This is a genomic window from Epilithonimonas hungarica (assembly GCF_900102265.1).
GTDB lineage: Bacteria > Bacteroidota > Bacteroidia > Flavobacteriales > Weeksellaceae > Epilithonimonas > Epilithonimonas hungarica.
In genome coordinates this window covers 1,037,626-1,095,296 of sequence record NZ_FNBH01000001.1, presented here as the reverse complement: position 1 = coordinate 1,095,296, position 57,671 = coordinate 1,037,626, and the positions used below count along the sequence as shown (strand labels likewise).

The 57,671-nt window shown below is 37.2% G+C and carries 55 protein-coding genes (2 of these 55 only partly in view); 23 read left to right on the top strand and 32 right to left on the bottom strand.

Going from position 1 to position 57,671, the window contains the following annotated elements; all coding sequences use genetic code 11:
* Positions 1-172 carry the final stretch of a hypothetical protein gene (locus BLT30_RS05045; protein ID WP_089871990.1) on the top strand. Its footprint begins 680 nt before the window's first position, so only the last 172 of its 852 coding nucleotides appear in the window; its start codon lies beyond the left edge, outside the window; the stop codon is at positions 170-172.
* On the opposite strand, the gene BLT30_RS05040 is transcribed toward BLT30_RS05045, so the two are convergent.
* The 5 genes from BLT30_RS05040 to BLT30_RS05015 form a co-directional block, all read right to left on the bottom strand.
* Positions 165-1,082, bottom strand: coding sequence for a helix-turn-helix domain-containing protein (locus BLT30_RS05040; RefSeq protein WP_089871988.1), 918 nt, complete (start codon positions 1,080-1,082; stop codon positions 165-167). The two genes, BLT30_RS05045 and BLT30_RS05040, sit on opposite strands and share 8 nt — an antisense overlap.
* Positions 1,083-1,087: 5 nt before the next feature.
* On the bottom strand, positions 1,088-1,441 hold the full coding sequence (locus BLT30_RS05035; protein WP_089871986.1) for a DoxX family protein: 354 nt from the start codon (positions 1,439-1,441) through the stop codon (positions 1,088-1,090).
* A 220-nt stretch (positions 1,442-1,661) separates the two neighbouring features.
* Positions 1,662-2,108 carry a DUF2147 domain-containing protein gene (locus BLT30_RS05025; RefSeq protein WP_089871982.1) on the bottom strand — a complete coding sequence of 149 codons (447 nt, stop codon included), beginning with the start codon at positions 2,106-2,108 and terminating at the stop codon, positions 1,662-1,664.
* Between the two features lie 5 nt (positions 2,109-2,113).
* The gene (locus tag BLT30_RS05020; RefSeq protein ID WP_089871980.1) at positions 2,114-2,890 is read right to left on the bottom strand and encodes an SDR family oxidoreductase; all 777 of its coding nucleotides are present in this window, start codon (positions 2,888-2,890) and stop codon (positions 2,114-2,116) included.
* 158 nt (positions 2,891-3,048) lie between these two features.
* Positions 3,049-3,354 carry a hypothetical protein gene (locus BLT30_RS05015; protein ID WP_089871978.1) on the bottom strand — a complete coding sequence of 102 codons (306 nt, stop codon included), beginning with the start codon at positions 3,352-3,354 and terminating at the stop codon, positions 3,049-3,051.
* A 77-nt stretch (positions 3,355-3,431) separates the two neighbouring features.
* On the opposite strand from BLT30_RS05015, the gene BLT30_RS05010 reads away from it, so the two are divergent.
* Complete coding sequence (locus tag BLT30_RS05010) at positions 3,432-3,674, top strand: hypothetical protein (protein WP_027384408.1); 243 nt, start codon at positions 3,432-3,434, stop codon at positions 3,672-3,674.
* Between the two features lie 335 nt (positions 3,675-4,009).
* On the opposite strand, the gene carB is transcribed toward BLT30_RS05010, so the two are convergent.
* The 4 genes from carB to BLT30_RS04990 all read right to left on the bottom strand — a co-directional run bounded on the left by carB (position 4,010) and on the right by BLT30_RS04990 (position 10,335).
* Positions 4,010-7,189, bottom strand: coding sequence for a carbamoyl-phosphate synthase large subunit (gene carB / locus BLT30_RS05005; RefSeq protein ID WP_089871976.1), 3,180 nt, complete (start codon positions 7,187-7,189; stop codon positions 4,010-4,012).
* Between the two features lie 117 nt (positions 7,190-7,306).
* Positions 7,307-8,095 (bottom strand): class I SAM-dependent methyltransferase, encoded by a 789-nt coding sequence (locus BLT30_RS05000; RefSeq protein WP_221405571.1) that lies wholly within the window; start codon positions 8,093-8,095, stop codon positions 7,307-7,309.
* 121 nt (positions 8,096-8,216) lie between these two features.
* Positions 8,217-9,290 carry a carbamoyl phosphate synthase small subunit gene (locus BLT30_RS04995; protein ID WP_089871972.1) on the bottom strand — a complete coding sequence of 358 codons (1,074 nt, stop codon included), beginning with the start codon at positions 9,288-9,290 and terminating at the stop codon, positions 8,217-8,219.
* 142 nt (positions 9,291-9,432) lie between these two features.
* A complete protein-coding gene (locus tag BLT30_RS04990) occupies positions 9,433-10,335 on the bottom strand; it encodes an aspartate carbamoyltransferase catalytic subunit (RefSeq protein WP_089871970.1) in 903 nt (300 codons plus the stop codon).
* Between the two features lie 253 nt (positions 10,336-10,588).
* Here BLT30_RS04990 and BLT30_RS04985 point away from each other — a divergent pair, with 253 nt between their 5' ends.
* Positions 10,589-11,050, top strand: a complete 462-nt coding sequence (locus BLT30_RS04985) for an Lrp/AsnC family transcriptional regulator (protein ID WP_074235420.1) — start codon at positions 10,589-10,591, stop codon at positions 11,048-11,050.
* A gap of 30 nt (positions 11,051-11,080) precedes the next feature.
* On the opposite strand, the gene argH is transcribed toward BLT30_RS04985, so the two are convergent.
* From argH to BLT30_RS04945, 8 genes are all read right to left on the bottom strand, one after another.
* Positions 11,081-12,385, bottom strand: coding sequence for an argininosuccinate lyase (gene argH, locus BLT30_RS04980; RefSeq protein WP_089871968.1), 1,305 nt, complete (start codon positions 12,383-12,385; stop codon positions 11,081-11,083).
* 283 nt (positions 12,386-12,668) lie between these two features.
* On the bottom strand, positions 12,669-13,751 hold the full coding sequence (locus BLT30_RS04975; RefSeq protein ID WP_089871966.1) for a M20 family metallo-hydrolase: 1,083 nt from the start codon (positions 13,749-13,751) through the stop codon (positions 12,669-12,671).
* Positions 13,726-14,517, bottom strand: coding sequence for an acetylglutamate kinase (gene argB / locus BLT30_RS04970; RefSeq protein ID WP_089871964.1), 792 nt, complete (start codon positions 14,515-14,517; stop codon positions 13,726-13,728). The genes BLT30_RS04975 and argB overlap by 26 nt, the downstream gene beginning before the upstream one ends.
* 92 nt (positions 14,518-14,609) lie before the next feature.
* Positions 14,610-15,572: a Rossmann-fold NAD(P)-binding domain-containing protein gene (locus BLT30_RS04965; protein WP_089871962.1), complete on the bottom strand. Its 963-nt coding sequence runs from the start codon at positions 15,570-15,572 to the stop codon at positions 14,610-14,612.
* A gap of 215 nt (positions 15,573-15,787) precedes the next feature.
* Complete coding sequence (locus BLT30_RS04960) at positions 15,788-16,939, bottom strand: aspartate aminotransferase family protein (RefSeq protein WP_089871960.1); 1,152 nt, start codon at positions 16,937-16,939, stop codon at positions 15,788-15,790.
* 35 nt (positions 16,940-16,974) lie between these two features.
* Positions 16,975-17,940 (bottom strand): N-acetyl-gamma-glutamyl-phosphate reductase, encoded by a 966-nt coding sequence (argC, locus tag BLT30_RS04955; RefSeq protein WP_089871958.1) that lies wholly within the window; start codon positions 17,938-17,940, stop codon positions 16,975-16,977.
* Between the two features lie 130 nt (positions 17,941-18,070).
* A complete protein-coding gene (locus BLT30_RS04950; RefSeq protein WP_089871956.1) occupies positions 18,071-19,264 on the bottom strand; it encodes an argininosuccinate synthase in 1,194 nt (397 codons plus the stop codon).
* Positions 19,257-19,835 (bottom strand): GNAT family N-acetyltransferase, encoded by a 579-nt coding sequence (locus tag BLT30_RS04945; protein ID WP_221405576.1) that lies wholly within the window; start codon positions 19,833-19,835, stop codon positions 19,257-19,259. The genes BLT30_RS04950 and BLT30_RS04945 overlap by 8 nt, the downstream gene beginning before the upstream one ends.
* A 160-nt stretch (positions 19,836-19,995) precedes the next feature.
* On the opposite strand from BLT30_RS04945, the gene BLT30_RS04940 reads away from it, so the two are divergent.
* The 9 genes from BLT30_RS04940 to acs all read left to right on the top strand — a co-directional run bounded on the left by BLT30_RS04940 (position 19,996) and on the right by acs (position 29,065).
* Entirely contained in the window at positions 19,996-20,412 is a 417-nt protein-coding gene (locus BLT30_RS04940; protein WP_089871954.1) for an IS1/IS1595 family N-terminal zinc-binding domain-containing protein, read from the top strand.
* 135 nt (positions 20,413-20,547) lie between these two features.
* Positions 20,548-21,927, top strand: coding sequence for a porin (locus BLT30_RS04935; protein ID WP_089871952.1), 1,380 nt, complete (start codon positions 20,548-20,550; stop codon positions 21,925-21,927).
* 27 nt (positions 21,928-21,954) lie between these two features.
* The gene (locus BLT30_RS04930; RefSeq protein WP_089871950.1) at positions 21,955-23,535 is read left to right on the top strand and encodes an MFS transporter; all 1,581 of its coding nucleotides are present in this window, start codon (positions 21,955-21,957) and stop codon (positions 23,533-23,535) included.
* Positions 23,536-23,572: 37 nt separating this feature from the next.
* Positions 23,573-23,800, top strand: coding sequence for a DUF6814 family protein (locus BLT30_RS04925; RefSeq protein WP_089871948.1), 228 nt, complete (start codon positions 23,573-23,575; stop codon positions 23,798-23,800).
* A gap of 75 nt (positions 23,801-23,875) precedes the next feature.
* Entirely contained in the window at positions 23,876-24,070 is a 195-nt protein-coding gene (locus tag BLT30_RS04920) for a hypothetical protein (protein WP_089871946.1), read from the top strand.
* Positions 24,063-24,545 (top strand): hypothetical protein, encoded by a 483-nt coding sequence (locus BLT30_RS18435; RefSeq protein WP_317040514.1) that lies wholly within the window; start codon positions 24,063-24,065, stop codon positions 24,543-24,545. The genes BLT30_RS04920 and BLT30_RS18435 overlap by 8 nt, the downstream gene beginning before the upstream one ends.
* On the top strand, positions 24,485-26,731 hold the full coding sequence (locus tag BLT30_RS04915) for an ATP-binding protein (RefSeq protein ID WP_317040513.1): 2,247 nt from the start codon (positions 24,485-24,487) through the stop codon (positions 26,729-26,731). Before BLT30_RS18435 ends, BLT30_RS04915 begins: the two co-directional genes overlap by 61 nt.
* 8 nt (positions 26,732-26,739) lie before the next feature.
* A complete protein-coding gene (locus tag BLT30_RS04910; protein WP_089871944.1) occupies positions 26,740-27,102 on the top strand; it encodes a response regulator transcription factor in 363 nt (120 codons plus the stop codon).
* Between the two features lie 55 nt (positions 27,103-27,157).
* Positions 27,158-29,065, top strand: coding sequence for an acetate--CoA ligase (acs, locus tag BLT30_RS04905; RefSeq protein ID WP_089871943.1), 1,908 nt, complete (start codon positions 27,158-27,160; stop codon positions 29,063-29,065).
* A gap of 200 nt (positions 29,066-29,265) precedes the next feature.
* Here acs and BLT30_RS04900 read toward each other — a convergent pair whose 3' ends face one another.
* The 5 genes from BLT30_RS04900 to BLT30_RS04880 form a co-directional block, all read right to left on the bottom strand.
* Positions 29,266-29,829 (bottom strand): hypothetical protein, encoded by a 564-nt coding sequence (locus BLT30_RS04900; RefSeq protein ID WP_089871940.1) that lies wholly within the window; start codon positions 29,827-29,829, stop codon positions 29,266-29,268.
* A 204-nt stretch (positions 29,830-30,033) separates the two neighbouring features.
* Positions 30,034-30,396: a hypothetical protein gene (locus BLT30_RS04895; protein WP_139166573.1), complete on the bottom strand. Its 363-nt coding sequence runs from the start codon at positions 30,394-30,396 to the stop codon at positions 30,034-30,036.
* A 132-nt stretch (positions 30,397-30,528) separates the two neighbouring features.
* Positions 30,529-30,825 (bottom strand): hypothetical protein, encoded by a 297-nt coding sequence (locus tag BLT30_RS04890; RefSeq protein WP_089871936.1) that lies wholly within the window; start codon positions 30,823-30,825, stop codon positions 30,529-30,531.
* 179 nt (positions 30,826-31,004) lie between these two features.
* The gene (locus BLT30_RS04885) at positions 31,005-32,432 is read right to left on the bottom strand and encodes a hypothetical protein (protein ID WP_089871934.1); all 1,428 of its coding nucleotides are present in this window, start codon (positions 32,430-32,432) and stop codon (positions 31,005-31,007) included.
* A 125-nt stretch (positions 32,433-32,557) separates the two neighbouring features.
* Positions 32,558-33,190, bottom strand: a complete 633-nt coding sequence (locus tag BLT30_RS04880; RefSeq protein WP_139166572.1) for a hypothetical protein — start codon at positions 33,188-33,190, stop codon at positions 32,558-32,560.
* A 79-nt stretch (positions 33,191-33,269) separates the two neighbouring features.
* Between BLT30_RS04880 and BLT30_RS04875 the strand changes: the two genes are divergently transcribed.
* The 5 genes from BLT30_RS04875 (at position 33,270) to BLT30_RS04855 (ending at position 38,303) form a co-directional block, all read left to right on the top strand.
* Positions 33,270-34,511, top strand: a complete 1,242-nt coding sequence (locus BLT30_RS04875; RefSeq protein ID WP_089871929.1) for a tyrosine-type recombinase/integrase — start codon at positions 33,270-33,272, stop codon at positions 34,509-34,511.
* A gap of 438 nt (positions 34,512-34,949) precedes the next feature.
* Positions 34,950-35,189 (top strand): HNH endonuclease, encoded by a 240-nt coding sequence (locus BLT30_RS04870; RefSeq protein ID WP_089871927.1) that lies wholly within the window; start codon positions 34,950-34,952, stop codon positions 35,187-35,189.
* Positions 35,190-35,253: 64 nt separating this feature from the next.
* Positions 35,254-36,654, top strand: a complete 1,401-nt coding sequence (locus BLT30_RS04865; protein WP_089871925.1) for an AAA family ATPase — start codon at positions 35,254-35,256, stop codon at positions 36,652-36,654.
* The gene (locus BLT30_RS04860) at positions 36,651-37,544 is read left to right on the top strand and encodes a hypothetical protein (RefSeq protein ID WP_089871924.1); all 894 of its coding nucleotides are present in this window, start codon (positions 36,651-36,653) and stop codon (positions 37,542-37,544) included. The genes BLT30_RS04865 and BLT30_RS04860 overlap by 4 nt, the downstream gene beginning before the upstream one ends.
* 366 nt (positions 37,545-37,910) lie before the next feature.
* A complete protein-coding gene (locus BLT30_RS04855) occupies positions 37,911-38,303 on the top strand; it encodes a VOC family protein (RefSeq protein ID WP_089872913.1) in 393 nt (130 codons plus the stop codon).
* A 167-nt stretch (positions 38,304-38,470) separates the two neighbouring features.
* Here BLT30_RS04855 and BLT30_RS04850 read toward each other — a convergent pair whose 3' ends face one another.
* Positions 38,471-39,337, bottom strand: coding sequence for a T9SS-dependent choice-of-anchor J family protein (locus BLT30_RS04850; protein WP_089871922.1), 867 nt, complete (start codon positions 39,335-39,337; stop codon positions 38,471-38,473).
* Between the two features lie 484 nt (positions 39,338-39,821).
* Positions 39,822-40,178, bottom strand: a complete 357-nt coding sequence (locus tag BLT30_RS04845; protein WP_175487125.1) for a winged helix-turn-helix transcriptional regulator — start codon at positions 40,176-40,178, stop codon at positions 39,822-39,824.
* Between the two features lie 109 nt (positions 40,179-40,287).
* On the opposite strand from BLT30_RS04845, the gene BLT30_RS04840 reads away from it, so the two are divergent.
* Complete coding sequence (locus tag BLT30_RS04840) at positions 40,288-41,034, top strand: SDR family oxidoreductase (protein WP_089871918.1); 747 nt, start codon at positions 40,288-40,290, stop codon at positions 41,032-41,034.
* A gap of 92 nt (positions 41,035-41,126) precedes the next feature.
* Here the strand turns inward: BLT30_RS04840 and BLT30_RS04835 are convergent, their stop codons facing one another.
* Entirely contained in the window at positions 41,127-43,874 is a 2,748-nt protein-coding gene (locus BLT30_RS04835; RefSeq protein WP_089871916.1) for a fibronectin type III domain-containing protein, read from the bottom strand.
* 521 nt (positions 43,875-44,395) lie between these two features.
* Here BLT30_RS04835 and BLT30_RS04830 point away from each other — a divergent pair.
* Positions 44,396-44,587, top strand: coding sequence for a hypothetical protein (locus BLT30_RS04830; RefSeq protein WP_089871913.1), 192 nt, complete (start codon positions 44,396-44,398; stop codon positions 44,585-44,587).
* A 61-nt stretch (positions 44,588-44,648) separates the two neighbouring features.
* Here the strand turns inward: BLT30_RS04830 and BLT30_RS04825 are convergent, their stop codons facing one another.
* From BLT30_RS04825 to cphA, 3 genes are all read right to left on the bottom strand, one after another.
* Positions 44,649-46,493, bottom strand: a complete 1,845-nt coding sequence (locus BLT30_RS04825) for a chloride channel protein (protein WP_089871911.1) — start codon at positions 46,491-46,493, stop codon at positions 44,649-44,651.
* Between the two features lie 72 nt (positions 46,494-46,565).
* Positions 46,566-47,696, bottom strand: coding sequence for an alpha/beta hydrolase-fold protein (locus BLT30_RS04820; RefSeq protein ID WP_089871909.1), 1,131 nt, complete (start codon positions 47,694-47,696; stop codon positions 46,566-46,568).
* 99 nt (positions 47,697-47,795) lie between these two features.
* A complete protein-coding gene (gene cphA, locus BLT30_RS04815) occupies positions 47,796-50,423 on the bottom strand; it encodes a cyanophycin synthetase (RefSeq protein WP_089871907.1) in 2,628 nt (875 codons plus the stop codon).
* 269 nt (positions 50,424-50,692) lie between these two features.
* On the opposite strand from cphA, the gene BLT30_RS04810 reads away from it, so the two are divergent.
* The 3 genes from BLT30_RS04810 to BLT30_RS04800 all read left to right on the top strand — a co-directional run bounded on the left by BLT30_RS04810 (position 50,693) and on the right by BLT30_RS04800 (position 53,240).
* Positions 50,693-51,586 (top strand): cyanophycinase, encoded by an 894-nt coding sequence (locus BLT30_RS04810; protein WP_089871905.1) that lies wholly within the window; start codon positions 50,693-50,695, stop codon positions 51,584-51,586.
* A 146-nt stretch (positions 51,587-51,732) separates the two neighbouring features.
* The gene (locus tag BLT30_RS04805; RefSeq protein ID WP_089871903.1) at positions 51,733-52,575 is read left to right on the top strand and encodes an isoaspartyl peptidase/L-asparaginase; all 843 of its coding nucleotides are present in this window, start codon (positions 51,733-51,735) and stop codon (positions 52,573-52,575) included.
* 5 nt (positions 52,576-52,580) lie between these two features.
* Positions 52,581-53,240: a hypothetical protein gene (locus BLT30_RS04800; RefSeq protein WP_089871901.1), complete on the top strand. Its 660-nt coding sequence runs from the start codon at positions 52,581-52,583 to the stop codon at positions 53,238-53,240.
* Positions 53,241-53,295: 55 nt separating this feature from the next.
* Here the strand turns inward: BLT30_RS04800 and BLT30_RS04795 are convergent, their stop codons facing one another.
* Together BLT30_RS04795 and BLT30_RS04790 are read right to left on the bottom strand one after the other, a co-directional pair.
* On the bottom strand, positions 53,296-54,279 hold the full coding sequence (locus tag BLT30_RS04795; protein WP_089871899.1) for a PLP-dependent cysteine synthase family protein: 984 nt from the start codon (positions 54,277-54,279) through the stop codon (positions 53,296-53,298).
* Positions 54,280-54,411: 132 nt separating this feature from the next.
* Entirely contained in the window at positions 54,412-55,641 is a 1,230-nt protein-coding gene (locus BLT30_RS04790) for an ABC transporter permease (protein WP_089871897.1), read from the bottom strand.
* Between the two features lie 4 nt (positions 55,642-55,645).
* Here BLT30_RS04790 and BLT30_RS04785 point away from each other — a divergent pair, with 4 nt between their 5' ends.
* Entirely contained in the window at positions 55,646-56,842 is a 1,197-nt protein-coding gene (locus BLT30_RS04785; RefSeq protein WP_089872911.1) for an exo-beta-N-acetylmuramidase NamZ family protein, read from the top strand.
* A gap of 48 nt (positions 56,843-56,890) precedes the next feature.
* Here the strand turns inward: BLT30_RS04785 and BLT30_RS04780 are convergent, their stop codons facing one another.
* Both BLT30_RS04780 and BLT30_RS04775 read right to left on the bottom strand, forming a co-directional pair.
* The gene (locus BLT30_RS04780; protein ID WP_089871895.1) at positions 56,891-57,538 is read right to left on the bottom strand and encodes a porin family protein; all 648 of its coding nucleotides are present in this window, start codon (positions 57,536-57,538) and stop codon (positions 56,891-56,893) included.
* Between the two features lie 68 nt (positions 57,539-57,606).
* Positions 57,607-57,671 carry the end of a 6-pyruvoyl trahydropterin synthase family protein gene (locus BLT30_RS04775; RefSeq protein WP_089871893.1) on the bottom strand. The gene runs 382 nt beyond the window's last position, so the window shows 65 of its 447 coding nt (coding positions 383-447); its start codon lies off the right edge, out of view; the stop codon is at positions 57,607-57,609.

Below are 57,671 nucleotides of genomic sequence, written 5' to 3'. Positions count from 1 at the left end.
TATGAAAGATGTATCGGCAGGATTCTTCACAGGAGATATTAAAAATCAGAAAACCAATTACTTTGGTGCAGATCTGATCAGGCGATTTAATTGGATTTTTGATGCGGAAACGGAGCGTATTTACATTACACCGAGCAAATATTTTAATGAACCTTATTTCAAGGTCAATTAAACAGTTTCCTAAATTCCATTGGGCTTTGATTAGTTTTTGTCTTAAAAAGCTTACTGAAACTTTGCGAATGCTCAAAACCTAATTCGTAAGCGATTTCGCTAATAGACAATTCTGTAGTTGAAAGTTTTTCTTTAGCTTTTTCTATGAGTTTTTCATGAATATGCTGTTGTGTGGTCTGACCTGTCAATTGCTTCAGAAGACTTCCCAAATATTTTACTGATATATGAAGCGAATCTGCTACAAATTGTACACTCGGCAAACCTCTGTTGGCCAAATCGTCATCATCAAAGTAATCATTTAAAAGCTCTTCCATCTGTTCAAGAACCTTATGTGTACTCTTTTTTCTGGTCAAAAACTGCCGTTGATAAAATCTTTCCGAATAATTGAGCAATGCCTCCAAATGCGAAATCATAATATCCTGACTGAATTTGTCAATATTAGACCTATACTCATTCTGAATGGTCTGTACAATTCCGTTGACAATATTTTTTTCCTTATTAGAAAGAAACAAAGCTTCGTTCACGGCATAATCAAAAAATTCATATTTCTTGATATTTTTTGCTAAAGAAGTCCCCCATAAAAAATCGGGATGTATCAGCATGACCCAGCCAGAAAGATCATCATCAGGTTCTGGCCCCGCTCCTCGTAAAATCTGATTGGGTGCGACAAAATACATCATCCCATCATCAAAATCATAAGTCTGCTGACCGTAAAAAAGTTTATTGGTAAATCCTCTCTTCAAAGAAATATAATAAAAATCAAACAATGCACTGATCTCATCTACATTCTCCGGCACTTGCAGATCAGAGTAGTTTAGGATACTGATCAACGGATGTTCCGGGCTTGGCAATCCAAATGCACGATGCGCTTCTGTAATGGTCTTGAAACGGATTGGTTTTGCATTTTGCATAAAAGTCAGTTTTTAAAAGGATACTTAAGCCAGATCATTATCAATGGAATCATCAGAAAAGGGATTTCCATCAGAACCATTTTTACGTTTCCAGCTCTCATTGCCAAAGTCATAATCAAAACGATTGACATTGCATTAAGGACATTTCCTAAGAAAAAAGTTCTAGGAATAAGTAACAAAATGGCAATCAAGATAATTGAAACACCGAGAACGGGAATATACGTTTCGCTGATTCCCAACTCGTTCATCATCTTGAGAGATTGTGGATCGCTTTTATAATTGAAACTTTCCCAGCCGTGTTTCAGATTCAGAAAGACAGAAATTATCAGTAATATCAAAGAAATTATACTTTTAATCATTGTATTTTTATTTTAGGATAAATTTAAAAAATAAATAATTGATTGCGAATCCGACAGGAATTCCTACCAACGCTGACCTCAAGGCTTGCTTTGCTTTCTTGGGAAAAGAATTTCTGTGTCTGAAATATAAAATAATACCCAATGGAGGAAACATTTGAGATAATATAGTCCAATGTGTTGCCAGTTTTTCGTTATTGCCCATTTTTAATTTTTTTAAATATTACCGGATTCTTCTGAATTTCATCGTTTTCCCGAGAAGGGAAACTCCCATATATCCTCTGAACTGCAGATTATTGATGTCGGTAAGTTTCGCTTTCAGGCTATAAGAATTTCCATCAGTGGGATTGTACAGTTTTCCGCCGGAATATTCACCATCATCAAATGTTAGATTGGTGATGTTAATAATATTTTGACGGGAACGGTTTCTTAATTTTACATCGGGATTTTTAAAATCTTTTTTCGGGGTTTTTCCATCGGCTTCAAACATATTGGATGCCCAAAGAAGTTTTCCGAAATATTTTCCGTTTTGCTGGAAGATCTCAAATTTCAATTTCACATCGCCGTCAATGCTTTCCCAGTTTCCCATAATCTTATCTGCCGAAAGTTTTTGAGCAAATGATAAAGATGATATCAGAATCATCATCGATAAAAGAAGTAACTTTTTCATATCAATTAATTTTGAAGATTTTTGATTTTTTTGAATTCACGATGTCCGAAATTCATCATCATACTGGGGAAAAGTCTGCTTGCAAGCTTTAAGATACTTATCGGCACAGGCTTCAGTTCTTTTTTGTCTTGCAACATTCCTTTAATGGCTACATTAACCATTTTATCAACGTCCATCATCATTCTCGGATTTGGTTTTATTGCCCATTCGTTTTGAAGATTGGTATTCACACCCGGAGGGATCATCTCAAAAACTTTTACATTGGTATTTTCCAATTGTAATCTCAAAGCCTGTGTATAAGCACGCACGCCTGCTTTTGTAGCGCTGTAAATAGGAGCTGCAGAATATGGCATAAAAGCAATTCCCGAAGATACATTTACGATCCCTGCTGATTTCTTTTTAAGTAAATGTGGTAAAAACTGATGTATCATTTGGATCGTCCCGGAAAGATTGGTTGTGACCTCCCGGTTGATATTTTCCAAATCCAGACTTCTATCCTGCAGATCGATCAGTCTCATTTGTCCGGCATTATTGATAATAATGTTCAAATCAGGAAACTGTTCTGTAACATCCTTGTAAAGCTGTTCTATATCTTTGGGATTACTTACATCACTCTGAAAGATATGAATATTTGGGAATTTTGCTTTTGCATTATATAATGCCTCGAGGGTTCTTCCGGTAACAATGATCTTAGCTCCGTGTTCGGTCAATTGTCTTACGAGTTCCAATCCGATTCCGCTGGTTCCGCCTGTGATGAGAACAGTGCTGTTTTTTAATTCCATTTGTTTTTCTTTATTGATACTGCAAAGTTCCACAAGCGAAAGAAAAACGGTGTAGCCGGAAGTCGGGTTGTTGTAGCTGAAAGTCTGTAATTGATCTGTTTTTCAACAAAAAAAACCTCATCTGATTGATGAGGTCTTTTTTTATTTAGCCTGAAAGTTTATTTGATACTTTTAACCCGTATCATTCCTTTACTTTCGTGGTACATCATACACATGATTTTACCATCTCTCTCCGGACATTTGTCCACATTATCATAAATTAACGATACTTTTTCTCCGTCTTTTTTAGCTTCCAGAATTTCGGCATTACAAACCAAATAATCTTCATTCTCCGCAACTCTTAGGTACGTTCCTGTGCAGTCTCTCACAATAGTTCCTGTATTCAATCTGTCGTGAACAGTGGCACAGGAGAATAGTAATGTTGATAAAATCCCTAAAGATAAAATGTGTGATACTTTTTTCATAGATTTTTATTTGATTTAAAAGTACAATTTTAAATTATCATATTATAATCATTTCATTAACTTTGATAAAATTATAAATGATGGATATTTCTAAACAAACGCTTTATCAAGAAATTACAGACAAATTAAAAAATGTTCCAAAAGAAGTCCTGGAAAGGATTTCGGCTTATTTATCTGAAATTGATGATAATAAAGAACATAATTTCGAACTTTCTGAAGAACAAAAAAAAAGTCTTTCAAAAATAAAAGAACGTCCTTATTCTGAACATACAGAAATCAATATTTTTCTGAACGAAATGAGTGAAAAATATGGTATTTAAAGTCATTATTTCAGACGAAGCAAAATTAGGCTTAGAAAATTCATATTTATATTATCAGGAAAACGCAAGCAAAAAAGTTGCAGATAATTTTATTAAGGACTTTAGAAAATCAATAAAAATAATTTCTGACAATCCTTATTTTTAAAATTTGGTTTGAAGAATTCCGAGCTAAACCATTAGGAAAATATCCGTTCTTAGTATTTTTCTCTGTTGACAAAAAAGAAAGTACAATTGTAATTGCAAGAGTTTTCCACACTTCACAAAACCCTGAAAAATATCCATAAAAAAACCGAAAGACTCATCTTTCGGTTTTTCATTTTTATAAAGTCCGGAAACTACATCGTTTCCATCTTGAAACTCATACTTTCGATCACTTTCAGAATCGCTTCCACCGTATCCATTGATGTCAGACAAGGAACGCCGTTTTCTACGGACATTCTTCGGATCTGGAAACCGTCCCTTTCGGATTGTTTTCCTTTCGTGGTCGTATTCACAACATATTGTACCTTTCCTTTCTGAATAAGATCTATCAAATTCACATCTTCTTCTCCAATCTTATAACCGATTTTCGTCTGGATCCCTTTTTCCTCGAAGTATTTCGCTGTTCCTTCTGTCGCCCAGATCCTGAAGCCGATAGTATGAAATCTTCTTGCAATTTCAGCAGCTTCCTCTTTGTCCTGATCTGCAACGGTGAATAAAATAGAACCGTGAGTCGGAACTTTTCTCCCTGCTCCAATCAATCCTTTGTACAAAGCCTTTTCGAAAGTTGAATCTTTACCCATTACTTCTCCTGTCGATTTCATTTCCGGGCCGAGAGAAATATCAACTTTCGTTAATTTACTGAAAGAGAAAACCGGAACTTTTACAAAAATTCCTTCTTTATTCGGAACCAAACCTGATTGGTAACCAAGGTCTTTCAGTTTTGTTCCAAGAATTGCTTTTGTTGCTAAGTTCGCCATTGGAACATCAGTGATTTTCGATAAGAAGGGAACGGTTCTGGACGAACGTGGATTCACTTCGATCACGAAAACTTCTCCGTTGGAGATCACGTACTGGATATTCATTAATCCAATGACATTCAATCCTTTTGCTAATCTTATTGTGTAATCTTCTAAGGTTTTGATTTGAGTTTCCGTCAAAGTCTGCGGCGGATAAACCGCAATCGAATCTCCGGAGTGAACACCGGCTCTTTCGATGTGTTCCATAATTCCCGGAATCACAACCGTTTCTCCGTCGCAAATTGCGTCCACTTCCACTTCTTTTCCTGTCAGATAACGGTCAATCAGAACAGGATGTTCCGGACTTGCATCCACCGCATTTTCCATATAATGGGACAATTCCTTCTCGTTATAAACGATCTCCATCGCGCGGCCTCCCAAAACATAACTCGGACGAACCAAAACCGGATAACCGATCTCGTTGGCGATCACAATCGCTTCTTCCTTTGAAGTCGAAGTTTTCCCTAGTGGTTGCGGAATTCCTAAGTCTTGTAAAGCTTTCTCAAATTTATCTCTGTTTTCAGCCCTATCCAAATCTTCAAGGGAAGTTCCCAAAATCTGAACGCCGTGAGCAGCTAATTTATCAGCCAAATTAATTGCTGTTTGTCCTCCGAACTGAACCACAACACCTTTTGGTTTTTCGAGTTCAATGATGTTCATTACATCTTCTTCTGCCAAAGGTTCAAAGTATAATTTGTCTGAAATCGAGAAGTCTGTAGAAACCGTTTCAGGATTGGAGTTGATGATAATCGCTTCGTAACCCATCTGCTGAATTGCCCAAACTGAATGTACCGTCGCATAGTCAAACTCAACACCCTGGCCGATTCTGATTGGCCCTGAACCAAGCACGATGATTTTCTCTTTGTCAGAAACTATGCTTTCGTTTTCTTCTTCATAAGTCCCGTAGAAATAAGGCGTTTCCGATTCGAATTCGGCAGCGCAAGTATCTACCATTTTGTAAACCGGCATTATTCCGTTGTCTTTTCTGAATTGGAACACCTCTTTCTGAGTCGTTTCCCAAAGATGTGCGATATTCAAGTCTGCGAAGCCTAATTTCTTAGCTTCAAGAAGAATTTCTTTATTGAATTTATTTTCTTTGATCGTCGTTTCGAAGTCAATCAATTTTTTGATTTTCCAGATGAAGAATTTATCGATCTTGCTCCATTCTACAATCTGCTCCCAATCGTAACCTCTTCGTAAAGCATCACCAATAATGAATAATCTTTCGTCATCACAAACCCGGATCCTTCTTTCGATTTCTTCGGCTGTTAAAGCATCCGCCTGTTTTTTCTTAAGTCCAAGATGTCTCAATCCCGTTTCCAAAGAACGAATGGCCTTTTGTAACGATTCTTCGAAGTTTCTTCCGATGGCCATTACTTCGCCCGTTGCTTTCATCTGTGTTGACAATCTTCTATCCGCCGTTTCAAATTTATCGAAAGGGAATCTCGGAAACTTGGTTACCACATAATCCAAAGCTGGCTCGAAGCAAGCGTACGAAGTTCCTGTTACTGGATTTTTTATTTCGTCGAGTGTCAAACCAACCGCGATCTTCGCAGCAATCTTCGCAATAGGATAGCCTGTTGCCTTACTCGCCAAAGCCGATGAACGCGAAACTCTCGGATTTACTTCGATGATATAATAATTGAATGAATGCGGGTCTAATGCCAGTTGAACATTACAACCGCCTTCGATTCCTAAAGCTCTGATGATTTTTAGGGAAGCGTTTCTCAACAATTGATATTCTCTGTCAGAAAGTGTCTGCGAAGGCGCAACCACGATCGAATCTCCTGTGTGAACACCAACTGGGTCGATGTTTTCCATATTACAAACCACGATGGCATTATCATTGGAATCACGCATCACTTCATATTCGATTTCCTTGAAACCTGCGATTGACCTTTCAATCAAACATTGTGTTACCGGCGAATATTTAAGTCCCAGTTCTGCAATTTCCTTAAGTTCAGTTTCGTTGGAAGCAATTCCACCGCCGGTTCCGCCCATTGTAAAAGCGGGACGGACAATCACAGGATAACCGATTTTTTCAGCAAAATCCAAAGCGCCTTGAACGGTGTTCACAATGTCCGATTCTGGCACAGGTTCGTTCAATTCTCGCATTAGTTCACGGAAAAGGTCTCTGTCTTCGGCTTGATTGATTGCAGAAAGTTTCGTTCCTAAAACTTCCACCTTACATTCTTCCAGAATTCCGGATTTCTGTAATTCAACCGCCATATTAAGCCCGGTTTGTCCACCTAAAGTCGGCAGCAAAGCATCCGGTCGTTCTTTGCGAATGATTCTGGAAACGAATTCTAGAGAAATCGGTTCAATATAAACTTTGTCGGCAATCTCCACATCCGTCATTATCGTCGCAGGATTGGAATTGATGAGAATCACTTTGTAACCTTCTTCTTTCAAAGAAAGGCAGGCCTGTGTTCCCGAATAATCAAATTCCGCAGCCTGACCAATAATGATTGGACCCGAGCCGATTACTAAAATGGTTTGTATATCTGTTCTTTTCATTTTTACTTTTTTTTGTCCGATGTCCGATGATGGAAGTCGGAAGATTTTTTATTTTTGCGTTGCTTTTGTCATTCTGAAAGAATCTCGGTAATTTAGATTCCTACGGAATGACAAATATTACGGCTCATTTTTCTTTGCTTTTATAAAAACATAATCACCTTTGTTATCTGGAAAGTTGCTTTTTACACTATCAAATTCTCCTTTAATTAAATCATTCTCTAAATTTTTCAATCCTATTTCAACCTCGTCTTTATTAGTTAATGAAGCAAATGATGAGATTCCATTTCTAATGATAGAATCAAAATAGATTTTAGGATTGTTTTTTCCTATGTATAAAAATTTATCTTCCAAATTATCCTTTATATCATATTTTTCTACAGCTTCAACTTTAAATCCGATATTTTCTAAATTCCCTTTGAGCTCTACAAAACTTGGCATCTGTTCTATTGATTTTTTCATCATTTCAGGAAAATAATGGTTTAACCAATAATTTTTCATTTGTTCAGAAGTTGAAGTAAAAATCAGAAATATTCCTGCTCTTTTCAAAACTCTAAAAATTTCTGAAAATCCTTTTTCAAGGTTTTGCCAATGATGAATAGATAAGGTAGTGATTACAGCATCAAAAGATTCACTTTCAAAAGGTAATAATTCTGCACTTCCCAAAAACCAATTTATTTTTTGATTTTTCTCTTTTGCTACATTTAGCATCAACTCAGAAGGTTCAAGACCTGATATTTTTAATCCTTTATTAAATAATTCAATTGTGTAATTTCCTGTTCCGCAACCAATATCTAAAACTTCATAATTACTTTTACAAGACAATAAATCAAACATTCTTGAAACCAAATAGCCATCTGCTTTTCTGGTCTCATTGTAATTATTTCCTATTGTATTGTATTTTTCCATTATGGATTTCGATAAATCTTTTTATTAACATTGAACCCTTCGGGTTCCTTTGACTTCGTTTATATCTCCATAGGTTTCACCTACGGCTACTATAATTGAATCCTTCGGATTCTTTAATCTTCTACTTTTTGAAATCTTCCATCAAAGTGATAAACTCATCAAAAAGATAATTCGCATCTTCAGGGCCCGGACTTGCTTCCGGATGGTATTGAACTGAGAAACAAGGATGGATTTTGTGTTTCACACCTTCGTTTGTTCTGTCATTCAAAGCGATGTGAGTTTCTACTAAATCTGTATTTTTCAAAGATTCCTGGTCAATCGCATAACCGTGATTCTGAGAAGTAATCGCTACTTTATTTTTTTCTAAATCCAAAACCGGATGATTTCCACCTCTGTGACCGAATTTCAGTTTGTAAGTTTTTGCGCCACAGGCCAGACCAATCAGTTGATGTCCCAAGCAAATCCCGAAAATCGGAACTTTTCCCAGCAATTTCTGAATCATTACTAACGCATCCGCATTATCTTCCGGGTCACCGGGACCGTTGGAAAGCATTATTCCGTCCGGGTCCATTAGTAAAATCTCTTCTGCTGTCGTATCGTGAGAAACTACGATGATGTCACAGTTTCTTTGAGATAATTCTCGGATGATTCCCAATTTGGAACCGAAATCCACTAACACCACTTTGAAACCTCTTCCCGGACTTGCATAAGACGTTTTTGTAGAAACCTGCTCTACTTGGTTAGTTGGAAAAGTTGTTGATTTCAATTCTTCGATAACCGCTTGTTCATCTGCATCTGCGTTCACAATTTTTCCTTTTTCAACACCTTTGTTTCTAAGGATTCTTGTCAATCTTCTAGTGTCAATTCCAGAAATTCCTGACAGATTTTTCTTTTGGAACAATTCGTCCAAAGTGATTTGAGTTCTGAAATTGGAAGGTAAATCACACAATTCTTTCACAATCAAACCTTTGATTGCAGGCTCGATGCTTTCGTAATCGTCACGATTGATGCCGTAATTCCCAATCAAAGGATATGTCATACAAACGATTTGTCCACAATAACTTGGGTCGGAAATCAGTTCCTGATAACCCGTCATTCCTGTGTTAAAAACCACTTCTCCCGCAGTGTCCTGCTCTGCTCCGAATCCCGTTCCGTAAAAAACTTCGCCGGATTCTAATATTAACTTCTTTTTCATTTTTACTTTTAAGTCGGAAGGCGGAAGTCCGAAGTCCGAATATTTTATTATTATTTATTTCATCCTCAGTCATCGGTCATCAGACTTCTGACATCGGACTTTTTACTCAAAAAAAACACGCCCGAAAGCGTGAATAAATATTTTAATTTTTGGAGTCGATGAATTCGAATCCTTTGTTTTCCAAATCATATTTAAGGATTGCCATTCTCGCAAAAACGCCGTTCTGCATTTGTTTGAAAATTCTCGACCTTTCGCATTCAACTAATTCTGAATCAATTTCCACGCCTCTGTTGATTGGCGCCGGATGCATAATAATTGATGTTGGTTTCATTTTCGCTTCACGCTCTTTTGTCAAACCAAATTTTTTCAGATAATCCTCCGGTTTGAAACTGAAATTTCTCTCGTGGCGCTCGTGTTGGATTCTCAACAGAATCAAAACATCAACTTCTTTCACAAGATCATCGAACTGCATATAAGTTCCGTTGACCAGCATTCCTTCATCAAACCAGAATTCTGGTCCGGAGAAATATACTTTCGCACCCAATCTTCTGAATAATCCTGCGTCAGAATTCGCAACACGGCTGTGCTTTACATCGCCAACAATTCCGATTTTAAGACCTTCGATCTTTCCAAATTCCTGAATGATTGTCAGCGCATCCAGAATCGCTTGTGAAGGATGGCTCCCTACGCCGTCGCCCGCATTTATAATACTTAGTTTAGCATCTTTCAATGCATCGTAATAACGCTTTTCAGAATGTCTGATAACCGCTACTTCCACTCCAATTGCTTCCAGTGTTTTGATAGTGTCCAAAAGTGTTTCTCCTTTTGCAATCGAACTTTTATCGGCTTCGAAATCGATAACCTTAAGTCCGAGTTTCTTTTCAGCAACCTCAAAACTTGTTTTTGTTCTTGTACTATTCTCAAAAAACAGGTTCGCTGCGAAAACGTCGCCTTTGATCTTACTTATTTTACCATCGACAAACTGTTGTGCTTCTTGTAAAATTTTCTCAATACTATCAGTAGAAATGCGTGAAAGCTTAATCATAATTCAAATTTTTAAATAAAAAAAACGAAGCCTAAAAGACTTCGTTAAATATAAAAAATATTGTTGTTGTCGGCAAACTTGCCAATTGTTTTTGTCGTTAAATTCTGTACCAGATTCATTGGGTGCAAAGATACCAATATTTTTGATATTATGAAATCTTCTTCACAATATTTTATGTTAAATCAATGAACTTCTATTCTCGAATTGTTGTCTTCAATTTTTTTCTTTACTTTTGAAAGAATGATTACCCATTATGAGTTTGGATAAAAAAGACAAATTAATTCTTTCGCTTCTACAAGAGGATTCTACATTATCTGTAAAAGAAATCTCCGAAAAAATCGGACTGACTTTCACACCCACTTACGAGCGCATCAAAAACCTTGAAAAACAAGGTGTTGTGGAGAAATACGTAGCAATTTTAAACCGTGAAAAACTCGGAATCAACATTGTTGTTTACTGCAACATCCGCCTGAAAGAACAATCTCAGAAAACTTTGAAAGAATTTGAAGATTATATCTCTAAATATGATGAAATTCAGGAAATTACAAGTCTTTCCGGCGAATATGATTATCAATTAAAAATCCTTGCCAACGACATCAATTCTTACAACGAATTCACTGTGAATGTGATTTCCAACAGTCCTCACATTGGTCAATATCACAGTTCTATAGTTCTTGCTGAAGTCAAAAAAACGACTAAGTTTAAATTAGATTAAAATCATTTATCGACCCTAAAGGAAGTGATTTTAACCCAACAATTTATCTCTGACTTTATTGAACTGATATTCGATTTCGTCGAGGCAAAGATTTCCTAAACTGCCTTGATGAGAGTGATTGAGTTCTTTATAATCATACTCAAACAAACCATTTTCTATTTCCTGACCGATTTGGATGTAAGCATCTCGGAATGATTTTCCATTCTTCACTTCTTCGTTGATTTTTTCTACGCTGAAGATGTATTTGTACTTTTCATCATCCAGAATATTGTCTTTCACTTCAATGTTCGGAAGCGTGTAAATCAGAATTTCGAGACATTCTTTCAATGAATCGATTGCTGGAAAAAGGATTTCTTTGGTCAATTGCAAATCTCTGTGGTAACCTGACGGCAAATTATTCGTCACCAAAATCAATTCGTTTGGCAAAGCCTGAATTCTGTTGCATCTCGCTCTTACCAATTCGAAAATATCCGGATTTTTCTTGTGTGGCATAATGCTACTTCCCGTCGTGAATTCTTTCGGAAAGCTGATAAAATCGAAATTCTGACTCAAATAAAGACAAACATCGTAAGAAAATTTGCTTAAGGTTCCCGCTAAAACCGACAAAGAGTTTGCTAATAATTTTTCCGATTTCCCTCGTGTCATCTGCGCATAAACCACATTATGATTCAAAGTTCTAAAACCAAGTTTGTAAGTCGTACTTTCTCTGTCAATCGGGAAAGACGAACCGTAGCCAGCGGCCGAGCCTAGTGGATTTTTATTAATGATATTTTTCGTTGCAAAAAGCAATTCCAAATCGTCAACTAAAGATTCTGCATACGCACCAAACCACAATCCGAAAGACGACGGCATCGCAACCTGCAAATGCGTGTAGCCAGGCAACAAAACATCTTTGTGAAGATTGGCTTTGTCTTTCAGGATTTGAAAAAATGAATCCGTCAGTTCTGTGATTTCTCTGATTTCGTCAATTAAGTATAATTTGATATCCGTCAAAACCTGGTCGTTTCTTGACCTTGCGGTATGGATTTTCTTACCAGTTTCACCCAATTTTTCGATAAGGATATTTTCGATTTGTGAATGAATGTCTTCTGCCGATTTATCGATTTCGAAAGCTTCTTTTTCGATGTCGATAAGAACTTCTTCCAAAACTGCAACAATCGCCTGCTCTTCATCCAGTCGAATCAAACCAACTTCTGCGAGCATTTTTGCGTGGGCTATGGAACCCAACACGTCGTATTTTGCTAATCTGTTGTCAAAATCCAGGTCTTTCCCGACGGTGAATTTTGTAACCAAATCATTGGTTGTCGTATTGTCTTTTTGCCAGATTTTTTTCATTTTAATAATTTTTAAACGCAAAGAGCGCAAAGATTTTTTTATTTTTTATTGAAAATATTTTAAGATTCGCAAAGGCGCTGACGCTCAGTCAAGATTAAATAATCTTAAAGTTCTTTTGAATTGAAGACAAATCTTCAACTTTGCGAAGCTGCAGCCCGACTTGAACGGAGCTCTTTTTTTCATTGCGAATATTGTCAAGTTCTATTTATTGACTCACGTCAATCGCAATGAAAAAAAAGCGGGAGTGGAAGGCGGAAATAGCTGCCGAAATCCTTAAAATTTATTACAATATTCTCTCTAATATTTTGATGTAAACATCGATGCCTTCTCGGATTTCGTCGATGTAAATAAACTCGTCTGCGGTGTGGGAACGTAAGCTGTCGCCGGGTCCCAACTTGACCGATGTGCACGGAATAATCGCCTGGTCCGAGGATGTCGGCGAACCGTAAGTTGTCCTGCCCAACGCCAATCCAGCCTGAACAAACGGATGATTAACGTCGATTTTTGAGGAGTTGAGACGGAAAGATCTTGGTGTCAGTTTTGATTTCATCCGTGACTGGATGATTTCGAAAACTTCGCGATTCGTGTATTCGTCTGTGACACGCACGTCCAAAGTGAAATTACATTTTTCCGGAACCACATTATGCTGAGTTCCTGCGTTGATGACTGACAATGTGACTTTCACTTCGCCCAGATAATCTGAAACTTTTGGAAATTTGAAATCGAGGATGTTTTGCAAATCCTTCATACATTTCACAATGGCATTGTCATCGTTCGGATGCGCGGCGTGAGAAGGCGTTCCCAGCATTTCGCCATCGATGACGAGCAAACCTTTTTCTGCAATCGCCAGATTCATTTTTGTAGGTTCGCCGACGATTGCCAATTCGACGTTCGGAAGTTGTGGAAACAAAGCTTCGATGCCATCTAAACCGGAGATTTCTTCCTCGGCCGTCAATGCAATTACGAGGTTGTGCGACAAATCTTCGGCTTCATAAAAATAGAGAAACGTCTGCGCCATCGCCACCAAAGACGCGCCCGCATCGTTACTTCCCAAACCGAATAATTTGCCATCTTTTTCCACCGGAATGAACGGGTCCAAAGTGTAAGCTTTGTTCGGTTTTACTGTGTCGTGGTGCGTGTTGAGGAGAATTGACGGTTTGCCAGCATCAAAATGTTTGTTGGTTGCCCAAATGTTATTTTTGAATCGGTTGACCGTCAATTGATGCTCGTTGAAAAAGCCTTCGATGATGAGCGAAGCGTTGTATTCGTCGCGGCTCATAGATGGTGTTGCGATGAGTTTTTTCAGTAATTTGACTGCGTTTTCCGTTAATTCTTCTCTGCTAAAGACAGATTTCAGTTCCTTCATTTCCTTGTTTTATTTGGTCTGACAGTTTTTTCTGGTTAATCAAAGACACTTTCTGAACGCCGTTTTCTTTGGCTATGAAAGCATTTTCGAGTTTCGGTAAAATTCCTTTGTGAAGTTTTCCTTGTGATTTTAATTCAGAAAATTCATTTTTATTAATGGTTTTCAAGTTAGAATTTTCGTCTTCCACGTTTTCTAAAACCCCATTTTTATCGAAGCAAAACAGCAATTCTATCTCGAAATTTTTTGATAAAGCCTGAGCAATAGTTCCGGCAATCGTGTCTGCGTTAGTGTTTAACAGATTCCCTTTTTTATCGTGAGTGATTGCAGAAAACACCGGAACCAAACCCAGATTTATCATATTGATAATCAATTCCTGATTGATACTTTTCTCATTAATATCGCCAACAAATCCAAAATCAATGGTTGGGTGCTGACGTTTTTCCGCTTGGATTAGATTTCCGTCCGCTCCTGAAAATCCCATTGCATTGCAATTAAAACTCTGAAGTTTTGCCACAATATTTTTATTGATTCTGCCTGCGTAAACCATTGTTACGAGCTTCAACGTTTTCTTGTTGGTAATCCTTCGTCCATCAATCATCGTCTGCGTGATTTTCAGTTTTTCTGCTAAAGTTTCTGCAATTTTTCCACCGCCGTGAATCAGAATTTTGGCACCTTCAATCTGTGAAAATTGCTCAAGAAAAGCTTTCAATGATTTCTTGTCATCGATTAGAGCGCCTCCGATTTTTATGATGTGTAGTTTTTGCATTAATTGTTTTTGCCTTTATATTTCGGCTAAAGCCTCTTTAATTTCCATCCTCCTAAACGGGCTAAAGTCCGCTCCTATTGATATTTCAATTCTCAATTCTTACTGTTAATTTCATCCAAAATTTCAGAGAAAACTGCCTGAGCTGAAAAGATTCTGTTTTTTGCCTGTTGATAGATGATTGAATTTTCGCCGTCCATCACTTCATCACTCAATTCCAAATTTCTACGAACCGGAAGACAATGCATCACTTTCGCATTATTTGTTAATTCTAATTTTTCGTTGGTCAGCATCCAGTTTTCGTCAACTTTTGGCATGACGGCATATTCTTCAAAAGACGACCAATTTTTCACATAAATAAAATCAGCATCTTTCAACGCTTCATCCTGATTATGAAGCACTTTTGTGTCCTTTGTAAAGTTTTTATCTAAATCGTAACCTTCCGGATTTGCAATTACGAAATCGACGTCCATTTGTTGCATCCATTCTGTGAAAGAATTTCCAACAGCCTGAGCAATCGGTTTGATGTGTGGCGCCCAAGTCAAAACGACTTTTGGTTTGCGATTTTCTTTCCAATTTTCTGTGATTGTGATGCAATCCGCCAGACTTTGTAAAGGATGACGAGTCGCTGATTCCAAAGAAATCACTGGAACTTTGGCGTGTTTCAAGAACTGACTCAAGATACTTTCGTTCACGTCGTCTTCTTTGCTTTTCATTCCTGCGAAACATCTTACGGCAATGATGTCACAATATTGATTCAGAACTTCGATGGCGTCTTTGATGTGTTCAACTGTGTCGCCGTTCATCACTGTTCCATCAGCGAATTCGAGATTCCAGGCTTCCTGAGCGGCGTTGAGCGTTAGGACATTTAATCCTAAGTTTTGAGCAGCTATTTGGGAACTTAATCTTGTTCTGAGACTGGAATTAAGGAAAACCAAACCAATCGTTTTTCCATTTCCTTTGGTTGGATTTTCTAATGGATTTTCTTTTATTTTTAAAGTTTTTGCAATGATTTCCTGCAAATTATCTATATCGTAAACCGAAGTGAAATTTTTCATTTTGAATAATTTTTTGAACGCAAAGCGCGCAAAGTTTTTTTTAACTAATAACTGTTTGTAAGGTTCGCAAAGGCGCTTACGCTCAGCTAAGCAATTTTAAACATTCATTTTGTCATTCCGTAGGAAACCTAACGAAGTGGTTCGACAAAGTCAATCTCGGCTTTTTAGATTCCTTCGGAATGACAAATATTATGTTTTTAATTCTCTGCTGTAACTTATTTTTTCTCATCAATGGCAGTCAAAGTTTTTTCTAAAGCATTGACGAACAAATCGGATTCTTTCTCCGAAATATTAAGCGCCGGTAAAATCCGCAGAACATTCTTGTCATTGGCATTTCCAGTGAAAATAAAATGTTCAAAAAGCAATTCTTTCCTGACCTCTGCACAAACTTGGTCGAGCTCGATTCCAATCATCAGACCACGCCTTTTGATGTTTTTGATGTGAGGGAAATCTTTAATTTTTTCTTCAATGTAAGCGCCTATTTTTTTAGAATTATCAATCAAATTTTCATTTCCGATAACTTCTAAAACCGCAATTCCAGCCACGCAAGCGAGATGATTTCCGCCAAATGTAGTTCCCAATAATCCATAACTCGCTTCGAATTTTGGACTAATCAAAACACCGCCAATCGGGAAACCATTTCCCATTCCTTTCGCAACCGTAATTAAATCTGGTTTAATATCGAATTCCTGATGGGCAAAGAATTTTCCGGAACGCCCGTAACCGGACTGCACTTCGTCCAAAATCAAAACTGCATTATTTTCCTTGCACAATTTTTCAATAGTTAAAATGAAATCTTTTTCCAACAAATTAATGCCGCCAACACCTTGAATTCCTTCTACGATTACTGCAGAGATTTCATTCTGATTTTCGGCAAAAACCTTTTCCAGTTCTTCCGAATTATTGAATTCACATTTGATGAAATTCTCAGATTCGTTGACTGGCGCTACGATTTTCGGATTATCTGTTACAGCAACAGCGGCGGAAGTTCGGCCGTGGAAAGCTTCGGAAAAATAAATCACTTTCTTTTTTCCGTTTTGAAATGAAGCCAGTTTCAAAGCATTTTCGTTCGCTTCCGCTCCGGAATTGCATAAAAACAATGAATAGTCTTCGTAACCTGATAATTTTCCTAATTTTTCAGCCAATTCTGTCTGCAAATTATTCTGAACGGAATTGGAATAAAAACTGATTTTCTCGAGTTGGTTTTTCAATTTCTCAACATAATGCGGATGGTTGTGACCGATGGAAATCACAGCGTGACCACCATAAAAATCGAGGTATTTTTGGCCGTTTTCATCCCAAAGGAAAGAACCTTCAGCTTTTACAGGATTGATGTTGAAAAGTGGATATACGTTGAATAAATTCATTTTAGTTGATTGTTATCAGTTGATAGTTGATTGATTTAAAATGCAATTGGTTTTAAGTTTAATCCGAGGTTCTGTTCCCAGCCATTGACAATATTCATATTTTGAATTGCTTGTCCGGATGCGCCTTTCAGAAGATTATCAATTGCGGAATGAACTGCTATTTTGCTTCCTTGTTTTTCGATTTGGATGACGCAGAAATTGGTATTCACCACTTGCTTCATATCAATTGGTTTCTCTGAAATTTTAACGAAAGGCGAATCTTTATAAAAATCCTTATATAATGTGTAAATTTTCTCTAATTCTAAACCGCATCCGATAGTTGAACTTGTAAAAATCCCTTTGGCAAAATCGCCACGCCAAGGCACAAAACTAAGTTCAACTTCTTCGTTATTAAGCAAATTAACTTGTTTCAAAATCTCGTCAACGTGTTGGTGATTCAAAGTTTTGTAAGCTGAAATATTGTCATTTCGCCAAGTAAAATGCGTTGTCGGTTGCAAAGATTGTCCTGCTCCGGTTGAACCTGTGATTCCTGTTGTATAAACCTCTTTCAACAAATTTTCCTTTGCTAAAGGCAATAACGCCAATTGAATCGCAGTTGCAAAACATCCTGGATTCGCAATACTTTTTGAATTCTGGATTTCATTAAAATAAATCTCGGGCAAACCATAAACGAAATTTCGATTTTCAAAATTGCTTTCGAGACGGAAATCATTCCCTAAATCTATAATTAAAGTTTCGCTTGAAACCGAATTTTCATTCAGCCAGTTCTGACTTTCTTTGTGAGGCAGACAAAGGAAAAGAATGTCAGTTTCTGAAATTTCGTTAGTCAAAACCAAATCACAAATCGAGTCCAAATCTGGATATAATTCTGAAATTTTCACTCCGGAATTGGAACGACTGAACAAAAACTTTAATTCTACATTCGGATGGAATATGAGCAAACGAACGAGTTCGCTTCCTGTGTATCCATTGGCTCCGATAATTCCGACTGATTTTTTCATTTTTAGCACGACAGTTTTTTTTACCGACGTTTTTATTATTGAACCCTGTCGGGTTCGGTTAATTTTTGTTATTCGTTTCCATAGGTTGCACCTACGGCTACTGATATTGAACTCTTCGAGTTCGTAGATTCTAATTCAATTTGTTGACCTGATGATAAATATTGAGCGAGTTGCTGAGGATTTTGGTAAAACCTTTGACATCATCGCCACTCCAAGCGATATTTTCTTCGCCGTAACTTCCAAATTTTGAAGACATTAAATCATTTCCAGACTCGATTCCATTTAAAATAAATCGATATGGATGAAGCGTTATAAATACTTTTCCGTTGACGGTTTTCTGAGAATCCTGTAGAAACGATTCGATGTTTCTCATCACAGGGTCAAGGAAAAGAGCCTCGTGAAGCCAGTTTCCGTACCAATCTGACAATTGTGATTTGATGGTCTGCTGATATTTGGAAAGTGTATGTTTCTCCAAAAGATGATGCGATTTTATGATAATCGCAGCAGCCGCAGCTTCGAAACCGACACGGCCTTTTATCCCGACAATCGTGTCGCCAACGTGGATATCACGACCAATTCCGTAAGGTGACGCCAATTCCTCAATCTTTTGAATCGCTAAAACCGGATGGGAAAAAGTTTCGCCATTGACAGAAATCAATTCTCCATTTTTGAATTCGATTTCCAGATTTGAAGGTTCGGTTTTTTCAACTTGCGAAGGAAAAGCGTCTTCCGGAAGGGAAAATCGGGAAGTCAAAGTTTCTTTTCCGCCGACGGAAGTTCCCCAAAGTCCTTTGTTGATGGAATATTTGGCTTTGTCAAAATCCATTTCGTAGTTGTGGTCTTTCAGGAATTGAATTTCGTCTTCACGCGATAAACTCAAATCACGAATTGGGGTTATGATCTCGATTTTGGGACACATGACGTTGAAAATCAAATCGAAACGAACCTGGTCATTTCCAGCGCCCGTACTTCCGTGCGCAATCGCGTCAGCTCCGATTTTCAAAGCAGCTTCTGCAATTGTCTGTGCCTGAATCGTTCTTTCTGCGCTGACAGACAATGGATAAGTATTGTTTTTCAGAACGTTACCGAAAATCAAATACTTGACACAATCATTATAGTATTTTTCTGAAGCGTCGATAAATCTATAAGAGGCCACGCCTAATTTCTCTGCTTTTTCCTTAAGCAAAACCTCATCATTTTTATCGAAACCACCTGTGTTAACTGTGACTGCGTGAACTTCGTAACCCAAAGTCTCGCTCAGATATTTGGCGCAATACGACGTGTCCAAACCTCCGCTAAATGCCAAAACTACTTTCTTACTCATTATCGTTATTTATAGATTCAAAATCTTTTTCTTTATTCATCTTTACTTTTTCAGGAACGAAAAGCATTGCTGTACAAAGACAGTTTTTGCGCTCCTTCATCATCAGAATTTCGTAGTTCACGCAGTTTTTACAGCCGTTCCAAAATTGCTCATCCTGAGTCAATTCTGAATAAATAACCGGTTTATAACCTAAACTGCTGTTGATCTTCATCACTGCCAATCCGGTTGTGAGGCCGAAAATCTTTGCATTTGGATATTTTAATCGGGAAAGTTCGAAGATTCTTTCCTTAATCAAAGTTGCTAATCCGGCGTTTCTGAATTGAGGCGAAACTATCAATCCGGAATTGGCGACATATTCTCCGTTTGTCCAGGTTTCTATGTAGCAGAAGCCTGCCCAGGTTCCATTTTCGTCGATTGCGATGATGGAATTACCTTCCGAGATTTTTTTGCCCAGATATTCGGAGGAACGTTTTGCGATGCCTGTTCCTCTCTTTTTCGCAGAATCCTCCATTTCATTTCGGATTTCTTCTACATAGACCAAATGTTTCTCTGAGGAAACTTCTAATTTCATTGACATTATCTAATTAAGTTGCAAACTTAAATACAATTATCTTTATTAACCAAATTTAAAAGATAATTTTATCTGTTAAATAATTTTTAACAACAATATTATCTTTAAGCCAATATTAAATATTGCTAAATTATTATATATTTGCTAAAAAGATATAGTTATGGAAAATCAATGTCCTAAATGCAACAATGACAAAGTCTCTAAAAGCGGAATTATCAAAGGAAAGCAGAGATTCTATTGTAAAAATTGCAACTATAATTTCACGGTCAAAAAATTAGGAAAACAAATTGATGATTACTACGTAACCAAAGCTTTACAACTTTATCTTGAAGGGTTAAGCTATCGGGAAATCGAAAGAATTATCGGCGTTTCTCACGTCAGTATCAGTTCCTGGATTAAGAAATATAACATTAGCCGACCCCCACATTCGGAGTTTCATCCGGTTTATAAAGTCCTGAAACAAAATGAACTGATAGAATATATTTCTCAGGAAAATAATCTTGAAAATTCCGGATTGATTATTACTCAATTTGCCGATAAGTATATGTTAATTAAGTGGGAACGTTTTAAAAAATAGATAAAGAAACAAGACAAAAGTATAAAGATTCAAGATAAACTATATAATTAGCATTAATATATATTAAATTTTTGTAAACAAAATATTAATAACAATTTGGCAATCACAAAATAAACACCAAATTCTTATTAATTTATGAAGAAAATTCTAACTTTTATAGGTTTAGCACTTTTTAGCGCCAGCCTATATTCGCAAGGATCGCCTGATTATGGAAATGGTTTAAAATTAAATCTCAATCCGGAAGGCGATAAGTATGTAAGATTTATTCTTTGGAACCAGATATGGTTGAGAAATACGGAAATGAATCCCGGAACAATGGTTTCTGACGAAGCCACAAAAAATTCCTGGAACATCGGAAACCGACGACTGAGAGCTCTTGCCTATGCACAAATTACCAAAAGATATATGGTTTTGATGCATTTTGGAATTAATAATCAGACTTTTATCAATGGTGGCGGTTCGGGCTCCACAGGAACTGGCGGTTACGGAAACGGTAAAAAGCCTCAGATGTTTTTTCACGATGCGTGGAATGAATACGCTGTAGTTTTGCCGGGAGAAGCGGGGAAATTCAGTTTGTCGATTGGAGCCGGACTTCACTATTATATGGGACTTTCCAGGATGACAATGGCTTCTACACTTAATTTCCTGACAGTTGACTCGCCGATTTTCACCTGGCCTTTGATTGACAATTCTGACCAGTTTGCCAGACAAATGGGAATGTTTGCCAAAGGGAAATATGGAAAATTTGAATATCGATTCAGTTTAAACAAACCATTCGCAACCAATCTTGCGCCAGTTGATGTAACAAATCCAGCAGCAAGAGTCGCAGTTGATAATAACGGAAACCCGGAATTCTCCAAAGCCGGATATGTAGAATATCAATTCCTTGATTCGGAATCTAATCTTTTGCCTTTCAAAGTTGGTTCTTATCTTGGAACTAAAAGAGTTTTTAATCTGGGAGCAGGTTTTTACCATCAAAAAGATGGAACAAGAACTTCTGTTAACTCTCAAATCGAGAAACACGATATTGCACTTTATGCGATTGATGCTTTTGCAGATTTACCTTTAGGAAATGCTAAAAATAAAATGGCACTTTCCGCTTACGCAGGATTCTACAATTACAACTTCGGACCTAATTATCTGAGAAATCTCGGCATAATGAATGTTGGTTCCAACGACCCTAATTTCATAGGCGATAAAGCAATTGCCGGCCCAGGAAATCTTCAGCCGATGATAGGAAGCGGAAATATCTATTATTTACAAGCCGGATTATTATTACCAAGTAATGCCGACAAGCCGAAAATCAGAATTCAGCCTTTTGCAGCTTACACGAATAAGAACTTCAAAGCTTTGGAGAATTCTTCTTCACAGTTTGATGTTGGCGCCAACTGGTTTATTGATGGTCATCATGCCAAATTGACGACGCAATATTCAACCAGACCAACTTACACAAGTGCCTCTTCTGAACCGAAATCCAAGGGAGAATTCATCCTTCAATTCCAAATCTATCTATAACCGTTTAACATCAAATCTTAATATAAAATGAGCGATTCACATCACGAACAGTACGAAAACCTGAGCGACAAGCAGAAAAACCGCACCATCTGGAGCGTGATCATGGCTTCGTCCCTCGGAACCCTTATCGAATGGTATGATTTCTATATCTTCGGAAGTTTGGCCGTTGTTTTAGCGACGAAATTCTTTCCAGCTGACAATCCGACAGCCGCCTTTTTATCAACCTTAGCAACATTTGCAGCGGGTTTTGTTGTAAGGCCTTTTGGTGCGTTATTTTTCGGAAGATTGGGCGATTTGATTGGAAGAAAATACACGTTTCTTGTGACACTTCTGATCATGGGATTCTCGACATTCCTCATCGGATGTATCCCGAGTTATGAGACGATTGGCTTTATGGCGCCGGTTTTAGTTTTAATCCTTAGACTTTTACAAGGTCTAGCGCTCGGTGGAGAATACGGCGGTGCAGCTACTTACGTTGCAGAGTACGCACAACCTCACAGACGTGGTTACTGGACTTCCTGGATTCAGACGACGGCGACGGCAGGTTTATTTATTTCATTAATTGTAATTCTAATTACAAAGACTTCACTATCTGCCGAGGAATTTGATACTTGGGGCTGGAGAGTTCCGTTCTGGATTTCGATTCTAATGGTTGTTGTTTCATATTTTATCAGAAAGAATATGAAGGAATCGCCTCTTTTTGCAAAAGCCAAAAGCGAAGGAAAAACATCGACCAACCCTTTGAAGGAAAGTTTTGGAAACAGATTCAATTTCAAGTTTGTGTTATTGGCCCTTTTCGGAGCAGCTATGGGACAAGGTGTGATCTGGTACACGGGACAATTCTACGCAATGAGCTTTATGCAGAAAGTGATGAACATCGACACCACTCAAGTTGATTCATTAATGGCTTTAGCATTATTCCTTGGAACACCATTCTTTGTATTTTTCGGATGGTTATCAGATAAAGTGGGGAGAAAAGCCGTGATGATGACCGGAATGCTGGTTGCCATATTAGCTTACAGACCAATATACAGAGCAATGTTCAATTCAGTTGATATTGCTAAAAAAGAAGTTGCAGCGGGCGGAATCACAGAATCCAGAACCGTAAAAGTTCACGACAAGGTAGCAACAGACAGCTTAATCACATTCCATAAAGAAATTGCTTATACTGATGGGACATTACTGAAAAAAGACAGCATTGTCCATTGGTCCGCGGCCGGACCTGTAATGAAAGACGGAAAAGCGGAAGAACCGAAAGTTTCAAAATCAATCAAAATCAGTGATGACACCAAATGGTATCTCGTATTCCTTGTGTTCATTCAGGTCATTTTTGTGACGATGGTTTATGGCCCGATCGCCGCATTCCTGGTAGAAATGTTCCCTGTCAGAATCCGTTACACATCGATGTCTTTACCTTACCATATTGGAAATGGTGTATTCGGCGGACTATTGCCGGCGGTCGCGACCTATCTTGTAACAACAGGAAAAGATGCCGGACACGCAGGCTGGTATCTGGAGGGACTCTGGTATCCGATCGGTGTGGCCGCGGTGTGTCTCGTGATCGGTTTGGTTTACATCAAAAACAAAAATCAAAATATCCACGATTAATACTAGATAATTTATTAATTTTAAAAACAAAGAAAAAATGGACGGACTTAAAAAAATATTAGGTATAGTTTGGATTTTGCTGGCATTGGTAGTTCTCTACTTCGGACTGACAGTAATGGGAATTCCTAAACTAACGTCAGGAAAACAGGAAGATCTGGTATTCGGGATCATCATTGTGTTTATCCTATTGCCAATTGTTTCCGGAGGATTGGGCGTATTCGGGTATTATGCATTGAGCGGAGATTATTCCGAAGAAAAATTATAACACTAAATTATAATTCATATTTGATAATTGATGAATGATACTCGTTCATCAATTATCTTTTATCAATAATCATTTATGAAGAAACGACACGAACAAAAACTGATCATTCTGAGCTTTGGATTATTCATCTTATTCAGCGCTCCGATGATCCTTTTGTTCAATAGTGAGAAAGAGTTGTTCGGATTTCCGATGATCTATGCCTACATCTTCGGTGTGTGGTTTTTCTCCATTATCATTTCGTTTGTCATTTTCAAAAAATACGATGAATAGTTACGCATTATTTGCAGTTGTAATCCTCTATCTCGCCCTTCTTTTCCTGGTTGCCCATCGCGCAGAGAAAAAGAAGAGCAAGATCTGGGTGAACAATCCTTACATCTACGCATTGTCGTTGGCTGTTTATTGTACGGCGTGGACGTATTACGGAAGCATCGGTGTTGCCGTGAACGACGGGCTGGATTATCTTCCGATCTATGTTGGCCCGATTATCATTATTCCTGCCTGGATCTATATCAATCGAAAAATCATCCGAATCGCCAGAATCAACAAAGTCAGCAGTATTGCGGATTTTATTTCCCTACGTTACGGGAACAGTCGTTCGTTTGGAGCGATTATCACTTTGGTCTGCATTTTCGGATCATTCCTTACATCGGACTTCAAATCAAAGCTATTTCCGAGACTTTTCATTTGGTTACACAAACGCCAATTTCGAAAGATCTGTTTACAGATAACGCGACTTACGTCGTGATTCTATTGGCTCTTTTTTCGTCATATTACGGGACACGTTATGTTGATGCATCAGAAAAGAGATTGGGAATCATTTCCGCCGTTGCACTGGAAAGTTTTTTGAAATTGATTTTCTTAATTGTTCTCGGAATTTTCGTCACATTTTTCGTTTTTGACGGATTTTCCGATATCTATGAAAAAGCAAGTCAATTTCAAGACTTCAAAACTAAGAATACATTTTCGGGACTGGAAGGAAGCATCAACTGGATCATCTTAAGTCTAATTTCCGCTTCTGCCATCTTCCTTTTACCTAGACAATTTCATACAACTATTGTTGAAAACAGACAGGAAAAGCACTTGAAAACTGCGATTTGGTTTTTCCCGCTTTATCTTTTGATCTTCAATGTTTTTGTATTTCCAATTGCTTGGGGCGGACGGATTATTTTTGATGGACAATCTGTGAATCCCGAGTTTTATTCTATCCTGATTCCACAGCATTTCGGTAATCAAATTATCACGGTTTTGGTTTTTCTTGGCGGATTGAGTTCATCAATTTCGATGGTAATTATTTCGAGTATTACTTTGTCAATTATGTTGTCCAACAACCTTATTATTCCTTATAGTTGGCTGGATAAATTGAAATCTGACAACGATGTAAAAAACACCAGAAATATTACTAACATTAGAAAAATCAGCATTTTCATTCTGATTGTAACCGCTTTTATTTTTTATAAATTCTTCATTTTACAGAACAGTTTATATTCTGTCGGACTGATTTCTTTTGTCGTAATTTCCCAGCTTGGCCCTTCATTTTTTGGAGCGATCTTTTGGAGACGAGGAAGTTACAAAGGTGCAGTTTTCGGATTGATCGGAGGTTTGATCATCTGTTATTTCGGATTGATCATTCCACAGTACTATTTTTCATACAATCAGGAATTCAAAGGATTTTTGAGGGAAATGTACAATTGGTTCAGCTTTTTCAATATTACTTATCTGGATAGCATTTCGCAAGTTTTCTTTTGGTCAATTTTGGTCAATATGACCTTGTTTACCGTAATTTCTGTAAGTCAAAAAGGAGATTATCGAGAAAGAAACTTTGCCGAGATCTATGTTGATGTTGACAGATACATTCAGAATCACGAAAATGCTTTTATCTGGCGAGGGAAAGCTTACGTTTCCGACATCCGAAATATCCTGGTGAAATTCCTTGGCGAAAAGAAAACCGAACAGGCAATGCGGATTTTCAATCTCAAATATAATATTGACACAAGAACTGAAACTGCTGACGCGAGATTTATTAAATTCTCAGAGAATCTTCTATCCGGAAGAATCGGAACCGCTTCTGCAAAAATCCTGATCGAAGGTGTGACTTATGAAGATAAGATTTCCTTGAAAGAAGTTTTAGAAATTCTCGAAGAATCCAAAGAAAATATCAGCCTTAATAAAAAACTGACGGAACAAAGCCGAGAATTGAGACAATTGTCTGATGAATTAAGTTCAGCCAACGAAAACCTCATATTCAAAGACAAGCAAAAAGACGATTTCTTGGATTCCGTAGCTCATGAACTCAGAACTCCGATTACTGCGATTCGTTCTGCTGGTGAGATTTTAGCTGACGATGATGATATCACGTTAGACATCAAGAAAGAATTCCTCAATAATATCATCACAGAATCTGACCGACTGAATGAAATTATCAATGATATCCTTTACCTCGACAAGCTTGAACACGGCGAAATCGCTTTGAATATTGAAACCAATGACATCATTGAAACTTATCAAAAAGCACTGAATCCAATCAGTCATCTTTTACATCAAAAGAATATTCATCTCAGTGAGGTCAATCTTTTAACAGAAACCAAATTTGAATATGATGAAGCAAGGCTGATTCAGGTTTTCCAGAATATTTTAGGCAATGCTTTGAAATTCACGGATGTGCAAGGCACGATCCAGGCGAAGTTTCAGGAAAAAGATAATCAATTGGTGATTAGAATTTTCAATACTGGCAAACAAATTCCGGAAGATGACCTCAATCTGATATTCGATAAATTTTACCAATCCAGAAATCAGAACATCAGAAAACCTTTGGGAAGCGGTCTCGGGTTAGCAATTTGCAGAAAAATAATGGAAGCTCATAAAGGCAATATTTCCGCCGAAAACAACGGTTTAGGAGTGAGCTTTGTATTGAGGCTTCCATCAAATAATTAAGAAACAAAATGAAAAAAATATTAATAGCAGACGACGAACACAAAATCCTGATGTCATTGGAATACAGCTTCAGGAAGCAAGGTTACGAAGTTTTCATTGCACGAGACGGAACCGAGGTTCTGGAATTATTGAAAACCATTACCCCAGATATCATTTTACTCGATATTATGATGCCCAATCTTGACGGTTACAGCACTCTTAATGAAATCAAAACAATGGAAAGCCTCAACCACACCAAAGTGATCTTCCTGAGTGCAAAAACCAACCCGAAAGACATCGAAAAAGGATTGGAATCAGGTGCAGACGCTTATGTGACAAAACCTTACTCTATCAAGAAATTGATTCAGCAAATTGAGGAAATGCTTGAGTAGAACGAAGAGAAAAGAGTAAAGAAACAAGATTTATAAGAATTAAAATATTAATAATATGAGAAATTATCACATTCAGAATTTACAGGATTATTTCAAGGAGTACAAAAAATCAATCAAGAATCCTAAGAAGTTTTGGGATAAAATTGCGGATGAGAATTTTGTGTGGTATCAGCGTTGGTCCAAGGTTGTGGATTACAATATGGAGGAAGCCAACATCAAATGGTTCAAGAATGCCAAACTTAACATCACCAAAAACTGTCTGGACAGACATCTTTCCGTAAGAGGCGACAAAACCGCCATTATCTGGGAACCAAACGACCCGAAAGAAGAAGCACAACACATCAGCTTCAACGAACTCTACGAAAGAGTTAATAAAACAGCGAATGTTCTGAGAGAAATGGGCATCGAGAAAGGCGACAGAGTTTGCATCTACCTTCCTATGATTCCAGAACTGGCTGTTACAATGTTGGCCTGTGCTAAATTGGGTGCGGTTCACTCCGTGGTATTTGCAGGATTCTCTGCATCTGCTGTAGCATCCAGAGTGAATGACTGTGGGGCGAAAATGGTCATCACTTCAGACGGAAGCTATAGAGGAAATAAGGTTCTTGACCTGAAAAGCATCGTGGATGAAGCTTTGGAAAAAACACCAACCGTGGAAAGTGTTTTGGTTGTTAAAAGAACGCACAACGATGTGAAGATGAAAGAAGGCAGAGACCACTGGATGTCCGAGTATTACGATAAGGCTTCAGCAGATTTCGTGACGGTGATCATGGATGCAGAAGATCCATTGTTTATTCTTTATACTTCCGGTTCTACAGGAAAACCGAAAGGAATGCTTCATACTTGTGCAGGTTATATGGTCTATACCGCTTACACTTTCAAGAATGTGTTTAATTATAAAGAAAATGATATCTATTGGTGTACGGCGGATATCGGTTGGATCACAGGACACTCGTATATTCTTTACGGTCCGCTATTGAATGGCGCAACAACCGTTATCTTTGAAGGGATACCAACGTATCCTGATGCAGGAAGATTCTGGGAGGTGATTGAGAAACATAAGGTAACCCAGTTCTATACTGCGCCGACCGCCATCCGTTCTTTGGCCAAGGAAAGCGTAGAATGGGTTGAGAAGCACGACCTCAGCTCGTTGAAAGTGATCGGTTCCGTTGGAGAGCCTATCAATGACGAAGCTTGGCATTGGTACAACGACCACGTTGGAAAGAAGAAATGCCCAATTGTAGATACCTGGTGGCAAACAGAAACAGGTGGAATCCTGATCTCTCCAATCCCATTTGTCACTCCTACCAAACCAACATACGCAACACTTCCTTTACCCGGAATACAGCCTGTTCTGATGGACGAGAAACGAAATGAGATCACCGGAAATCAAGTAGATGGAAATCTCTGCATCCGTTTTCCTTGGCCAGGCATCGCCAGAACTATTTGGGGAGACCATCAGCGATACAAGGAAACCTACTTCTCGGCTTTCCCCGGAAAATATTTCACTGGTGACGGAGCTTTGAGAGACGAGGTAGGTTATTACAGGATCACGGGCCGTGTAGATGATGTTATTATTGTTTCCGGGCACAACCTTGGAACAGCACCAATTGAGGATAGCATCAATGAGCATCCTGCAGTGGCCGAATCTGCAATCGTGGGCTATCCGCACGATATCAAGGGTAATGCCCTCTATGGCTTTGTAATACTGAAAGAATCTGGTGAAAGCAGACAAAAAGATAATCTGGCCAAAGAGATCAACCAATTGATATCTGAGCAGATCGGACCAATTGCAAAGCTTGATAAGATCCAGTTTGTATCCGGATTGCCGAAGACGAGATCCGGAAAAATCATGCGCCGAATCTTGAGAAAGATCGCAGAAGGCGATTTCTCTAACTTTGGAGATACTTCTACTCTACTGAATCCAGAGATCGTGGATGAGATCAAGAATGAGAGAGTTTAGGTTAATTATGAATGATTAGTTGAGGAGCGTCAGGCTGAGGCCCTCAAAGCCTTTATAAAAAGATCAAGCCTTTAGACCTTACATCATAAAGCAAAAGCCACCCAAGGTCGGGTGGCTTTTGTCATTTTGTCAGTTGATTTTGGGTGGCTATCGGTATAGGGCCGGTATACGCATTCTATACGCTAAGCTTGTTTTCGTTTTTAAAGTGTTTGGGTCATTTCTGTCACATTGTCAGGGTTGTCGGTTGCCTTAATTGTGATCTTATCCCCTGCAAGATCTTTGTTACCTTCTGTTGCTGTATAGATCCACTCGAAGCCCGAATCTACCGCCGAACCCTCTTCTACCAGACTACCATCTTCATTTTCTATTGTTACAGTTACCGCTTTTACTGCAAAATCATCCAGTACCTTTATTCTAATGACATCTCCTTTTTCACCTGTATAACCAGACAGGTCTATGCTTTCTATGTCCGGTGCCTTCAGGAGATCGGCAACCGCTACATTATATGTACTGATGCCTTTGGATGCGTCTGCTGCGGCAGAGTACATTTGGTTTTGATTCGGATCTTTCATAACCGATTTGGCGTAGAGGGTCGCTTTTTGGAATTTGCGCTGATGCTCTTTCTGATTCTCTGTATAATCTCCGACTCTTTCTTTTGGTGCCCTGGAAACAATGGTTTTGCCGTTTCTCTGGCTGAAGACGATCAGGTCGCCTACTTTGCCACTAAGCCCGTGTGTGATGATGTTGTTTTTACTTTCTGCCATCGTTTATATTTTTTAAAGATTAATAAATTATTTGAAATCATATATCCAAATATATGATTGAATTTTTTGAGTTTCTTTTGATCAATGCGTTTTATGAAATCGGATATTTTTTAATTGTTTGTTTACAATGAATAGCATCAATAAGCACAAATCCACGTTCTGCTTTGAATGACAAACAAAGTACTTTCTTGTATTGCAAACCCATCATCCTTCACTACCCATCTGTTCCTTCTTATAGGTCTTTAGTATTTCCAATACTTTTTTGAAATCATTGGCGGACTTTCCGGACAAAATCCCAAGTTTGTAATAGAAGCTCCGTACATTATTCTTTGTATGGATATTGACTATCAAGAAAGTGGTCAGCAGTTCGTCTTTCAAATGACAGGAAAATATTTTGTGTAATGGTACTTCCATTTGTGGAAAGTTAATACTTCTGGAAAACGGATGTCTGGTCTTTATTGAAACAATATGTTCAGAGATATCCAATATCACGATTTTAAACCTTATTAATTTCCATATTATCACTAAGGAAAATAGGATACCTGCACCCACTATCAGTTCGTCCATGCGTTTATGTACAATTTGCGAGGATATTACAAGTAAGATTTCCAAAAGCAGGATAAAGGAAAGTATATACGCCTTTATCTGTACGCTTCTTCGGTTGTCAACTTTCATAGTGTTTTTTATTGTTTGTGGACATTAATATTTAAACGACCAAATCAGTTTGTACTCGGGTTCCTGTTCTTCGTAATAAAATACATCCCATATTTCCTTACCAAGAAAATACCGTGAGATGTAGATATCTACCACTGTGTTTTCTTCCAGGATGAAAGATGTCACATCCCTTATAAATCCCAGATAAGTATATCGTTCATAAAATAAAATGTAATCGTCCGATCTTTTGGATGGAGTACCAAAGAGCTGGAAAATCTCTTGTTTTTTTCTACGTAGATTTTTGTCCACCAGTTTTTTGAGTTTTTTTATTTTTTTGTTCATTTACAAAGTATTGTGTTAGACTTTTGTCATTTCTATGATATTAAAGGCACTAGGTCAATATCTACTTGCATTTTCTTGAGATGTTTTATAAAATTACAGATGCGGGACATTTCCATCCCGCTTTCCGTAACTAATTAAATTTCCTATCCGAATATTTCTGAAATTCATTAATTTTTGCTTTAATGCACCACCTTCAATATATCGCCTGTACGGTACAACGCCCCTGTAGGCAATCCTGCAGCTACTGCAGCTATATTGTCGGCATACTCGTCACAACCAACGATAATAGCTGGCGTAAGGTCTGAGGATTGTTTTACGACATGCAATTGAGCTGACGGTGTTGTGCTTCCTATTCCCACTTTTCCCTGGAAATAGTTTTTGGTATTCGTTCCCTCGGAATAAAGGTTATACGCATTCGTGGCTGTATCGCCTGTGAAACGGTACGGTTGTATGTAAATACCATATGAGGCAGATATCGCTCTTGTTCCCCCGCTTTCAGTTTTTTCGACAAGTAGGCCATACAATCGATTGACAGACTTTGTGCTCGTGTCTGAAAAACTGGTAAGCGAGCGTAAAGCAGCGGCATAACCTGTAATATTAATAGTACCTGTCCCTCTCGGCTCAAATTGAGAACTGACTCCTACAGTTCTGGCAATATTTACCACCCCACCTGATGGCGTTGGGCGTGATGTGAAATGTCCTCCCATCACATCATCCCCATTTGCTGTAAAAGTGTAACCAGCTGCTGCACTTGGAATTGCATAACCACTATAGGCGCGAAGAGCTCCGCCAACAGTTAAGTTACCGCTTGTAGCATAGCCATAGGCAGTAGCCATATTTGCGTAAGAATATCCCGTTGTTAAATCCCCTCCAACAGCCTGCAATGTGATATTGTTACTCAAGCCATGCACGTGTGTGGATGCTCCATTGTTCTTAGCACCTGCCAGGTTATAATTAAACAAACCACCATGTCCAGCTCTGGATACTGTAGAGGCATCTTGAACTGCAGAGTACAATCCCGTCAAGCTTCCCGAGCCTGCCGTGGATGTATCATAAACAAAATTATTGATACCATATTTGACACCTTGCTTATTAGTGTACATTGTACTGTTTATCCCATAAGATATGCCCGGATCTCCGGAAGAATTATTTTCAAAGACCTGAAGATTGGCAGTAGGAACCGACCCCGGATTTTGACCGATAGATACTTTCCCCATCTGGTAGATGCTTTGAGTATTAGATGTAGCATCAGTCGTACTTCCCGATACCTTCCAAGGTTCTGCCCCCCTGAGAGCTTGCCAGATGTTTCCATCAAAATAATAGTAGCCTTCTGCTGTGATGTTGGCGGTCTTGGTAGTACTTGTGGTTACAGCAGATGTAGAGTAAACGATGGCGCCTTTCTGGTCTGTATCATAGAGTGCATCTTTGCCCTGGATATCGTCCCCGCTCATTCTGGGAGCTATGATGCCCTCGGGAAGCGGAGTTGTAGTTGTGGTATTGATTGCTATGTCTAATGTTGCTTTAGGCGTTTCGGTATTGATTCCGACCTGGCTGTATGCTGTGGCACTTATTAGTACTGCGCTTAAAAGTGTAATATGTTTTTTCATTTGCTTTGTTTTTTAAATTGTTAAATCTCTGATCTATAAATCACCGGCAGAGAGAAAAATGTATTTCTCATGTCGGAGATGGTTTTGGGTTAGTCGATTTGTTGAATCGTGAAATTGTTAAGCCTTCAAACACAGAATGGTGGTGGCCTCACTAGAAATGCAGTATCCTGGCTATTGGAAGAATAACCCCTGTATAAATAAATTTGTTTTCTTCTATAATAATAAGAAATAACCTTCTGTGGTTGTGCTTCTGCAACAATGACTTTGAGAAGTGTCTGCTGAGAATCATTTGCTACAAGCGTCCTATCTTGAATTGAGGTTAAAGACTCTTTTAAAGGCAAGGTTTTGATAACTAACCGAACAGATTTTTCAATTCTTTTGGTTTTAGCTTTTTTTTCTTTGAACACCAATTTCGGTTGGAACCGATGATGTGGGTTCTTATTCTTTACTCTTTGTGTCTGGGCTTCAGGATAAATGATATTCTTAAAATCGGTCTGTTTTGTAAGATTTTTGACAATAGTGCCATTTGTGATGTAAATCTTCGCCTGGGAATCGGAAAAATATAATAAGGTATCTTTTACGGCCGGAAAAATAGTAGCTCCGTTCTCTATAAAAAGCCTTGTACCTGATGAGACATATACCTGAGACGAAACGGGGAGACAGCCTATCACAAATAAAAAAGAAAGTAACGTAATCCTGTACAAGGACAGGGTTGTTATATCTTTCTTAAAAAATGCCTGTATATCTGTTCTCATCATTCTTGTTGAATAGTAGTCTAAGCAGGACTACTTTTTTTGTTTTAAATTAGTTGAGAATTAACACTTTAAACTCTTGAAAATGACATTTGATTTTTTTCTGCCTCAAAACGGAACTCTTAAAAACATCCATCTTAGCCTGACTGATAAACAACAGAAAAAAACACATATATTCAGAACACCTCTTAGAATCTGTGAAGAAGACTGGGACAAGGAAAAGCAAAGACCAACTAATATCTACCTTAAGAAGTATAAAAAGCTCAATAACAAACTTAACAAGGTAAAACTCGGACTTACGGAAAGCATAAAAGAAAAAAGAGGCTGCAAAAAACTGCTTTTACAAAGAGCATTAGCCAAGGAAATAAAAAAAATATGCTCCGAAAAAAACAATAGACCTGCGGAAAATTCTCTTCTTTATTTTATGAACTGGTATATCGATTCCCGCAAGGAGCTCATCTGCCACTCTACCTACAAACGTTATAAAGTATTTTTTCATCTGCTGGAACGTTTTGAGGGATTTATTTGCAAAAGGCTCTATATTGAGGACATTAATTCGGATTTCATTAAGGATTTCATGGTTTTCGGGAGAGAAGAAGAATACAGCGAGAATACCATCTACCGTACTATCCATTTTGTAAAGACCATCCTAAACTTTGTTGAACGCAAAGGAGTACGAACTGCCGTGAGAGAACTTGAGATACGCAGGGAAAAGCAGCAAAAAGAAATTGTAACGCTTACTGAAAAAGATATCACACGAATAAAATCAACTGATGTACCGAAAGAATTGCAGGCCGCTAAAGACTGGTTGTTGATAAGCTGTTATACAGGACAACGTTTCTCAGACTTTATACATTTTAAAACCAACCAACTGAAACAGGTGAACGGAAAAACCTGCATTGCCTTTACCCAGAAAAAAACACAGAAAGATATTCTCCTGCCTCTGCATCCTACTGTTATCAATACTTTTCATAGAAACGGAGACGCCTTCCCAAAAGCCATGGACATCCATCATTATAATGATGGGATAAAGAAAATAGCAAGACTTGCCTATCTCAACGAACCTGTCAAAGCCCGAAAAAGAATCGGTCACAGAGCAAAAGATATCCAAACAGAAAAATGGAAGCTCATAAGCAGTCACATCGGCAGACGTAGCTTTGCCACCAACTTCTACGGTAAGATACCAACACCACTATTAATGGAAGCCACCGGACATAGTACCGAACAGATGTTCCTAAAATACATCAATCCCGTAAACGATGAGCGGGTCTTGTCTTTAGGTAATTATTTTGAGAGAATGTATGAGGAAAGGCTCAGAACATGCTAAAAGGATAAATTGAGATTTATTGGCTTCATTTCTATCACTCAAGATACAATGGTATCGCCACTTCTTTGTCTGAAGACGATCAGGTCGCCTACTTTGCCACTAAGACCGTGTGTGATGATGTTGTTTTTACTTTCTGCCATCGTTTGTGATTTTAAAGGATTAATAAATTATTTGAAACCCTAAATTATGTATTTTTTTAACACAAAATTAATTTTTATATTTTTTTTTACAGATTAATTTATTATGTTAAGTTTAATATTTTTTATTTTTTATTAATTAATGAATATTATGTTAAATTAAAAAATTAATTTACTGAGTATGAGGATATTTTGTATTTTTGGTTTTAACTAACAACTATTTAAATCAAATTAATCTAACTCCATGGCCATTGTATTTATACTATTTGTAGCATTAGCTTCTTGGTTGTTTAAACAATGGATGTTCGAAACGCAGCGCAAAAATCGCAGGGATTATTACCGAAATGTTTATCTGAAATCTGAAGCTTGGCAACGCAAACGTTATGTTGTTCTCAAAAGAGACAATTGGCGTTGTGTATATTGCGGTGCTAAAGCTACACAAGTTCATCATACCAGATACGCAAAATACAATATTGGGAAAGAGCCTATAGATTGGTTAGTATCTGTTTGTTATTCTTGCCATGAAGAATTGCATTATTAGATTATTTATATTAACTAAATAAATTAATTTTAACCTAAAATTATAAACTTAGAAACCACACTACATGATAACAGAAATCACAGTGAACAAATTATATGGTGTTTTTGATCATCATATTAAACTTAAAGATAATAATATAACATTAATTATTGGGGAAAATGGATTAGGAAAGACCATTATTTTAAAAATGATTAAGTCAATATTTGACAACAATTTTTATGAATTAGGTAAACACGATTTTACTTTTTTATCTATTCTATTAGATGATAATTCTATAATTGAAATAAGCAAAAAAAACACAACACCAGAATCATCAACAAGATATCGCACGATAACTAATTATGTTTTTGAAATTCATTTTAAAAGAGATAGAGTTTCCAAAATAAAGAAAACTAATAAAAACACATTCAATTTAAAATCAGAAACAATTCAAGAAAATTTCAGATATGGTAGAGAACCTCGCAATAGAAGATATCTTAGATCAGATCTGTATCATTTACTTAAAAGTTACTTACCTATTCCTATTGATAGAGTCGGTCCTGATAGAGTTATTGATTTGTCAAATGGCAAGGTTTATAACTTTTATGAAATGATTGAAAAATATTCTTATGCACTACCAAGTGACATAATTGACTTAATTTCTAATGAATCAATCCCAGAATGGTTTACCTCTATCACAAAAAACATTAAGGTAAAATTAATAGAAACACAAAGATTATTAACAAAACAAAAATCAGACGATTCAGAATATAAAAATGCTGTTATACAGTGCTCTGATGAGTTGAAGGGGATTATTCGAACCAAGACTTTAGAGGCAACAAATTTTTCATCAAAACTGGATAGAACTTATACAAATCGTTTAGTACAGAAAGTAACCTCAAAAAACAATACTACAATTTCGAAAATTGAGGAATCTTTGGGAAATCTTGAAGAAAAGAGAAATTTTCTAATAAAAGTAGGATTACTGGAAATGGACGAAGAAGCAATCAATTCAATCTCTAACATTAATCAAAATAAAGATGAAATTGAAATATTAAAAGATGTTTTAGAAATTTACATCGATGATAGTAATGATAAACTTAAAATTTATGACGAATTAAGTGAAAAGCTCAATACATTGATTGAAATAATCAATAAACGATTTAACTACAAAACATTATCAATTAATAAACATGAAGGCTTTATCTTTAATTCAACAATCACAAAAAAAATCATTCCTTTAAGCAATCTATCTTCTGGGGAGCAGCACGAATTAGTTTTATTTTATGAATTGTTATTTAATACTCCATCAAATTCAATTATACTAATTGATGAGCCAGAAATTTCTTTACACATATCTTGGCAAAATGAATTTATCAACGATGTAAAAGAAATCATCAACATAAATGATGTTACGGCATTAATCGCAACACATTCACCTGACATAATTAATGACAATTGGGATTTAACTATTCAATTAGGATGATAAAAGCAATAACTTCCAATAGAATATCCAATGCAATTCTAATAAAAAAAAAGAAAATCAAGAAGCTTATCTTAGTAGAAGGAAGTCATGATAAACTTTTTTTCTTAAAATTTAAAGATGAAAACTGCAGTGTAGAATTAGCATATGGATGGAAAAATGTAATACAAGTTTTAGATGACCTAAAGGCAAAGCATTTCGAGAATTGCATCGGTGTGATTGATGCTGATTTAAAAAAAGTTATACCTGAAGAATTTGAAATGCCAGACAATATATTTATGACAGATCTTCATGACATAAATATTGAAACTATTGAACATTCATTCAATGTAATCTATAAATCGCATTGTTCTGAAGACAAGAATGATGTATTTACATCTTATAAGAAAATTACTGATCTTAAAAATTATATATATGAACTTTCTAAACCATTATCATTTCTTAGAATATTAAGTAAAAGAAAGAATTACCATTTATCCTTTAAATCTAAAGATGAAACATCAAATAATATTGACTATTCTAAATTTATAAATAAGGAAAAATTCGAGTTTACCTCGCTCAAAAATTTAGTTGAAACGGTTATTAATTTCTCCAGATCCAAAACTAAAAATGCTTTACCACAAAATGAAATTTTACTAAAAGAATTAGCTGATTTGCTTGAAAATGAAAGGAACAAATATGAGGTAACTAAAATTACAAACGGTCATGATTTTGGTGAAATCATTACTCTAGGATTAAAAAAATGCCTAGGTTCAAATCAACATATAAAAGCAGATAACATCCTAAGAGATTGCATTTTAAATTATGAATATAGTGAGTTTAAAAAAACAAATTTATATTTATCAATTAGAGATACTGAACTTAAATATGGTGTTGCATTTTTAAAAAATTGAATTATCTATAACCCGATAGTGCGGATTTACAATCCGTGCTCACTATCAATATTTACTAAACCATTTCTATCAAAGCAGTTTTTATTTTGTTACTTTTTTGTTGTTTGATATGCACCGGAAATAACGGCTTAGATTCCCCGCTGTCGCGAGCGTCACGCTCGAGCACCGCTTTAAAAATAACAGGATACAAGCCAAAGCCTCGCACCAGCAATAGGAATTACAAATCCGTGACATCGGAAATTAATAATCAGTTCTCGATACGATCTTTCTCCGCTGTGCTGCAAAACATCGCTCGAACTGACGGTGAAGATTTTGAGTTAGAGAATATGAGAGTTACCTTTGGGGGGAAATTAAATGATCAAGACCATGATAAAATTTGCTTACACCATTCTTTACGTTCAGGATGTGGAGAAAACCGTTTCATTTTATGAGAACGGCTTTGGATTCACGAGAAAATTTGTGACACCCGACCAGGATTACGGTGAACTTCTGGTGGGCGAAACGACCCTTGCTTTTGCATCGGTAATATTAGCACAATCTAACCTGTCCGAAGGTTTTACGGAAAGTAAATTAAGCAATAAAGCATTCGGGATCGAGATCGGTTTCACAACAGATCATGTAGAAGCCACTGTTGAAAAAGCAATAGCAGCCGGCGCAAAGCTTACAGAACAACCAAAGATTAAACCGTGGGGACAAACGGTAGCTTACCTGAGAGACCCTGATGGTTTCCTGATCGAGGTCTGCACGCCAATGGGATAAATTCAACCTTTTTAGATAAGAAAGTCCTAGTTTTTTTACCAATTGGTAAATCATTCTTCAATTAACTTCTTTGATTTGACAGAATAAAAGATCAGATAAATATTATCTTTTTAAATTAATAAAACCGCTCTGCTAGAGCGGTTTCGTTTACGTTGATAGTCAAAGAATTATTCCACAATGAGCTTGGACGAGAATCCGCCATTAGTTTTTAGGATATAATTGCCTTTGGGTATTTTTAGGCTAATACTATTGCTTCCTTTTATCAAATCAAAAGAGGTTACTTTTTTACCTGTTGCATCGTATAAGGTTGCACTGGTAGCTTCTAAGCTATGAACCATCAGAGTCTTATTTTTTACAGGATTTTGTGATATAAAGAAATTATTCTTTCGTGGCACTTCCATATTATCCAACGTTGCATTTTCACCAATGACCACATCATCGATCAATAACAGGAATTTGTCATTGGAATTATTCCTAAAAGCGATTCTAAAGGTACTTCCCAGATAGCTTGTAAGATCGATCTCGCGCGCTGTCCAGGTAGAGTTTTCTGCCGCAACACTGGTCAAAACCGTAGAATTTGTAATCTGGTTACCTATAGTTCCTGAACCTCCCGTGGGAACATTAGGGCTTAGCATGATTCTTACTTCATACCCATCCCTATATTCTGGATCATAGGCGATGGCATTCCATTTCATTTTAAAGTTTCCGGTTGATGGCAAGGTAACTTCCGGCGTCCACATCCAGTCATTAGCTGCGCCAAAAGGATTATACCAAGAGGTACTTATTGCTACCGAATCTAATACGTTGTTGGAAAAATCCTCCCTCCTTTCCCAAGCATCATTGACATATGCTACTGCCGAAGCCGGTGTTCTATTATCTACATTTCTAAGTAACCAGCCGGAAGGAAAAGTATATGTCCCCGCCCCTCCGGCTGTGGGACCGGCAATACCATCAAAATCTTCTTGAAAAATAATTTGTGAAGAAAACAAATTAGCGATTAACGTCAAGAGAACTGTTAAGTAAATTTTTTTCATAATATATAATTTTTTATTGATATCAAATTTACATTATTTTTAAATAGAAACATTTATAATCAAATTATTATTATAAAATAATTCAATTATTTAAATTTTATTTTAAATTTTAACTTTAATTAACAAATTATAAAATAAAGACATCACAACTAAAGAGCTAATTAAATCAAGGATTTCGTAGAAAAGTCTGACGTTAAGAAATAACTTAAAAGATCTTTGAAATTAATTGTGATGCATATAGCGCAGATTTGCAATCCATGCCCACAAAAAGGAAGTGTGATTTTTTAAGTAAAGCCAAAGTTTTCTAAACCACGCTATCTCTTCTATATAAAAGTATAAAAAAACATCATAAAAAAAACTGAGACCAGTCTTCTACTATTTTTACCAATTGGTAAATCATTCTTCAATCAACTTCTTTGATTTGAAAGAAAAAAAAGAACTTATTAATTATCTTTTACAATTCGGGAACTTAACAAGCGGCAAGTTATCCTTCCACAATTTTCTTTCTGTGTTCAACTCCCCATTCATGAAGGTTATTGATGATGGTTTTCAAGGTATTCCCGTGATCGGTAAGCGTATATTCTATGCTTACCGGTTGTGTGTTCAGTACATTTCTGTGGATAAGTTTGTTAAATTCCAGTTCTTTCAGTTCTTTGCTTAGCATGCGGTTGGAAATCCCATCGATGTCATTCAGGATATCTGAAAATCTACGTTTGTTATAATAGCAGATCGAGGATAAAACCGCTATTTTCCACTTGCCGTGGAGAACATCCATAGAATCCTGTACTGCACGCATTTCTTTTTTATATTGCTGTTGAAAATCTTTTGTCTGGCACTCCATATTGTTACTTTGTTACACCGTTGTTACTGTTATTTTTCGGTACAAAGTTACTAAAAGTAACCAAACAATCATACATTTGTCCTGAAAAACAATAAAAAATAATTATACAATGAATTTTACAGACAAAAATGTAGTGATCACAGGTGGAAGTACAGGAATAGGATTTGCAACAGCCAAAGCTTTTATAGAAGCCGGAGCCAACGTTCTGATCACTGGCAGAAATGCCGATAACCTTAAAAGTGCGGAAGAAAGAATCAACAATCCAAAACTGAAAACTTTGGTTTCAGACACTTCAAATTTATCGGGAATTGCAGTGTTGGAAAAACACGTTGCCGAAAGCGGAAATAAAGTAGATGTTCTGTTCCTTAATGCCGGAACAGCAGTGTTCACGCCTATCGAGCAGACTACAGAAGAAGATTTCGATCATCAATTCAATACCAATGTTAAAGGTTATTACTTCACTTTACAAAAAATGATCCCTTATTTTACGGAAGGTTCTTCTGTGGTATTCAATTCTTCAACTGTCGCTACAACTGCACAGATGTACGGAAGTGTTTATTCTGCAACGAAAGGAGCCGTCAATAAAATTGCTCAAATCGCGGCCAATGAACTTGCAGAAAGGAAGATCAGAGTGAATATCGTAAGTCCGGGACCTACAAAAACGGAAGGTTTTGACAAGGCGGTCCCAAGTCTTGAAATGCAGGACGAGTTTGCCAAATCTGTCGCACTGGGAAGAATGGGCGATCCTTCGGAGATTGCAAAAGCGGTTCTTTTCTTAGCTTCTGATCAGGCAAGTTTCATTACGGGAACTCAATTGCTGGTTGATGGCGGAGCGATCGGATATTTGTTGAAATAGTATCTTTTCGCAACATTCCCTATCCTAAACACAACAAAACCGCCCTAACAGAGCGGTTTTTATTTGTCTAATTTTTCAAAATATAGAGCGGTTTACTTCACGATCATCTTCACTGTGTATAATTTGTTTGAATGTACTTTCATAATGTAAGTTCCGGTTGGGAGACTTTGATTTATGATAGAATAATTCATACTGTTGATGTTTTTGGAGGTATAGAACAAACTTCCCGTCATATCATAGATATCGATCTGATCGATCGGATATTTAGATTTCAGGAAGGTTTTATCGCCCTTGTTCACAGGATTAGGATATACTTGCAATTCGTTGTTATGAGCATCAGGAGCTGCCGTTCCCAGTGTACCATCCATCATCTGGAACTGGACACGGTTGGACACCTCGTTATAAGAATCATTGGTAAAGATCACGATAAAATATTCTCCCACTTCTTTTGGCATATTCTCGTTAGGAATCTGGATACTCCCCCCCGGTTTACCATCGAAATAAGTATAACTTACAAGAGGGTCGATATTGGGATCATCGTTCTTATGGTAGATCCCGATCCAGTCTTTCACGATTCCCGGTGCATCTGTCCAGGTTGCAATGATATTCTCGTTCAGGTTGAACATCGTTTTGTTTATCATCAGCTGCGTGATATCATCTCCCACCTGGAAGAACAACTTATTGCCCACAGCCTGATAACCATCCTCTAACATATATTGGACATAATAATAGCCTTTAGCCAATCCATTGAAAGTGAATGCCCCATTGGTTTGTCCATTAATATATTTCCATTGTGTAGAGTTAACTTCTCCCGGCGTTTGTCCTACTTTGTAAATCCCGACCCAGTCTTTGGCCAAGGCGGGTGCATTTGCAAAACTTACCGTAACAGCATTTCCAACTTCATAAACATTCTTATCCGATGACAACTCTACAAACGGACCGACGTAGAAATGTTTTCTAGCTGCAAGTTCGGTATAAGAATCATTACTGAAAATAGCGGCATAGTACATTCCCGGTGTTGTAAGTCCTGTACCGAAAGTCATTGTACCACTCACTTGTCCATTGGTATAATTCCATTTTTGAGCAGGTGAAGAACCAGAAGGCGTCTGTGATTTTTTATAAAGCCCGATCCAGTCTTTCGCTTTGCCCGGCGTATCTGTATAGATCACTTTTATTGGTGTATTGGGCTTATATGCTATTGTATCGGTTTCAATTTTGGTATTGACCGCGGTACTGTTGATGATATTAAAAGATTTTACAGCGCTCCAGTCCGACCATCTCAAATTCCTGTCCCTATGTCTTACTTTTGCGTAATAAGTTCCATTAGTGAGAGCCCCTGCTTCCAAGGTGGCTTTTGTAATATCCATACCTTCATTCAGATCTTTGGATTCGTCTACACGGTTTCCTTTTTTTCCGTAGAGATTTTCATAATCCCTGTAGATGTCTTTTTCCAGAATACTAAAATCCGGCGTTTTCGAAAATACAAACTCTGTAGAGTTTATCAGTTCATCCGAGGTTGTACTGTAAGTGCTACTTTCTACTGTTAAAGGTAATTCCAGACCCTGACCTGTAAAATTGTTAAGGATCGATGGTGTATCAGGCTTGGTTTTGTTCTTTGCAGAATGGAAAGAATCCATCAAAACATTATCCTTCCACTCGTAGATACTGCCTATAGAGTAAGATTCTACATTGAATGTTCCCTTATTAATATCCACATCTATGATCTGATACATCCAGTTGGATATCGTTTTCTGAACATCATCAAAATCCTGCTCCGTAGCCATACCCCAATACTGGTCCCAAGCTACACCGCCGGAGATGATCTGATAGGTTGGAAAATTTTTAAGCTGTCCTCTGTGATACAAATGGTGATGCGCGCCGATATGTAATACATGTTTATTAGATGTGTTCAAAACAGGCATTACCGTATTACGGATCCAGGTAGAAATATCGCCGACATATTGCTCTGCCTGATACGGCCTGTGTCCTTGAGAGACGATCCAATCCACTGTAGCATCCTGATTTGCTAATGGCAAGATCTGATTCAGCCAATTTACCTGTGCTGTGCTTGGGTGCTCCGTATCAAAGCAAATAAATAGGACATTCCCAACCTGTCTAGCATAATAAGCCTCTGAACCAGAAGAAACACCTTTGTAAGAAACATCATCCAAAACAAAATGATCATAATAAGCCTGCATACCAAGCGTTCCGTAGGTTTCGTGATTCCCTACCAAAGTTTGTGTCGGTAATAACCCAGAGAGTTTTCTGTTCTTTTTGAAATGTACATTCTCATAATGGTCCAGCGTACCCACATCTACCTGATCCCCCATCATCACTGTCATTGCAATGTTATCGGAAGGATCTTTGTCATATCCCCATAGTTTAGCGATCTTTCTCTTGGCAGCTGAAACCAACGAGTCAAATCTGGGAACATCACGCATCTGGTTGTCTCCCAAAACCAAAAACCTCAAATGTCCATCTGCAGTTGCAGCCTGACCCGGAATTGGTAATGTCTTGAAAGAATAGACCTGGGAAATCCTGCTTCCTGTTTTCACTCTGTAATAATACTTGGTGTTAGCCGCCAGACCATCGACTTTGACAGTATGGTAGTAATAGTTGGCATTATAACCCGTGTCCGAGAAAACTTTGGCAGTAGCACTTGAAGTTTTGTCAAGCTGCGTTTCAGAGCTGCCGTACTCAACAATAGATTCGTTGTTGCTTTCAGTTTTCCAACTGACCGTCATAGAGGTTTGTGAAGGCGCTTGGAGATAGGGAAACAATTCCTGCGCAAAGATGACCTTATAAAACAATAAGATCAAGAAGATAAACGTTTTTTTCATTTTAGATTACTTTTTTAAGTTTCCAAAGTAATCTTGCCATATGAATCTATGAAAAAGCAATCTTTAATTTAGTTTTAAATAAATGATCCAAAACTCAGAAAATAACATCTCAATCTTAAATTTATAAAGACCAATTATTACCTCTATATTAAAAATAAAAATCATTACAGCAGAACATTATCATTATCAAACAATTATCAATTTAGTAGTAAAAATCCCTTATCGGATGATGCAAATTTTAAAAATTCCTTTTATTGAAAAAAATCGTTGTTTCACAAGAATAAAATTTGATTCTCAACGAATTTCAAAAACGAGACAGCTGAAAGTTTTGTAATGTCATCACGGCGTTGGACGTTCGTGGTATTCAGTTCAATATTCTCCAAAAGCCCTGATAAAGGACAATTTCCTATTATTATAAAAAAATAGATCACAATAATCATTAGATAAACACATCATTCCATTGGTAATTTGACAAACAAATCCTTATTTTAGCCATATCAACTAATAAAAAACTAAATTCTATGGAAAAAGGAAAAGCACCCATATTTACGATGTGGATCGTTGCCATCATTGTAGGAGCGGCATTATACAAGCAAATCGATCTTAAAACTATGACTGTTGAGAAACAAGCACTATCTGCGCTCTATGCTGTAACGTTTATATTTGCTGTAGGCGTACTTATAAGACATTACATCAGAAAGCCCGGAAAATAATTATAACTATTCAAATAATAAAAAAGGCTCTAACTCAGAGCCTTTTCTTGTCTTAATTAATCTATTCGGAATATAATTTCAGTAATTGTCTGTAGCCGATGAGTATTGCAGATTTTGATATAAAACCAATGAATCTGTTATTCTCATCTACAACCGGCAGATTCCAATATCCCGTATCATCAAAGACCTGAAGTATTTCCAAGGCCTTTTTGTCCGGATATATTACTGCTGGTGGTGCTTTCATGATTTTAAGGATCGATAGGGAATCGGTCTCCTTGGAAAAAAGATAAGGCCGAATATCATCGAGGCTAAGAATACCTTTGAGCTTGCCGATATCATCAACAACAGCGAATGTATTTTTGTTTCCGTTTTTTATCATCTCGAACAACTCTGTGACAGATGCATTTACATTAATTGTCTGGGATTGGAAATCGATATAATCCTTAGTATTTAAAGAAAATAAAAGATTTTTATCGTGTTTGTTGGTGAAGATCTTTCCCTGGTCTGCAAGAGATTTCAGTTCCGGAGAAATCGGAGAAAATCGTTTTGCCATTAGATAAGAAATTACCGACACGATCATCAACGGGATAAACAGGTCATATCCAAAACTAGATTCGGCAATCAGGAATATCGCTGTAAGCGGCGCATAGAGAATCCCGCTCATTGCACCAGCCATTCCCACTAAAACAAGATTTGTCATAGGAACTTCTTTGAAACCTATCTGCTGGCAAACCACTGCAAATAGAAAACCGGCAGTTCCTCCTGCAAATAAAGATGGCGCAAAATTCCCCCCGTTTCCTCCACTGAAAATCGTAAAGGGTGTAGCGAAAGCTTTAAGAACAAGCACAAAAATCAGAAATATAATAATCGTGAAATTCTTGAACTCAAAATATCTGAACAAGCTGTTTTCAATGATTAAAAGTGTATCGCCATTTGTAAACGCTTTGATCGTATCATAACCCTCCCCAAACAATGGAGGAAACAACACACAAAGCAATGACAAAACCGCTCCGCCAAACATTGCTCTTCGCAATGGTGACATCTTGAGTTTCTGGATAAAGTGTTCTACCTTCTGAGAAATGATCACGAAATAACGTGCGTATAGACCGGTTACAATTCCCAGAATCAGATAGTAAGGAACATTTTTATAGTTAAAAGCTTCTCTTGTATAAAACCTAAATAATACATCTTCCTGCAATAATATCCTTGACAATAAACTACCACAAACCGCAGCTACAACCAGAGGAATAAAATCTGTAAAAACAACGCCTGTCAGAAGGATCTCAAAGGCAAACATTATCCCGGCAATCGGTGCATTGAACGCCGACGCAATCCCCGCACTGGCTCCGGCAGCTAACAACAAAGTACGTTCTTTATAACTCAGCCTGTAAGTCTGTGCATAATTGGAACCAATTGCAGCTCCTGTCACTGCAATAGGACTTTCCAAACCAGCTGAACCTCCTAGTCCAACTGTAATGGCACTCTGGACAATCTGAGAATACATCTTGACGGAAGAAACGATACTCGAGTTCTGTGCAATCTCGTATAAAATAGCGCCAATTCCTTTTCTATCCTGGCCTTTGAATAAAGTTTGGACAGTAATGGTCGTCAAAACAATTCCTAAAAAGGGAAATACGATATAGAATAAAATCTGATATTCAAAATGAACTTTATGTGTGATGAAATAATGGATATTATGCACCAAAGTCTTTAAGATCACACCTGCCATTCCCGCTGTAAGACCTACCAAAATACCCGACAGAAGAAGAAATTGATTTCTGCTCAATCGGCTATTCAACCAATGAAGAATAAGTTCATAGCTCCGTACCTTCTCCAGTCCGAACTGCTGAAAATCTCTTTTGAATTTTAAAAAGCTGAGATATTTTTTTCTGTTATGGATCTTCACGAGCGTGAGTTTGAATACAAATATACCAAATGAAAAAGAGAATGACGAATCTCTCCCAGTATCTTAGATCTCTTATTTGAAGATCTTCTGTGTAAACTCATAAAGACAACGTCTCCAGGTCAGCCATTCGTGGTATGTTCCTGAGGATCTGTATTGTATAAATGTATATTTGTTTTGGTTCAAAGAATTGCCCAATATATTATTGTACTCAAAGAAACGTTGATCTTCCTTTTCACCAATTCCCATAAAGAAAAATGGTTTTTGTTTTGATTTGAATAATTTATCAATTGGTAATTCTTTGAAAGGCTGACTTTCTGTTCCTTCATAAATTACCGGACTGAAAGAACCAATTGCTGAAAATAGTTCCGGATGGTCCGCTCCAATGAACATCGCCTGGTAACTTCCTCGGGAAAGTCCTGCAATGGCTTTTCTATTGTCTGTTTTATATTTTTTATCGATGTAAGGAATCAGTTCCTGGATCACAATTCTATCTAAATTTTTTGTAGAAAGGACCGTTCTGGGATGATCATCAGCTAATTTCTCTTGTTCGGGATCTAAAGCAACACCATAATCCAGCACAACAATCATCTCTTCTGCTTTTTTTTCCGCAAAAAGATTGTCAAGGATATTTCTGATATAGCCTTGTTTTTCCCAGCCGGTAATATCTTCGCCAGTCCCGTGATAGAGATAGAGTACAGGAAATTTCTTGAGTCCATAGCCTGGAGGCAGATAAACTTTGAAATTCCGTTTTCCTTTAGTTATTTCTGAGTTTAGACTATCATCAACAATTTTTCCGTGTTTTACATTCTTTTCAAAGAAAAAATCTTCCCCAGAAGGCACTTCGATTCCGCTTGTAGGCTGTCCATAACCGAAATAAAGTTTTGTACTCGGGTCGTTGGTACGTTTGCCATCCACGTTGAACCAATAGTAATGAAAACCAATTTCCAAAGGTAAAGTTGAAACATTCCAAAAGCCATCTTTATCTTTGTTCGTGGTTGTTTTTAAATTTTGCATTCCATCTCCACCTTCCAGAATCACAGAGTTTGCTACGGGAAAATAGACCCTGAACTGCGCTTTTCTATCATTATCTATTTTTGGAAACTCTTTCCCGGCTTTTGCTGTTGAAGAGGTTTTATAATTCTGTGAAAATAATATGGATGAACTTAGGACAAGAATGGAAGATATTATTTTAAAGCTTTGCATTGAATCCGTTTTAAAGTATGCAATTTAAGAATTCTTGGCTCAATTATGTTAAATCAAAAACCGCTCAATGTAGAGCGGTTTCAAATGATATATTAAAGTTTAATAATTTCCTTCATCCTGCAATTCTTTGTTCTGATAGTCCTGAACCAATTCAATCGCATTATTGATAACATCACTGAGAGCCGTAATGAAAGTTCCTTCCTCAGCCAAACTCATTGCGTGCTTCAGAGCATCAATCTCTTTCGGGATGCACTCGTAGCTTACACTTTTATCTACACTTTGGATTCCTTCTATAATTAATCCATTGATTTCATCTTCAGTTCTTCCCCGCAGATGTTTTTCATTTCGAATGATAATATGGTCAAACATTCTTGCTGCGATCTTCCCACACTCTCGGATATCATTATCCCGCCTGTCCCCAACACCTGAAATAATTCCGATCTTCTTATTGGACTCAACATTTCTGAGATAATCTTCTATCGCTTCATAACTTGCAGGATTGTGTGCAAAATCGATCATGACCTTGAAGTTTTTGAATTTGAAGACATTCAGCCTACCCGGGGTCAATTGCGCACTTGGGATAAATGTAGTGAGTGCTAGTGCGATATTCGGAATTTCGAAACCATACACATAAGCCGCCAAAGATGCAGCAAGAACGTTAGCAATCATAAACTTCGCTTTGCCATCCATTGTGATCGGAATATTTTTAACACGCTCTATTCTGATTTTCCATTCTCCTTTCTTGATAGTCACAAAACCGTCTTCATAAACGCAGGTAATTTTTCCTTCTTTCGCAAATTTTTTGATATGCGGATTGTTTTCATCAAGACTAAAAAGCGCTACTTTTGGGCGCAGATCATCTGCCAATCTCATAGAATAATCGTCATCCGCATTCAGGATACACCAGCCATCTTTTTTAACGCTGTCCAAGACCACACGTTTAACCCTGGTCAGATCTTTAAGATTATGGATATCGCTTAATCCCAAATGATCTTCTTTAATATTGGTCAAAACACCAATATCACAACTTCCGAAACCAAGCCCCGAACGCAAAATTCCACCTCTTGCTGTTTCAAGAACTGCAAATTCTACCGTTGGGTCTTTTAGGATAAATTCAGCAGACATTGGTCCGGTTGTATCTCCTTTTTCCAATAAGGTATTTTGAATATATATCCCGTCCGAGGTTGTAAATCCGACACGTTTGCCATTATTTTTGACGATATGTGCCAATAATCTTGTAGTCGTAGTTTTTCCATTAGTTCCAGTCACTGCAATGATTGGAATTCTGAATTCTTTTCCTGGCGGATATAACATATCAACAACCGGAGCGGCAACGTTTCGCGGTAATCCTTCACTAGGTGCCAGGTGCATTCTAAATCCCGGAGCCGCATTCACTTCCAAAATTGCACCGCCACTTTCTTTGAGGGGCTGCGTAAGATTTTCCGCCATAATATCGATTCCGCAGACATCCAATCCGATGATCCTGGAAACGCGTTCTGCCATCTGAACATTTTCCGGATGGATCATATCCGTCACATCAATCGATGTTCCTCCTGTTGAGAGATTAGCCGTGGATTTAAGATAAACAATCTCGCCTTTTTGAGGAATGGTCTCTAAGGTGTAGTTTAGTTTTTCAAGCAGTTCATTGGTATCTTTATCAACATCTATTTCCGTTAAAACATTTTCATGCCCGTATCCTCTTCTCGGGTCTAGATTTTCCTTATCAATAAGCTGTTGTATATTAAGTTCGCCGTCTCCGACCACGTGGGCCGGAACTCTTCTGGCTGCTGCGACCATCTTGTGATTGATCACCAAAACCCTGAAATCAAAACCTGTAATATATTTTTCTACAATGACTTTCCGGGAATATTTCTGCGCATGTTCCAAGCCGATCACCGCTGTTTCATAATCCTTGACATTAATGGAGGCACCTTTGCCATGATTTCCATCCAAAGGTTTCAGCACCAACGGATATCCGATTTTCTTGATAACATATTGCAAATCGTCCTCGTCCATAACCAAACCTCCGGACGGAACAGGAATCGCGGCATCTTCCAGCATTTTTTTTGTCAGTTCCTTATTACACGCAATATCAACCGCAATGCTGCTCGTATTTCCTGTGATGGTAGCCTGAAATCTTTGCTGGTTAATTCCATAACCCAATTGTACCAGCGAGTTTTTACCCAACCTGATCCAAGGAATCCTTCTGGAAGCGGCTTCCTCTACAATACTTCCTGTAGAAGGACCCAGTCTTTCCCTTTCACGAATCTCCTTCAGTTTATGAACGCAATCATTGATATCATAATAAGTCCCATCTATTAAACATTGCGCAATCTTCACAGATTCTTCAGCTGCAAAAACCCCAGCTCTTTCTTCGATATAATTGAAAACAACATTGTAAGTTCCGGGCGTTTTGGTTTCTCTAGTTCTTCCGAATCCAACATCCATCCCCGCCAATGTCTGAATCTCCAATGCAATATGCTCTATGACATGTCCCATCCAAGTTCCCATTTCCACACGTTTGAAAAAACCACCTTCTACACCTTCTGAACATCTATGAGAATAAAGAGACGGTAACAATTGTTCGATCCTTTCTCGGAATCCTTCTATTTTATTGGTCGGCTGATGCTCTATTTCTTCCAGATCGAGTCGCATCTGAATCAGTTTTTTTCTGGTAATGCTCCAGATATTAGGACCTCTTAAAACCTGTATTTTTTCTATTTTCATATCTATTATTCTCTATTTCTTTTGACAAATCACATTTCTATTTTATCAAAGATAATAGAAAAGCATTTAATTTTAAAAAAATCAGAAATAATTATTTTGATATAAAATAAATTCGTTACCAATTATTCAAAATAATTAACAAATCGTTAATTCAACCGCATCAATTCACAGAAATAAGTCCTTAATAGTTAAAAGTTTAAATCTATCAAAGGAATTTTTAGCCCTCAAAAATGAGGTTTATTCTGATATGATTTATTATTTTTGTTAATATGAAATCAAAAGGAAAACTAGTCATCATTGGAGGTGCTGTAAATAAAGGAAGTTTTACGGAAACCAGTTTTGACCAAAATGTTGAGAAAAACCTCAACTTTTTTGAACGAGGAATCCTCAGAAAAATAATCAACGAATCTAAACATAGAGAAGACTCTGTCATCGAAGTGATCACTACCGCATCGCAGATCCCGGATATCGTAGGCCCGGAATATAAAAAGGCATTTGAATATCTCGGAATTAAAAACTGCAACATTCTAGACATCCAAAATCGTGAACAGGCCAACAGTGATGCCATTGTGGCAAGGGCCAATGCTGCAGATGTGGTAATGTTCACAGGTGGTGATCAGCTGCGTTTAACTTCTATCCTTGGCGGAACAAGATTCCATGATGCTATTTTAACTAAATATCAGACCGAAGATTTTATCTACGCAGGAACTTCCGCAGGAGCAGCTGCTGCATCGGAAAACATGATCTACCAAGGCTCCAGTTCTGAAGCTTTATTGAAAGGTGAGATCAAAACGACACAAGGTCTTGGATTCATAGAAAATGTGATCATTGACACGCACTTTGTTCAGCGAGGAAGAATCGGAAGATTGTTCCAAGCGGTGGTGAATAACCCGAGAACTCTGGGAATTGGTTTAGGTGAAGATACTGGCCTTTTCATCGAAGATGATACAATGACGGCAATTGGATCAGGATTGGTAATTATTGTTGACGGCCTTCAAATTAAAGATACAAACCTTACGAATGTTGAATTAGGCCAGCCAATTTCCATCAAAAATCTGATTGTGGATGTACTTTCTATGAATGATACATTCGATTTGAAAACCAGAGAAATGACGATTGTTAATTCTCAGTATAATCCGATCCCGCAGGTAAGTTCTGAATAACTAAAACTTTCAACCACATAGACACATAGACACATAGAAAAATTATTATGAAAGGAAACATAGAAGCAAATCTATTTATCCTTTAAATTTCAAAAACTCTGTGACTATGTGGTTTATTTTTCAATTATTTCTTTTAAAATAAATCTATGAAAATAATCATTCACGGTGGATTTTTCTCCGAAAGCAGCCAAAGCAATGAAGTAAAACTGGCCAAACAAAACTCGCTGAAAGCCATTGCAAAAAAATCATACGAGTTTCTAAAAGACAATTCAGCTTTTGAGACTGTTGCTTATGCGGTGTCACTTTTGGAAGATGATGAATTGTATAATGCCGGAATTGGTTCACAGATACAAAGTGATGGCATCATTCGGATGAGTGCAGCGATCATGGATGGTGAGACCCAGAAAATGAGTGGCGTCATCAATATCCAAGATGTGAAAAATCCGATTTTTGTGGCGAAGGAATTAATAAAAGAAGATGACCGTGTCCTTGGCGGAAACGGTGCTAAACAATATGCCAATCAGCACGGTTTTGAAAACTTCTCAACGGAAATTCCCCAACGAAAAAAAGAATACGAAGAGAAACTGAAAAGCGGAGGAAAAGGAACTGTTGGTGCTGTTGCGATTGACAAGCAAGGAAAACTGGCCGTTGCAACTTCAACCGGAGGAAAAGGTTTTGAAATCCCTGGGAGAATTTCTGATTCCGCAACGGTGGCCGGGAATTTTGCGAACAAATTTTGTGCTGTGAGCTGTACAGGTGTTGGCGAAGATATTGTGAGCAATGCGACCGCTGCCAAAATCGTAACCAGAGTAACAGATGGGCTAACCATAGAAAATGCTTTTGACAGAACTTTTGAAGAACTGAAAGAAATTGATGGTTTTGCAGGCGCAATCGGAATTGATTCTGAAGGAAATGTCTTTCATCAAGATTCTTATCCAACCATGGTCTTTGCGAGTTTTGACGGATTGGATTTTGAGGTTTTTGATTGAATATTATGAAAAAAATCAATCTAATCTTCTTTTTATTTATTTCTGTTTTTGCTTTAGCACAAAATGAAAATATTGATAGTTTAACAATTAAGATGTGTTCTAACTTCAAGCAAACTATTCATTTAAATGACTCTGTAAGAATTAAAATTTTGAATGAAGAATTTATAATTCCTTATTTAGACAAATTTTCGGAGAAAGACCGAGAAAAAAATATTGATAATCTATATTTTAGATTTCAAAAAAATTGTCAAAATTTTAGAGAATATTTATATCGAGTTGACCCTCCCAAAAGCGACAACTGGTTAAGCCTCGATAAAAGACCGCAAGTAAAGGTTACAGATAAAGAAATTTCACAATTAAAAAAACTCGAAAATCTATATTATTTTGAATATGCCGGTGAAAAAACAATTGTAAAAACTAACAGCAAATATTGGATAGAGACTTTTGCTGATGGCACAAATTCAAAACTTTACTTTAATTGGATTAGCCATAATAAATTTGAATTGGAGTTTATTGAAAGCAACAACGTTGGTAGAAAAAATTTCAGTAAAAAAGGTGACAAGTATATTTATGAAGTAGTGAGTAAAGAAAAGGATTATTTCTGGATTCTGGTTACAATTCCTGGTCAAGCAGAAATATTGATATTTAAACTTTTTTTCAAATAAAATTATAAAAACCGCTATCTCTCGACAGCGGTTTTTTTATAATTTTAATTCTAAATTAATCCAGCCAACCCATTTCCTTCATCCACTCATCATTGTAAATCTTTCCTACATAACGGGAACCATGGTCATGAAGCAGAACGACAATGATGTCATCTTTTGTAAATTGGTCTTTCATCTGAACCAAAGACGAAATCGCACTTCCTGCAGAATAGCCACAGAAAATCCCTTCTTCTTTCGCCAGCTTTCTTGCATAGATCGCACCGTCTTTATCCGTCACTTTTTCAAAATGATCGATCACGCTCATATCATAATTCTCAGGAATGATGTCTTCCCCAATTCCTTCCGTGATATAAGTGTAAGCATGATCATAATGCAATTCTCCAGTCTCATGGAATTCTTTCAGGATCGAACCATAAGTATCAACGCCTATGATCTTGATGTTTGGATTTCTTTCTTTGAAGAATTTTCCACAGCCTGTAATCGTTCCACCTGTTCCTGCTCCAACAACAAAGTGTGTCAGTCTCCCTTCGGTCTGTTCCCAGATTTCTGGAGCCGTACTTTCATAATGCGCTTGTCTATTGGATAGATTATCGTATTGGTTCACATACCAGCCATTTTCTGTTTCGGTTGCCAATCTTTTGGAAACCGAATAGTATGAACGAGGGTCGGTTGGCTTGACATCAGTTGGGCAAACAATAACTTCTGCTCCAACCGCACGAAGGATATCACATTTTTCTTTGGATTGTTTGGAATTGGTCACAAAAACACACTTATATCCTTTTTGGATTGCCACCAAAGCCAATCCCATTCCTGTGTTTCCGGAAGTTCCTTCGATGATTGTTCCGCCTGGTTTCAGACGACCATCCTTTTCTGCATCCTCTATCATTTTGAGCGCCATTCTGTCTTTTACAGAGTTCCCTGGATTGGTAGTTTCTACTTTTGCTAAAACCAAAGCCGGAAAATCTTCTCCCAATACTTTGTTCAGTTTTACTAATGGTGTGTTACCAATTGTTTCGACTATGTTGTTATAATATTTCATAATTTATATTTTTAATTTTCTTTGAGGTGACGAATCTCGCGCAGCCCGGCTTGAGCGGAGCTCTTTTTCTTTTTTCAAAAGAAAAAAGCGGGAGCGGAAGACGGAAATAGCTGCCCAAATTACAATAATTTTTTAACTGTATTTTATCGCTTTGACAGGCGAGATTTTACTGATCAAATAACTTGGAAAGATCATTGCTATCCCGGAAACGATGAAGATCCCAACGGAAACTGCAATAATATAAACAGGATTGAGGTCTACCGGAACTGTACTGATAAAATAATTTTCGGGATCCAACTTGATGAATCCTGTATATTTTTGAATGAGCAACAATCCGATTCCAATGATATTGCCCGCAAAAAGACCTGGGACCATGATCAACAAGGTGTAGTTGATAAAAATGGACCGTATCTGCCCGTTAGATGCCCCCATTGTTTTCAAAATCCCTATGGAATTGGTTCTTTCGATAATTAGAATGAGTAAAACCATAATGATATTAATGACCACAACAATTAACATAATTGCAATGATCAACGAAATATTTTGATTGAAGATATTGATCCAGTCCAAAATTTGCGGATACTTTTCCGTTACTTTTTCAGCATAATTCTTATATCCAATAAATTTTTCGATCTGTGGGAAAATCTGGTCGATCTTGTCTGTGTCATCTAAAAAAATATCTAAACCTCCAATCTCTTTTTCGTTCATATTCATCACCTTTCGAACATGATTGATATCGCCGATCATATAGAGGTCGTCTACTAATTTGATATCTGTTTTATAGATCCCTTTGATGAGGAATTTTCTGTAGATCGGTTTCTGGTCTTCTTTTGAAAAAATAGCGACAATACTGTCATTCGCTTTCAGGGAAAGGTCATTTGCTATTTTCTCCGATAAAATAACCTCGTTGTTATAACCATCCTCTTTATAATCCGGAATAGATCCTGATATAATAAATGGCTGAAACCTTTCTTTATCGAAATCTTTCCCGACACCTTTCAGAATAACGCCTGCAAAATTATTTTCGGTCCTCAATATTCCGCTGACAGACGCATAGGACTGCAAACCGGCAACTCCGGCAATAGAGTTGATCGCTTTTATATCCAAGCCTTTTGTTTCTAAAATTGATGAATTGTAAGAAGAATTGGAACGTGTAGATTTCACAGAAATATCTCCACTGAAATTGGAGATCCTATCTTCTATTGCTTTCTTGGAACCAAGTCCCGTAGAAATCGTGATCAGGGAAACGATAATACCCAAAGCGACAGAAAGCCTACCAATGTAGACGATCACTTTGGAGAGGTTATTTTTGTTATCTTTGGAAAACGCTATCTTTTTCGAGAAATATAACGGAAAATTCAAATCAATGATATTAAGCTTCAAAAATAAAACTTTAGTTCTTATCCTGCTAATTTATTTTAGCTCATTAACTTTTTTTAAAACTCAGAGTAACCCACCAGATTGTTTTGAAACTGCTGCTGACAGACCCGAATTGTATCTCCCTTTACTCAAAAATAAAAATATCATTGTTGCTGCTAACCAGACAAGTCTCCTGAAAAGTAAAAAACATCTGGTTGACTTCTTGGTCGAAAATAATGTTAAAATCAAATCCATCTTTGCTCCCGAGCATGGTTTCCGGGGAACTGCAGATGCTGGTGAGCACGTAAAGAGCGGGACTGATGCCAAAACAGGATTACCGATCGTTTCTCTTTATGGCGACAACAAAAAACCTAAAGCCGAATATCTGAAAGGTGCAGATATTATTCTTTTTGATATTCAGGATGTTGGAGTGAGATTCTATACTTATATTTCAACACTTTCTTATATTATGGAGGCGGCGGCTGAAAATAATATCGAAGTGATCGTTCTAGACAGACCAAATCCTCACGATGGTTACACAGACGGACCAATGATGCGAGAACAATGGAAAAGTTTTATAGGACTACACAATGTGCCTGTAGTGTACGGATTGACAATAGGAGAATATGGGAAAATGGTAAATGGTGAAAAGTGGCTAAAAAATGGAATGACCGCAAAATACACTTTGATCCCGATGCTGAATTATCATAAGCAAAAGCGATACGGCGTTTCCGACAAACCATCTCCGAATTTGCCCAATGACAAATCTATCAACCTCTATCCTAGTCTTTGCTTTTTTGAAGGAACTCAGGTTTCTGTCGGAAGAGGAACGGATCTGCCTTTCCAAATTTATGGCTCTCCTTGGACAAAAGATTTTCTGTATCAATTTACGCCAAAACCAACCGAAGGTGCAAAAGATCCTTTCCTGAATGGAAAATTATGTTACGGAGAAAACCTTAGTCAATATTCTCAAGACTTAAGAGGAATAAACTTAGAATGGCTGTTGAGATCTTATAAAAGTTACAAAAATCCTCAGCAGGATTTCTTTCTGAAGAATCTCTTTTTTGATAAATTAGCCGGAAGTGATGAATTAAGAAAACAGATCATCGCCGGAAAATCTGAAAAAGAAATCAAGGAAAGCTGGAAGAAAGACCTTGATAATTTTGAAAAAATCAGGCAAAAATACGTTGTCTATCCAAACTAAAAAACCTCCCAAGTCGGGAGGTTTTTATTTTATTTCTAAAAATCAATATTAGAATTTGTATCCTAAACCGACTTGGAAGAAATTCAAATGTGCCTTCTCTCCATCTTCAGATTTTTTCACCATATTCGTAATTCCAAAATTGTATCTAGCATCGAAAAACAAACCGTTGGATAAAGAATATTCTGCTCCAACAAAAGGCGAAACATTTAAAGTTTTCACGTCATCCGTATAATCATCTTCACCTTCATAACCATTAATAAATTCTGCATATTCTGCAGGAAGATTATGATCTACGGTAATTTTAGATTTTGCAGATAAAACAAAACCAAAATTAAAACCTGCTGATAAAGACAAAGCATTAGCTACAAAATATTTTGCTGAAACGGGCACAAGCAATGAACTAATATTATCTTTTCCAGTAGCTTTCACATAGTAACCTCCTTCTGATTCTTCCTCTGTAGTTTTTCCTCCTAAGTCAGCGTATAATAGTTCAGCTTGTAGAGCAAATTTTTCTGTTAATTTATGTTCAACTAATCCTCCCACATAAAAAGAGGATTTACCATCAGATGTTATAGATACATTATCCGATTTTAATTTTAAAGTCGATAAAGCGTAACCTGCTTTAACACCAAATCTTGTTTGAGCGCTCATAGCTCCGAAAAGTGCCAACGCACCAACTAAAAATAGTTTTTTCATAGTTTATTAATTTAAGTCTGCAATTTTAAGAAAATTTTAACAAACTTCAAAATAAATAAAATTTAATACTATTTATTTTCCTCAGCCAACCATTCCCCATAAGAATTTTCAGTCTCATGAAGCTTGAGGTAAG

What these genes read in the sequence shown, in the direction of transcription:
- BLT30_RS05040 (WP_089871988.1), bottom strand. Translation starts at nt 1,082, where the DNA reads ATGCAAAATGCAAAACCAATCCGTTTCAAGACCATTACAGAAGCGCAT.
- BLT30_RS05035 (WP_089871986.1), bottom strand. Translation starts at nt 1,441, where the DNA reads ATGATTAAAAGTATAATTTCTTTGATATTACTGATAATTTCTGTCTTT.
- BLT30_RS05025 (WP_089871982.1), bottom strand. Translation starts at nt 2,108, where the DNA reads ATGAAAAAGTTACTTCTTTTATCGATGATGATTCTGATATCATCTTTA.
- BLT30_RS05020 (WP_089871980.1), bottom strand. Translation starts at nt 2,890, where the DNA reads ATGGAATTAAAAAACAGCACTGTTCTCATCACAGGCGGAACCAGCGGA.
- BLT30_RS05015 (WP_089871978.1), bottom strand. Translation starts at nt 3,354, where the DNA reads ATGAAAAAAGTATCACACATTTTATCTTTAGGGATTTTATCAACATTA.
- BLT30_RS05010 (WP_027384408.1), top strand. Translation starts at nt 3,432, where the DNA reads ATGATGGATATTTCTAAACAAACGCTTTATCAAGAAATTACAGACAAA.
- carB (WP_089871976.1), bottom strand. Translation starts at nt 7,189, where the DNA reads ATGAAAAGAACAGATATACAAACCATTTTAGTAATCGGCTCGGGTCCA.
- BLT30_RS05000 (WP_221405571.1), bottom strand. Translation starts at nt 8,095, where the DNA reads ATGGAAAAATACAATACAATAGGAAATAATTACAATGAGACCAGAAAA.
- BLT30_RS04995 (WP_089871972.1), bottom strand. Translation starts at nt 9,290, where the DNA reads ATGAAAAAGAAGTTAATATTAGAATCCGGCGAAGTTTTTTACGGAACG.
- BLT30_RS04990 (WP_089871970.1), bottom strand. Translation starts at nt 10,335, where the DNA reads ATGATTAAGCTTTCACGCATTTCTACTGATAGTATTGAGAAAATTTTA.
- BLT30_RS04985 (WP_074235420.1), top strand. Translation starts at nt 10,589, where the DNA reads ATGAGTTTGGATAAAAAAGACAAATTAATTCTTTCGCTTCTACAAGAG.
- argH (WP_089871968.1), bottom strand. Translation starts at nt 12,385, where the DNA reads ATGAAAAAAATCTGGCAAAAAGACAATACGACAACCAATGATTTGGTT.
- BLT30_RS04975 (WP_089871966.1), bottom strand. Translation starts at nt 13,751, where the DNA reads ATGAAGGAACTGAAATCTGTCTTTAGCAGAGAAGAATTAACGGAAAAC.
- argB (WP_089871964.1), bottom strand. Translation starts at nt 14,517, where the DNA reads ATGCAAAAACTACACATCATAAAAATCGGAGGCGCTCTAATCGATGAC.
- BLT30_RS04965 (WP_089871962.1), bottom strand. Translation starts at nt 15,572, where the DNA reads ATGAAAAATTTCACTTCGGTTTACGATATAGATAATTTGCAGGAAATC.
- BLT30_RS04960 (WP_089871960.1), bottom strand. Translation starts at nt 16,939, where the DNA reads ATGAATTTATTCAACGTATATCCACTTTTCAACATCAATCCTGTAAAA.
- argC (WP_089871958.1), bottom strand. Translation starts at nt 17,940, where the DNA reads ATGAAAAAATCAGTCGGAATTATCGGAGCCAATGGATACACAGGAAGC.
- BLT30_RS04950 (WP_089871956.1), bottom strand. Translation starts at nt 19,264, where the DNA reads ATGAGTAAGAAAGTAGTTTTGGCATTTAGCGGAGGTTTGGACACGTCG.
- BLT30_RS04945 (WP_221405576.1), bottom strand. Translation starts at nt 19,835, where the DNA reads ATGAAATTAGAAGTTTCCTCAGAGAAACATTTGGTCTATGTAGAAGAA.
- BLT30_RS04940 (WP_089871954.1), top strand. Translation starts at nt 19,996, where the DNA reads ATGGAAAATCAATGTCCTAAATGCAACAATGACAAAGTCTCTAAAAGC.
- BLT30_RS04935 (WP_089871952.1), top strand. Translation starts at nt 20,548, where the DNA reads ATGAAGAAAATTCTAACTTTTATAGGTTTAGCACTTTTTAGCGCCAGC.
- BLT30_RS04930 (WP_089871950.1), top strand. Translation starts at nt 21,955, where the DNA reads ATGAGCGATTCACATCACGAACAGTACGAAAACCTGAGCGACAAGCAG.
- BLT30_RS04925 (WP_089871948.1), top strand. Translation starts at nt 23,573, where the DNA reads ATGGACGGACTTAAAAAAATATTAGGTATAGTTTGGATTTTGCTGGCA.
- BLT30_RS04920 (WP_089871946.1), top strand. Translation starts at nt 23,876, where the DNA reads ATGAAGAAACGACACGAACAAAAACTGATCATTCTGAGCTTTGGATTA.
- BLT30_RS18435 (WP_317040514.1), top strand. Translation starts at nt 24,063, where the DNA reads ATGAATAGTTACGCATTATTTGCAGTTGTAATCCTCTATCTCGCCCTT.
- BLT30_RS04910 (WP_089871944.1), top strand. Translation starts at nt 26,740, where the DNA reads ATGAAAAAAATATTAATAGCAGACGACGAACACAAAATCCTGATGTCA.
- acs (WP_089871943.1), top strand. Translation starts at nt 27,158, where the DNA reads ATGAGAAATTATCACATTCAGAATTTACAGGATTATTTCAAGGAGTAC.
- BLT30_RS04900 (WP_089871940.1), bottom strand. Translation starts at nt 29,829, where the DNA reads ATGGCAGAAAGTAAAAACAACATCATCACACACGGGCTTAGTGGCAAA.
- BLT30_RS04895 (WP_139166573.1), bottom strand. Translation starts at nt 30,396, where the DNA reads ATGGACGAACTGATAGTGGGTGCAGGTATCCTATTTTCCTTAGTGATA.
- BLT30_RS04890 (WP_089871936.1), bottom strand. Translation starts at nt 30,825, where the DNA reads ATGAACAAAAAAATAAAAAAACTCAAAAAACTGGTGGACAAAAATCTA.
- BLT30_RS04885 (WP_089871934.1), bottom strand. Translation starts at nt 32,432, where the DNA reads ATGAAAAAACATATTACACTTTTAAGCGCAGTACTAATAAGTGCCACA.
- BLT30_RS04880 (WP_139166572.1), bottom strand. Translation starts at nt 33,190, where the DNA reads ATGATGAGAACAGATATACAGGCATTTTTTAAGAAAGATATAACAACC.
- BLT30_RS04875 (WP_089871929.1), top strand. Translation starts at nt 33,270, where the DNA reads ATGACATTTGATTTTTTTCTGCCTCAAAACGGAACTCTTAAAAACATC.
- BLT30_RS04870 (WP_089871927.1), top strand. Translation starts at nt 34,950, where the DNA reads ATGTTCGAAACGCAGCGCAAAAATCGCAGGGATTATTACCGAAATGTT.
- BLT30_RS04865 (WP_089871925.1), top strand. Translation starts at nt 35,254, where the DNA reads ATGATAACAGAAATCACAGTGAACAAATTATATGGTGTTTTTGATCAT.
- BLT30_RS04860 (WP_089871924.1), top strand. Translation starts at nt 36,651, where the DNA reads ATGATAAAAGCAATAACTTCCAATAGAATATCCAATGCAATTCTAATA.
- BLT30_RS04855 (WP_089872913.1), top strand. Translation starts at nt 37,911, where the DNA reads ATGATAAAATTTGCTTACACCATTCTTTACGTTCAGGATGTGGAGAAA.
- BLT30_RS04850 (WP_089871922.1), bottom strand. Translation starts at nt 39,337, where the DNA reads ATGAAAAAAATTTACTTAACAGTTCTCTTGACGTTAATCGCTAATTTG.
- BLT30_RS04845 (WP_175487125.1), bottom strand. Translation starts at nt 40,178, where the DNA reads ATGGAGTGCCAGACAAAAGATTTTCAACAGCAATATAAAAAAGAAATG.
- BLT30_RS04840 (WP_089871918.1), top strand. Translation starts at nt 40,288, where the DNA reads ATGAATTTTACAGACAAAAATGTAGTGATCACAGGTGGAAGTACAGGA.
- BLT30_RS04835 (WP_089871916.1), bottom strand. Translation starts at nt 43,874, where the DNA reads ATGAAAAAAACGTTTATCTTCTTGATCTTATTGTTTTATAAGGTCATC.
- BLT30_RS04830 (WP_089871913.1), top strand. Translation starts at nt 44,396, where the DNA reads ATGGAAAAAGGAAAAGCACCCATATTTACGATGTGGATCGTTGCCATC.
- BLT30_RS04820 (WP_089871909.1), bottom strand. Translation starts at nt 47,696, where the DNA reads ATGCAAAGCTTTAAAATAATATCTTCCATTCTTGTCCTAAGTTCATCC.
- cphA (WP_089871907.1), bottom strand. Translation starts at nt 50,423, where the DNA reads ATGAAAATAGAAAAAATACAGGTTTTAAGAGGTCCTAATATCTGGAGC.
- BLT30_RS04810 (WP_089871905.1), top strand. Translation starts at nt 50,693, where the DNA reads ATGAAATCAAAAGGAAAACTAGTCATCATTGGAGGTGCTGTAAATAAA.
- BLT30_RS04805 (WP_089871903.1), top strand. Translation starts at nt 51,733, where the DNA reads ATGAAAATAATCATTCACGGTGGATTTTTCTCCGAAAGCAGCCAAAGC.
- BLT30_RS04800 (WP_089871901.1), top strand. Translation starts at nt 52,581, where the DNA reads ATGAAAAAAATCAATCTAATCTTCTTTTTATTTATTTCTGTTTTTGCT.
- BLT30_RS04795 (WP_089871899.1), bottom strand. Translation starts at nt 54,279, where the DNA reads ATGAAATATTATAACAACATAGTCGAAACAATTGGTAACACACCATTA.
- BLT30_RS04785 (WP_089872911.1), top strand. Translation starts at nt 55,646, where the DNA reads ATGATATTAAGCTTCAAAAATAAAACTTTAGTTCTTATCCTGCTAATT.
- BLT30_RS04780 (WP_089871895.1), bottom strand. Translation starts at nt 57,538, where the DNA reads ATGAAAAAACTATTTTTAGTTGGTGCGTTGGCACTTTTCGGAGCTATG.